The sequence below is a fragment of the Lysobacter korlensis genome, assembly GCF_042434515.1.
Window position 1 is genome coordinate 1,804,801 of the sequence record NZ_JBHLTG010000001.1, and the last position, 57,671, is coordinate 1,862,471.

46 protein-coding genes (2 of these 46 only partly in view) are annotated in these 57,671 nt (G+C 67.1%); 29 read left to right on the forward strand and 17 right to left on the reverse strand.

The genetic code is table 11. The features are described from left to right. Positions 1-1,280: the 3' portion of an alanine/glycine:cation symporter family protein gene (locus ACFFGH_RS08490; RefSeq protein ID WP_386666957.1), read on the forward strand. 166 nt of this gene lie to the left of the window's left edge; only the last 1,280 of its 1,446 coding nucleotides appear in the window; the start codon falls outside the window, past its left edge; it ends in the stop codon at positions 1,278-1,280. A 65-nt stretch (positions 1,281-1,345) separates the two neighbouring features. Here the strand turns inward: ACFFGH_RS08490 and serA are convergent, their stop codons facing one another. Then, positions 1,346-2,584, reverse strand: coding sequence for a phosphoglycerate dehydrogenase (serA, locus tag ACFFGH_RS08495; RefSeq protein WP_386666959.1), 1,239 nt, complete (start codon positions 2,582-2,584; stop codon positions 1,346-1,348). Between the two features lie 122 nt (positions 2,585-2,706). Between serA and ACFFGH_RS08500 the strand changes: the two genes are divergently transcribed. Next, a complete protein-coding gene (locus tag ACFFGH_RS08500; protein WP_386666960.1) occupies positions 2,707-4,095 on the forward strand; it encodes a D-2-hydroxyglutarate dehydrogenase in 1,389 nt (462 codons plus the stop codon). A gap of 87 nt (positions 4,096-4,182) precedes the next feature. Here ACFFGH_RS08500 and ACFFGH_RS08505 read toward each other — a convergent pair whose 3' ends face one another. The 8 genes from ACFFGH_RS08505 to ACFFGH_RS08540 all read right to left on the reverse strand — a co-directional run bounded on the left by ACFFGH_RS08505 (position 4,183) and on the right by ACFFGH_RS08540 (position 14,321). Next, a complete protein-coding gene (locus tag ACFFGH_RS08505) occupies positions 4,183-5,673 on the reverse strand; it encodes a hypothetical protein (protein ID WP_386666963.1) in 1,491 nt (496 codons plus the stop codon). Positions 5,674-5,850: 177 nt separating this feature from the next. Continuing rightward, entirely contained in the window at positions 5,851-6,417 is a 567-nt protein-coding gene (yeiP, locus tag ACFFGH_RS08510) for an elongation factor P-like protein YeiP (RefSeq protein ID WP_386666964.1), read from the reverse strand. Positions 6,418-6,511: 94 nt separating this feature from the next. Then, positions 6,512-7,282: an SDR family NAD(P)-dependent oxidoreductase gene (locus tag ACFFGH_RS08515; RefSeq protein WP_386667452.1), complete on the reverse strand. Its 771-nt coding sequence runs from the start codon at positions 7,280-7,282 to the stop codon at positions 6,512-6,514. 70 nt (positions 7,283-7,352) lie between these two features. Beyond that, positions 7,353-7,844, reverse strand: coding sequence for a GNAT family N-acetyltransferase (locus ACFFGH_RS08520; RefSeq protein WP_386666967.1), 492 nt, complete (start codon positions 7,842-7,844; stop codon positions 7,353-7,355). 7 nt (positions 7,845-7,851) lie between these two features. Next, entirely contained in the window at positions 7,852-10,407 is a 2,556-nt protein-coding gene (locus ACFFGH_RS08525; protein ID WP_386666970.1) for a sensor domain-containing protein, read from the reverse strand. Further along, on the reverse strand, positions 10,404-11,294 hold the full coding sequence (locus tag ACFFGH_RS08530; RefSeq protein WP_386666972.1) for a hydroxymethylglutaryl-CoA lyase: 891 nt from the start codon (positions 11,292-11,294) through the stop codon (positions 10,404-10,406). The genes ACFFGH_RS08525 and ACFFGH_RS08530 overlap by 4 nt, the downstream gene beginning before the upstream one ends. Beyond that, positions 11,291-13,288, reverse strand: coding sequence for an acetyl/propionyl/methylcrotonyl-CoA carboxylase subunit alpha (locus ACFFGH_RS08535; protein WP_386666975.1), 1,998 nt, complete (start codon positions 13,286-13,288; stop codon positions 11,291-11,293). The genes ACFFGH_RS08530 and ACFFGH_RS08535 overlap by 4 nt, the downstream gene beginning before the upstream one ends. A 226-nt stretch (positions 13,289-13,514) precedes the next feature. Beyond that, entirely contained in the window at positions 13,515-14,321 is an 807-nt protein-coding gene (locus tag ACFFGH_RS08540; protein WP_386666978.1) for an enoyl-CoA hydratase-related protein, read from the reverse strand. 109 nt (positions 14,322-14,430) lie between these two features. On the opposite strand from ACFFGH_RS08540, the gene ACFFGH_RS08545 reads away from it, so the two are divergent. The 3 genes from ACFFGH_RS08545 to ACFFGH_RS08555 are packed head-to-tail and all read left to right on the forward strand — an operon-like array spanning position 14,431 to position 16,792. Beyond that, complete coding sequence (locus ACFFGH_RS08545) at positions 14,431-14,685, forward strand: FeoA family protein (protein WP_386666981.1); 255 nt, start codon at positions 14,431-14,433, stop codon at positions 14,683-14,685. Further along, positions 14,682-16,553, forward strand: a complete 1,872-nt coding sequence (feoB, locus tag ACFFGH_RS08550; RefSeq protein WP_386666984.1) for a ferrous iron transport protein B — start codon at positions 14,682-14,684, stop codon at positions 16,551-16,553. The genes ACFFGH_RS08545 and feoB overlap by 4 nt, the downstream gene beginning before the upstream one ends. Continuing rightward, the gene (locus tag ACFFGH_RS08555; RefSeq protein WP_386666987.1) at positions 16,550-16,792 is read left to right on the forward strand and encodes a DUF6587 family protein; all 243 of its coding nucleotides are present in this window, start codon (positions 16,550-16,552) and stop codon (positions 16,790-16,792) included. The genes feoB and ACFFGH_RS08555 overlap by 4 nt, the downstream gene beginning before the upstream one ends. A gap of 226 nt (positions 16,793-17,018) precedes the next feature. On the opposite strand, the gene recN is transcribed toward ACFFGH_RS08555, so the two are convergent. Continuing rightward, positions 17,019-18,695 carry a DNA repair protein RecN gene (gene recN / locus ACFFGH_RS08560; protein ID WP_386666990.1) on the reverse strand — a complete coding sequence of 559 codons (1,677 nt, stop codon included), beginning with the start codon at positions 18,693-18,695 and terminating at the stop codon, positions 17,019-17,021. A 133-nt stretch (positions 18,696-18,828) separates the two neighbouring features. Between recN and hrcA the strand changes: the two genes are divergently transcribed. The 11 genes from hrcA (at position 18,829) to recJ (ending at position 32,894) form a co-directional block, all read left to right on the forward strand. Then, positions 18,829-19,887 (forward strand): heat-inducible transcriptional repressor HrcA, encoded by a 1,059-nt coding sequence (gene hrcA / locus ACFFGH_RS08565; protein WP_386667453.1) that lies wholly within the window; start codon positions 18,829-18,831, stop codon positions 19,885-19,887. Positions 19,888-20,010: 123 nt separating this feature from the next. Further along, the gene (grpE, locus tag ACFFGH_RS08570) at positions 20,011-20,520 is read left to right on the forward strand and encodes a nucleotide exchange factor GrpE (RefSeq protein ID WP_386666993.1); all 510 of its coding nucleotides are present in this window, start codon (positions 20,011-20,013) and stop codon (positions 20,518-20,520) included. An 87-nt stretch (positions 20,521-20,607) separates the two neighbouring features. Beyond that, entirely contained in the window at positions 20,608-22,530 is a 1,923-nt protein-coding gene (gene dnaK / locus ACFFGH_RS08575) for a molecular chaperone DnaK (RefSeq protein ID WP_386667455.1), read from the forward strand. 125 nt (positions 22,531-22,655) lie between these two features. Next, positions 22,656-23,780, forward strand: a complete 1,125-nt coding sequence (dnaJ, locus tag ACFFGH_RS08580; protein ID WP_386666996.1) for a molecular chaperone DnaJ — start codon at positions 22,656-22,658, stop codon at positions 23,778-23,780. 70 nt (positions 23,781-23,850) lie between these two features. Next, positions 23,851-24,579 (forward strand): 4-hydroxy-tetrahydrodipicolinate reductase, encoded by a 729-nt coding sequence (gene dapB / locus ACFFGH_RS08585; RefSeq protein ID WP_386666998.1) that lies wholly within the window; start codon positions 23,851-23,853, stop codon positions 24,577-24,579. A 173-nt stretch (positions 24,580-24,752) separates the two neighbouring features. After that, a complete protein-coding gene (gene carA / locus ACFFGH_RS08590; RefSeq protein ID WP_386667001.1) occupies positions 24,753-25,871 on the forward strand; it encodes a glutamine-hydrolyzing carbamoyl-phosphate synthase small subunit in 1,119 nt (372 codons plus the stop codon). After that, positions 25,868-26,314, forward strand: a complete 447-nt coding sequence (locus ACFFGH_RS08595) for a DUF6973 domain-containing protein (protein WP_386667003.1) — start codon at positions 25,868-25,870, stop codon at positions 26,312-26,314. The genes carA and ACFFGH_RS08595 overlap by 4 nt, the downstream gene beginning before the upstream one ends. A 7-nt stretch (positions 26,315-26,321) precedes the next feature. Next, entirely contained in the window at positions 26,322-29,570 is a 3,249-nt protein-coding gene (carB, locus tag ACFFGH_RS08600) for a carbamoyl-phosphate synthase large subunit (protein ID WP_386667006.1), read from the forward strand. A gap of 152 nt (positions 29,571-29,722) precedes the next feature. Continuing rightward, the gene (gene greA / locus ACFFGH_RS08605) at positions 29,723-30,199 is read left to right on the forward strand and encodes a transcription elongation factor GreA (RefSeq protein WP_386667009.1); all 477 of its coding nucleotides are present in this window, start codon (positions 29,723-29,725) and stop codon (positions 30,197-30,199) included. Beyond that, positions 30,196-31,182 (forward strand): phosphoglycerate mutase, encoded by a 987-nt coding sequence (locus ACFFGH_RS08610; protein ID WP_386667011.1) that lies wholly within the window; start codon positions 30,196-30,198, stop codon positions 31,180-31,182. Before greA ends, ACFFGH_RS08610 begins: the two co-directional genes overlap by 4 nt. Beyond that, positions 31,179-32,894: a single-stranded-DNA-specific exonuclease RecJ gene (gene recJ / locus ACFFGH_RS08615; protein ID WP_386667014.1), complete on the forward strand. Its 1,716-nt coding sequence runs from the start codon at positions 31,179-31,181 to the stop codon at positions 32,892-32,894. Before ACFFGH_RS08610 ends, recJ begins: the two co-directional genes overlap by 4 nt. A gap of 170 nt (positions 32,895-33,064) precedes the next feature. Here the strand turns inward: recJ and ACFFGH_RS08620 are convergent, their stop codons facing one another. Further along, positions 33,065-34,393 carry an MFS transporter gene (locus ACFFGH_RS08620; protein ID WP_386667016.1) on the reverse strand — a complete coding sequence of 443 codons (1,329 nt, stop codon included), beginning with the start codon at positions 34,391-34,393 and terminating at the stop codon, positions 33,065-33,067. 110 nt (positions 34,394-34,503) lie between these two features. Between ACFFGH_RS08620 and cyoA the strand changes: the two genes are divergently transcribed. The 11 genes from cyoA to ACFFGH_RS08675 all read left to right on the forward strand — a co-directional run bounded on the left by cyoA (position 34,504) and on the right by ACFFGH_RS08675 (position 47,571). Further along, positions 34,504-35,589, forward strand: coding sequence for a ubiquinol oxidase subunit II (gene cyoA / locus ACFFGH_RS08625; RefSeq protein ID WP_386667017.1), 1,086 nt, complete (start codon positions 34,504-34,506; stop codon positions 35,587-35,589). A 39-nt stretch (positions 35,590-35,628) separates the two neighbouring features. Further along, a complete protein-coding gene (cyoB, locus tag ACFFGH_RS08630) occupies positions 35,629-37,644 on the forward strand; it encodes a cytochrome o ubiquinol oxidase subunit I (RefSeq protein WP_386667019.1) in 2,016 nt (671 codons plus the stop codon). Further along, positions 37,637-38,266 (forward strand): cytochrome o ubiquinol oxidase subunit III, encoded by a 630-nt coding sequence (gene cyoC, locus ACFFGH_RS08635; RefSeq protein WP_386667022.1) that lies wholly within the window; start codon positions 37,637-37,639, stop codon positions 38,264-38,266. Before cyoB ends, cyoC begins: the two co-directional genes overlap by 8 nt. Continuing rightward, positions 38,263-38,682, forward strand: a complete 420-nt coding sequence (cyoD, locus tag ACFFGH_RS08640) for a cytochrome o ubiquinol oxidase subunit IV (protein WP_386667025.1) — start codon at positions 38,263-38,265, stop codon at positions 38,680-38,682. Before cyoC ends, cyoD begins: the two co-directional genes overlap by 4 nt. Continuing rightward, positions 38,679-39,458, forward strand: a complete 780-nt coding sequence (locus tag ACFFGH_RS08645) for an SURF1 family protein (RefSeq protein ID WP_386667028.1) — start codon at positions 38,679-38,681, stop codon at positions 39,456-39,458. The genes cyoD and ACFFGH_RS08645 overlap by 4 nt, the downstream gene beginning before the upstream one ends. Positions 39,459-39,482: 24 nt before the next feature. Continuing rightward, positions 39,483-40,796 (forward strand): ATP-binding protein, encoded by a 1,314-nt coding sequence (locus tag ACFFGH_RS08650; RefSeq protein ID WP_386667031.1) that lies wholly within the window; start codon positions 39,483-39,485, stop codon positions 40,794-40,796. Next, complete coding sequence (locus tag ACFFGH_RS08655) at positions 40,786-41,322, forward strand: response regulator transcription factor (protein ID WP_386667033.1); 537 nt, start codon at positions 40,786-40,788, stop codon at positions 41,320-41,322. Before ACFFGH_RS08650 ends, ACFFGH_RS08655 begins: the two co-directional genes overlap by 11 nt. A gap of 104 nt (positions 41,323-41,426) precedes the next feature. Beyond that, positions 41,427-42,555 (forward strand): peptide chain release factor 2 gene (gene prfB, locus ACFFGH_RS08660; RefSeq protein WP_386667036.1). Its coding sequence is split into 2 segments (ribosomal slippage): positions 41,427-41,501 and positions 41,503-42,555, totalling 1,128 coding nucleotides; the frame shifts between segments, so codons are not numbered across the junction. Positions 42,556-42,715: 160 nt separating this feature from the next. After that, positions 42,716-44,236 carry a lysine--tRNA ligase gene (lysS, locus tag ACFFGH_RS08665; protein ID WP_386667038.1) on the forward strand — a complete coding sequence of 507 codons (1,521 nt, stop codon included), beginning with the start codon at positions 42,716-42,718 and terminating at the stop codon, positions 44,234-44,236. Between the two features lie 119 nt (positions 44,237-44,355). Beyond that, complete coding sequence (locus ACFFGH_RS08670; protein ID WP_386667040.1) at positions 44,356-45,414, forward strand: HD domain-containing phosphohydrolase; 1,059 nt, start codon at positions 44,356-44,358, stop codon at positions 45,412-45,414. Positions 45,415-45,417: 3 nt separating this feature from the next. After that, positions 45,418-47,571 carry an ATP-binding protein gene (locus ACFFGH_RS08675; RefSeq protein ID WP_386667043.1) on the forward strand — a complete coding sequence of 718 codons (2,154 nt, stop codon included), beginning with the start codon at positions 45,418-45,420 and terminating at the stop codon, positions 47,569-47,571. Positions 47,572-47,631: 60 nt separating this feature from the next. On the opposite strand, the gene ACFFGH_RS08680 is transcribed toward ACFFGH_RS08675, so the two are convergent. The 6 genes from ACFFGH_RS08680 to ACFFGH_RS08705 form a co-directional block, all read right to left on the reverse strand. Then, on the reverse strand, positions 47,632-48,573 hold the full coding sequence (locus tag ACFFGH_RS08680; RefSeq protein ID WP_386667046.1) for a crotonase/enoyl-CoA hydratase family protein: 942 nt from the start codon (positions 48,571-48,573) through the stop codon (positions 47,632-47,634). A 241-nt stretch (positions 48,574-48,814) separates the two neighbouring features. After that, positions 48,815-50,485, reverse strand: coding sequence for a long-chain fatty acid--CoA ligase (locus ACFFGH_RS08685; RefSeq protein ID WP_386667048.1), 1,671 nt, complete (start codon positions 50,483-50,485; stop codon positions 48,815-48,817). Between the two features lie 286 nt (positions 50,486-50,771). After that, positions 50,772-53,510 carry an aconitate hydratase AcnA gene (gene acnA, locus ACFFGH_RS08690; RefSeq protein ID WP_386667051.1) on the reverse strand — a complete coding sequence of 913 codons (2,739 nt, stop codon included), beginning with the start codon at positions 53,508-53,510 and terminating at the stop codon, positions 50,772-50,774. Positions 53,511-53,660: 150 nt separating this feature from the next. After that, the gene (gene hflD / locus ACFFGH_RS08695; RefSeq protein ID WP_386667457.1) at positions 53,661-54,263 is read right to left on the reverse strand and encodes a high frequency lysogenization protein HflD; all 603 of its coding nucleotides are present in this window, start codon (positions 54,261-54,263) and stop codon (positions 53,661-53,663) included. Positions 54,264-54,283: 20 nt separating this feature from the next. Further along, the gene (gene mnmA / locus ACFFGH_RS08700) at positions 54,284-55,402 is read right to left on the reverse strand and encodes a tRNA 2-thiouridine(34) synthase MnmA (protein ID WP_386667053.1); all 1,119 of its coding nucleotides are present in this window, start codon (positions 55,400-55,402) and stop codon (positions 54,284-54,286) included. Continuing rightward, entirely contained in the window at positions 55,399-55,878 is a 480-nt protein-coding gene (locus ACFFGH_RS08705; RefSeq protein WP_386667055.1) for an NUDIX hydrolase, read from the reverse strand. Before ACFFGH_RS08705 ends, mnmA begins: the two co-directional genes overlap by 4 nt. 110 nt (positions 55,879-55,988) lie before the next feature. Between ACFFGH_RS08705 and clpS the strand changes: the two genes are divergently transcribed. Together clpS and clpA are read left to right on the forward strand one after the other, a co-directional pair. Further along, positions 55,989-56,309: an ATP-dependent Clp protease adapter ClpS gene (clpS, locus tag ACFFGH_RS08710; RefSeq protein WP_386667057.1), complete on the forward strand. Its 321-nt coding sequence runs from the start codon at positions 55,989-55,991 to the stop codon at positions 56,307-56,309. Between the two features lie 155 nt (positions 56,310-56,464). Continuing rightward, positions 56,465-57,671: the 5' portion of an ATP-dependent Clp protease ATP-binding subunit ClpA gene (gene clpA / locus ACFFGH_RS08715; protein WP_386667060.1), read on the forward strand. 1,070 nt of this gene lie beyond the right edge of the window; 1,207 of the gene's 2,277 nt are visible here — the first part of the coding sequence; it begins with the start codon at positions 56,465-56,467; the stop codon falls past the right edge of the window.

Below are 57,671 nucleotides of genomic sequence, written 5' to 3' on the forward strand. Positions count from 1 at the left end.
GCATATCCTCGTTCCAGGCCCTTGCGATGTCGCTGTCCGGACGCGTCGGCATCGGCAATATCGCCGGCGTTGCGACCGCGATCGCCGGCGGTGGCCCGGGCGCGGTTTTCTGGATGTGGGTGATGGCGTTCCTGGGTGCTTCGACGTCCTTTATCGAGTCGACCCTGGCGCAGATCTACAAGGAAACCGATGACGAAGGTCGCTACCGCGGTGGCCCGGCGTACTACATCGAGAAGGCAACCGGGCAGCGTTGGTATGCGCTGCTGTTCGCCGGCGCAACGATTCTGGCAACCGGACTGTTGCTGCCCGGCGTGCAGGCGAACGGCATCGCGACCGGCATGCGCAACGCCTGGGGCATCGCGCCACTTGTAGTGGCGCTGCCGCTGGCGGCAATCCTCGCGCTCATCATCTTCGGCGGCGTGAAGCGCATCGCGCGCTTCGCGGAAGTCGTCGTGCCGTTCATGGCACTGGGCTACATGGCGGTTGCGCTGTGGATCATGGTCGCGAATGCCGAAGTGCTGCCTGAGATGTTCGCCCTGATTTTCCGTAGCGCGTTCGGCGCTGAAGCGGCGTTCGGCGGCATGCTCGGGCTCGCGGTCCAGTGGGGCGTCAAGCGCGGCATCTATTCGAACGAGGCCGGGCAGGGCACGGCGCCGCACGCGGCTGCCGCAGCCGAGGTCTCGCACCCGGCCGAGCAGGGTTACGTTCAGGCGTTCTCGGTCTACATCGACACGCTGCTGGTGTGCTCGGCGACCGCGTTCATGATCCTCTCCACCGGGATGTACAACGTGGTGGGCGAGACGGGGGCATTGGTCGTCAGCCAGCTGCCTGGCGTCGAGCCCGGGCCGGGCTTCGCGCAGGCAGCAGTGGAATCGGTGCTGCCGGGCCTGGGTGCCGGCTTCGTGGCGATCGCGCTGACGTTCTTCGCGTTCACGACGATCATCGCCTACTACTACATGGCGGAAACCAACGTCGCGTACATCAACCGCAACACCCATCGTCGCTGGATGGTGCCCGCCCTTCGGATCGGCATTCTGCTCGCCGTGGTGCTCGGCGTCGTGCGAAGCGCGGGTTCGGCGTGGACGCTCGGCGACATCGGCGTGGGCCTGATGGCATGGCTCAACATCGTGGCGATCCTGATCATCCAGCGGCCCGCGCTGGCTGCCCTGCGCGACTACGAGCGGCAGAAGAAAGACGGCGCCGCGGAGCCCGTGTTCGACCCAGATGCCCTTGGCATCCGGAATGCCGGGTTCTGGGTCCGCCGTCTGCGGGGCGAATAACGCGCGGCTCGCGGACGCGCTGCCCGCGGGGGGGCAGCGCCCCCGCGGATAGCGCGCGATGCCTGTCAGTAGAGCACCCGCGTGCGCAGGGTCTCCGGGATCTCGGACAGTGCGGTGCGGATATCGTCCAGCTGCGTTTGCGTTCCGCTGACGTCGATCACGACGTAGCCGACCTTCGGGTGGGTACGCAGGAACTGCCCGTCGATATTCGCACCCAGCCGCGAGAACACTTCGTTGATGCGCGACAGAACACCTGGCACGTTGCGGTGGATGTGCAGGAAACGCGTGCTGCCGGTGTGCTCGGGTAGCGACACTTCGGGGAAATTGACGGCCGAGAGCGTCGAGCCATTGTCGCTGTAGCGGATCAGTTTCGCCGCGACTTCCAGGCCGATGTTGTCCTGCGCTTCCAGCGTGCTGCCGCCGACATGCGGCGTTAGCAGCACGTTGTCGAGCCCGGCGAGTGGTGTCTGGAACACATCCGCGTTGCTCTTGGGCTCGACCGGGAACACGTCCACTGCCGCGCCTCCGACGTGACCGCTGCGGACGGCATCCGCGAGCGCGTCGACGTCGACCACAGTGCCGCGCGACGCATTGATCAGGTGCGCGCCCGGCTTCATGGCGGCAATCTGCATCGCGCCGATCATCTCGCGCGTGGCGGGCGTTTCCGGTACGTGCAACGTCACTACATCGCTGCGCGCCAGCAGCTCGTCCAGGCTTCCCGCAGAGCGGGCATTGCCGAGAGCAAGTTTGGTTTCAATGTCGTAGAAAACCACCTGCATGCCGAGCGCTTCGGCGATCACGCCGACCTGCGTGCCGATGTGGCCGTAACCGATGATGCCGATCGTCTTGCCGCGCGCCTCGTGGCTGCCGGCGGCGGACTTCGACCAGCCGCCGCGGTGGCATTGGGCGTTCTTTGTGGGGATGCCACGCAGCAGCATGATCGCTTCGGCAATTACGAGTTCGGCGACGCTTCGCGTGTTCGAGTACGGCGCGTTGAACACGGGAATGCCGAGCTCTTCGGCCGTATCGAGGTCAACCTGGCTGGTGCCGATGCAGAAACAACCGACCGCAATCAGCCGACGTGCTTCGTTGAGCAGCTCGGCCGTCAGGTGCGTGCGCGACCGGATGCCGACGATGTGGGCCTGGGCGAGCTCTTCGCGCAGTTGCTCTTCGGGCAGCGACTTGTCGAACAGCCGGATCTGCGAGTAGCCCGCGGCGCGGAAGCTCTGGGCTGCGCTCGCGCTGATGCCTTCGAGCAGCAGCACGCGGATTTCATGTTTCGGAAACGAGGTTCGGTGGGCCACGGGGGCGCTCCGTCGCGGGGGACGTCGGTCAATATCGCAGATCGCGTGTCCGCTGCCGACCCGGCTGGACTTGGTTGCTGCGCCGCGGCACGCTGCCGTTCCCCGGTAACGAGCCTGTCGCGATGACCGATCAACGCCTGGAGCGCCTGCGCCGCCTCGCGCCCGAGCTTCGACTGCTGACGGACGCGGCCGACCTCGAGCACTACGGTCGAGACTGGACGCGACGATGGACGCCTGCGCCGCTTGCGGTCGCGCTGCCGGCTTCGGCGGATGAGGTTCAATCGATCGTGCGCTGGGCGAACGACGAGCACGTAGCAGTCGTCCCGTCAGGCGGCCGGACGGGCCTGTCCGGCGGCGCCGTGGCCGCCAATGGCGAGCTTGTGCTGAGCATGGAGCGCATGAATCGGGTGGTGGGGTTCGACGCTGTGGACCGCACGCTGACCGTGCAGCCCGGCATCGTGCTCGAAGCTGTGCACAACGCCGCGCGCGAACACGGGCTGGCGTACCCGGTCGACTTCGGCGCGCGCGGCTCGTGTTCGATCGGGGGCAACATTGCAACGAACGCCGGCGGCATCCGGGTGATCCGCTACGGCAATACGCGCAACTGGATCGCGGGGCTCAAGGTCGTGACCGGCTCGGGCGAAGTGCTCGACCTCAACCGGGGGCTGGTCAAGAACGCGAGCGGCTACGACCTGCGCCATCTGCTGATCGGTTCGGAAGGCACGCTCGGCGTGGTCGTGGAGGCGACGCTGTGGCTGGCCGACCCGCCGCCGCCGACGCAGGTGATGCTGCTGGCCCTGCCGTCGTTTGAGGCGTTGATGCAGGTGTTCGCTGCGTTCCGGGCGCGTCTGGAGCTGGAAGCGTTCGAGTTTTTCACCGATCGCGCGCTGCACCATGTGCTGGTGCACGGCGCGCAACGGCCGTTTGCCGAGGACTATCCGTACTTCGTCGTCGCGGAGTTCGCGTCGGGCAGCGAGGCGCGGGAGGCGGCCGCGCTCGCGGCATTCGAGTTCTGCGTCGAGCAGGGGCTGGTGCTGGACGGCGTGATCAGCCAGAGCGACGCGCAGGCCGCGCAGCTGTGGCGCCTGCGGGAGGGCATCACTGAAAGCCTCGCGCGCCACAAGCCGTACAAGAACGACGTATCCGTGCGCGTCTCGGCGATGCCGGCTTTCCTGGCCGAGACGCAGGCGCTCATCGAGCGCGGCTATCCGGGCGTGGATGTGGTGTGGTTCGGCCACATCGGCGACGGCAACCTGCACATCAACGTCGTGCCGCCCGAGGGCATGGCGCAGGACGTGTTCGTTGCGCAATGCGAGCAGGTGACCGACCTGCTGTCGGCCGCGCTCGCTCGGCATGGGGGAAGTATTTCGGCCGAGCACGGCATCGGCCTGGTGAAGAAGCCCTACCTGCTGGACACCCGCAGCGAGGCCGAGGTTGCACTGATGCGCGGCATCAAGCGCGTGCTCGACCCGAACGGCATCATGAATCCCGGCAAGGTGTTCGACGCCTGATCCGCCAACCGACGCGCCGCGGAAGCCAGGCTGCTCTGCGCGGTCCACGCGTCCGCGCAAGCACGCACGGACGCCTGCCTGCGCCCGCTAGCCCATCAACTGCAGCTTGGCGCGCGGCAGGTAGGAGCGGGCGAGTGGGGAGTCGCAGTGCAGGAGCACCGCTTTTGAAAGGCGCCTGAGCGCAACCTTTCCACGATCGGCCAGTTCGGGGTTGATGCTTTGCTCGTGGACGATCGGCTCGAGCAGGCTGAGCAGCGCGCCGCCAGTGCACAGAGGCTCGGGGCCTTCGAGGCTTTCGGCCAGTTGCACGGCAAGGTCGACAGCGGACACCCAGAGGCGGCCCAGCACCAGGTCCAGGTCCACGATGCCGGTGTCCACCATGTCCATTCCCATGCCGCAGCGCTCGAATGCCGCGAGATAGCGCTGCAGCAGATCCGGCACCTGCTCCTCGGACGCGCGTTCGAGTTGCATCCCTACGCCGATCGGCGGGAGCAGGTGAGCGGGCACGCGTTCGATGCGCTTCGCGGCACCGGCATGCGCGTTCAGCAGCAGGGCGATGTCCCAGCGGTCGAGGTCTGTGTTTGACAGCAGATCGCGCACGTGCAGATCGATCTCGTCCAGCTGCACTTCGATGCTGAAAGAAAACTGCTGGCCGCCCGGGCAGTCCACCTGCCACTGCACGCGATCGCTGCAACGCAGCGCCTGGGTATCCGGGGCGGCCCAGAGCGCGTCCAGATAGCCGCGTGCCGCCGGGGCGATCTGCTGCCCTTCTTCCACTGCGCGCTCGAGGCGGGCGAGGGCAATCGCCACGCGCAGCCAGGCCACTTGGCCATCGGCGTCCGCGGGTAGATCTGCAGCGCCGCCATGGGCGACAGACCGCAGTGCCTCCACCGCGGGCCTAAGCGGGGCGCATGCGACTAGACGCTCGACCCCGTGCTCGAACAGCTCGAGCAGGCCTGCGTCCTTGCTGCGGACCAGTGCGTACCGCCAGTCGTCGCCAGTCGATTCGGGGCCCAGCATCTCGACGAGCGCGCGCAGCGGAATCTCGGGTGAGAGCCTGCTTTTTTCGAAGGCGCGCAGGATCGACTGGTGCAGCGCCGCGTCTCCGGGAAAGAACTCCGCTGCCCGCAGCGCCATGGCCCGCATCTGCGCGTAGCGACCCCCACTCATGAGGAACCCCCACCAGGCGGCCATGACCCGCCTCGATGGCGAGTCGACCTCGTAAAGCCGCTCGGCGAGTACCTGCATCCGGCGATGGACCGCGGAGCCCGAGCGGTCCCGGCCGGACGCGCCGTCCAGCACCCTGAGCTGCAGCGCAAGCGATTCCGGACTGGACGAGTGCTCGCCGTCGCCGAGGATCTCCGCCGCCTGGCGGAGCTTCCATTGCTCGGCGAGGCACCAGGCGTGCTTCAGCGCAGCGTCGATCTGGTCTGGGGCCGCCCGGTACGCCGCGATGGCGCCTGGCAGATCGCCCACCAGCAGGCGGCGATCGGCGACGGAGCCATGCACGGGCTCGCCCGCATCACGCGCGCGAAGGCACTCATCGAGACTCAGGGCGGTCGTGTCGACGTCAAGCATGGGCGGCCGTGCATTACGTGGAAAGCAATCGGCCGCTGACTATGGCAGGACTGAGCCCGCCGGGAATGCGCCCGATCTCCCCATTTCACGAATGGGACGTGCCAGCCGTCACGACGACCCGGCCGACTCGCAACCCGCTGCGGCCCCAGGCTCGGCAGCGGAATGCGCGTGGCGGGCTCAATCAGCCCGGCCGGCGAACTCGCCCGTCGTGGTGTTAACCAGCACGCGTTCGCCGTTACCGATGTACTCCGGGACCATGATTTCGAGGCCGGTCGACAGCTTCGCCGGCTTCGGACGCTTCGTCGCAGTGCCGCCCTTGAGCTCCGGCGGCGTGTCGACGACTTCGAGCGTCACGGTCTGCGGCAACTGCAGTGCGACGGGCATGTCGTCGATGATCTGCACGTAGCAACCGGCGAGATCGGGAACGATGTAGCCGGCCGCGTCACCGATCGCATTCGGGTCGAGCGTGTACGGCGTGTAGTCCTCGTCGTCGAGGAAGACGAACGCATCGCCATCCATGTACGAGAACGTCGCCTGGCGGCGCGAGAGTTCGACTTCGCGAAGGTCGTCGTCTCCGTCGAAGCTCGCATCGAGCTTGTTCCCACCCGGCACGCTGTACATCGTGAAGCGGAAGCGCACATTGCCGCCGCGACCCTGCGGCGAGCTGCGCTCGATGTCGCGCACCTGGTACACGCCGTTGTTGTGCTCGACCACGTTACCTTTCTTGACGTCGTAGGCTTTCATCGGACTCTGGATTCGGAATTGAAGAATCGGGTACCGAACGGGCGCTGCCGCCAACGGCAGCGATGGAGGCAGCAGCGCGCGCCGTTTTGCGGCTTTACTTAGGCGCGAGCCGCGTCGCGCCGTCGAGGCGGATCGTTTCGCCGTTGAGGTAGACGTTCTGCAGGATGTACGCGACGAGGTCTGCGAACTCGGCGGGCTTGCCCAGGCGCGAGGGAAACGGGATCGACGCGCTGAGCGACTGCTGCACCGACTCCGGCATGCCATCGACCATGGGCGTCCAGAACACGCCGGGGGCCACCGTCATGACACGGATGCCGAACCGTGCGAACTCGCGTGCCATCGGCAGCGTCATGCCGACCACGCCGCCCTTCGACGCCGAGTAAGCGGCCTGACCGATCTGGCCTTCGAACGCGGCCACGGAGGCGGTGTTGACGATGACGCCGCGCTCGCCTTCATCGCCGGCATCGTTGTTCTGCATCAGCGCCGCAGCGGCCTTCGCAACATTGAAGCTGCCAACCAGGTTGACCATCACGGTGGTCTGGAACTGCGAAAGGGGCATCGCGCCTTCCTTGCCGAGCACGCGGCCCGCGCCAAGGATGCCGGCGCAGTTGATCGCCGCATTCAGCCCGCCGAGGAACTCACGGGCCTGCGCGAGCGTGGAGGCGACGCCTGCTTCGTCGGTAACATCGGTGCGGAAGTAGCGTGCGTTCGCTTCACCGAGTTCGGCGACCGCGGCCGCACCCTTGTCGTCATTGACGTCGAGCAGCGCGACTTTCGCGCCGTGGGAGACCAGATGCTGGGCGACGGCGAAGCCGAGGCCGGAGACGCCGCCGGTGATGACGGCGCGGGTTTGGGCAAGCTGCATGGACGCTTCCTGTAGCCGGAAAACCGCCGATTCTAAAGCCTCGGCGGTGGCGCGGCCGCGCGCAGCGGCTTTACTGCAGGTCGAGCAGGTAGAAGCGGTTGCAGCCGCCGTGCCCGGTATCCCCAAGCGGCCCATCAATGCGGCGGAAGCCGCTGCGCTCGTACAGCCGCATGGCGGCGTCCATGCCGGTGAGTGTCTCGATGTAGCACTGGCGATATCCGAAGCCGCGCGCAGCTTCGAGGCATCGGGTCATCAGGGCCGCACCCGCACCGAAGCCCCGCAGCTCGGGCAGGAAATACATCTTGCGCAATTCGCAGACGTCGGCGTCGCCGCCGGTGAGTTGCGCGATGCCGCCGCCGCCCATGACCCGGCCCTCGCGTTCGACGACGAAATACGCACTGCGCGGGCCGGAGTACGCGCGGTGCATCCAGTCCACCTCCGGGTCCTTGATCGCGAAACCCTCACCACTCGCGCCGAATTCGGGCATGACGGTTCGGATGATGGCGGCCACCGATGCATCGTCGGCGGGCTCGATCGGGCGTATCTGGAAGTCCTGGGTCATCGGAAGGTCACCGGGTGGTGAGCAGGCGGCCGTAGCGGGCCTCGATTTCATCAGGCTGCAGCGCCGGTGCAAAGAGATAACCCTGTCCGGTCGCGATGCCCATCTGCCGCAGGCACTCGCGCTGGCGCTCGTTCTCGACACCTTCGGCAACGACATCCAGCCCGAGGCTCTGCGCGATGCCGGCGACGGCGCGGCATACCGCAACGTCGGAGTCGTTCTCCGGCACGCCTTCGACGAACAGCTTGCTGATCTTGACACCGTGGATCGGCAGGCGGCGCAGGTAGTTCAACGCGCTGTAGCCTTCACCGAAGTCGTCGATCGACAGCGCGACGCCGAGCTCGCGGAGCGCGGCGAACGCGCGCAGCGTATCGGGGACGTCCTCGATCAGGACGCGCTCGGTGAATTCGAGTTCCAGCGCCGCGCCCGGCAGCCGGTGCTCCTCGAGCGCGGCCCGCACGTTGCCGGCCAGGTCCTCGGCCAGGAACTGGCGGTACGAGACGTTAACCGCCACGCGTGGCACCGATACGCCGGCGTCGAGCCATTCGCGCATCTGGCGGCAGGCTTCGCGCAGCGCCCAACCACCGATGCCGACGATGTCGCCGGTCGCTTCGGCGTGCTCGATGAAGCGGTCCGGACGGATCTCGCCGAGTGTCTGGTTCTTCCAGCGGATCAGGGCCTCGACGCCGACGAGCACGCCCGTGGTGAGGTCGATCTGCGGCTGGTAGACGAGCCGGAACTCGCCCTTTTCCGTTGCGCGGCGCAGCTTGTTTTCGAGTTGCAGTCGGTGCTGCTGCTGTTCGGCCATCGGCTGGGTGAACAGCTGCCACCCGTTGCGGCCGCGGCGCTTGCTTTCGAACATCGCCACGTCGGCGTTCTGGATCAGCGCCTGGGCGGTGGTGCCGGGCATGCTTGCCAGCGCGATACCGACGCTTGCGGTCACGTTGAAGTCATCGTCGTCGAGCCGGAAGCTCGGGTTGAATGCGTCAACGATCGCCTGCGCCAGGCGCTGCGGACGACCGGGATCGTCGCGCGTGTTGCACACGATGAGGAACTCGTCACCGCCGAAGCGGGCCGTCAGGCCCTCGCTTCCGACCGCGTGCTGGATGCGGTGCGCAGCCGAGGCGAGCAGGCCGTCGCCGGCCGCGTGGCCGAGCAGATCGTTGACCACCTTGAAGCGGTCGAGGTCGACGTACAGCACGGCGACGCCGGTCTGCGTCGGATCGGCCAGGCGCACGTCCAGCTCCGAAAGAAGTGCGTCGCGATTGAGCAGCGTGGTCAGTGGGTCCGTGCGGGACTGTACACGCAGTGTTTCCTCGCCCTGGCGCCGCTCGGTGACGTCCTGCAGCGTGCCGGTCAGTCGCGCCTGCAGCGGCTGGTTGGTGTCGGATTCGCCGATCATGCGTATCCAGACGCTGTGTCCGTCGCCGCGCGTCGCCAGCACCTCGACGTCGAGCTCGCCGGTGTCGGCCAGTGCGGCGTCGAGGGCGTCGCGAAGCTCGCGCCGGTCGCTTTCGCGCAGCGAGCCGAGCAGCTCGTCCATCGTGCGCGGCGCCGGTTCGCGGCCCAGGATGCGCTGCGCCTCGTCGGTCAGGTACAGGCGGTCTTGGCCGGGCTCCCATTCCCATCCGCCGATGTGGGCCAACGCCTGCGCGCGATCGAACAGCGAGCTGTCGCGCTTGAGCGCGGTGACGTCGGAGAACAGCGTCATCACCTGCTGCACGCGGTCGGTGTCAGGTGCGAACTGGGGCACGGCGGTGACCGAAACCCAGATCAGTCGCCGGCTGACCCGGTGGTAGTAGCCGAGCACGGTGCTACCGATCACGCGGCCCGTGGTGCGGGCGAGAACCGCCGGCAGTTCGTCCGCCTCGAGCTCGCGGCCGTCCTCGTTGATGATCAGCCAGTGCTCGCGGCGGAACGCTTCGTCGACCGGTTGGTCGCCCACCTCGAACATGCGCATCGCCGCCGCGTTCGCGTGTACGACGCGGTCGGTCTCGTCGCGAATCAGGATGCCCTTGTCCACGAGCTCCATGAGTTCGCGATAGCGGAGTTCGCCGCTGCGCCGGCTGGTCAGGTCACGAGCGACTGCAACCACGTAGCGATGGCCGTCGTAGTCGAGCCGGGCCGAATGCACTTCGACCGGGAAGCGCGTGCCGTCGGCGCGCTTGTTCGTCACCTCGGTCAGGTAGCGCTCGCCGCGGTTCACCGCCTCTCGCACGGGGCCCATGTGGTCGCGAGGCAGGTCGGGATTGAGTTCGTGGATCGGGCGGCCGATCACCTCGTCGCGTGGCTGCCGGAAGGCTCGCAGTGCTGCGTCGTTGAGTTCGAGAACGACGCCATCCATGTCGAGCACGGTGACCGGATCGGGCATCGCGTTGAACAGCTCGCGGTACGTCGGCAGGCTCGCGGGCGCGTCGGCTTCGATCGCGGCGAGGGTATCGCGCACCGACTGCAGGGCATTGCGGTCGCGGCCGGACAGGTCGGCAGACTGCAGCAGGCGGTCGACGTGGCCGAGCGCGGCGCCAACGTCGACGGCGCGAGTCGAGTCCTGCGGCACCCGTTTCATTGCTGCAGTGCCCGTCCCGCCTTGCTGCCGGTCTCGCGCCCCATCACGCCGGCAAGCCAGCGACCGGTTTCGGCGAGGCGACCGAGGTCGACGCCTGTTTCGATGCCAAGCCCGTGCAGCATGTAGACGACATCCTCGCTTGCCACGTTGCCGCTCGCGCCGGCAGCGTACGGACAGCCGCCGGCGCCGGAGACCGCGGAATCGACCACGGCGATGCCTTCCTCGAGGCAGGCGAGGATGTTCGCGAGCGCCTGACCGTAGGTGTCATGGAAATGCACGGCGAGCGCATCGACGGGCACCGCGGCCGCCACTGCGCGGACCATCTGGCGCGCCTTGCCCGGCGTGCCCACGCCGATCGTGTCGCCCAGTGAGATCTCGTAGCAGCCCATGCAGTGCAGGCGCTCACTGACGCGCACCACGTCGTCGAACGACACTTCGCCCTGGTACGGGCAGCCCAGCACGGTGGAGACGTAGCCGCGCACGCGCACACCGTCGGCTTTCGCGCGGGCCATGACCGGCTCGAAGCGCGCGAGCGACTCTTCGATGGAAGCGTTGATGTTGCGTCGGTTGAATGCCTCCGAAGCCGCCGAAAACACGGCGATTTCCTCGACCCCGACGCTGCGCGCCCGCTCGTAGCCCTGTTCGTTAGGCACCAGTACCGGATACGACACGCCCGCGGCGCGCCGGATGCCCGAGAAGACATCGGGTGCGTCGGCAAGCTGCGGTACCCACTTCGGGCTGACGAAGCTCGTCACTTCGATGCTGCGCAGGCCGGTCGCGGTCAGGCGATCGACGAGTTCGATCTTGTCGGCGGTGGAGACCATCGCCTTCTCGTTCTGCAGGCCATCGCGCGGCCCGACTTCGACGATGCGGACTGTGGCCGTCATGCTTCGAGCGCCACCAGCACGGCATCGGCCTCGACGAAATCGCCGGCGGCCGCGCGCACCTCGGCAACGGTGCCGTCGCGCGGGGCCTTGAGGCTCAGTTCCATCTTCATCGCTTCGATCACCATCACTTCCTGGCCGGCCTGCACGGCATCGCCGGCCGCGGCCTTCACGACGACGACGCGCCCCGGCATCGGGGCGAGCACGCGGTCCGCGCCGCTGCCTGCCAGCGCATCCGTGTGCCGATAAACGGAAACCGGCTCGACAACCAGCCGCGTGCGGCCGTCGTGCACGGCGATCTGTCGCTCGGCACCGGCGACCGCGAAGCGGCGGGCGCGCTCACCGATGCGCAGGCTCAGTACGCCAGCGTCCAGTCGCGCGCCGGTGACGGCATGGGCGGCGTCCGCGTGCTCGATGCGGTAATCGCCGGCGCTGCCCTGTGCCTGCAGTTCGTAGCGCTCGCCACGGTGCATCAGCGCAATGGTGCGGCGGCCGCCATGGCCGAGGCGCCAGCCGTCGGCGATCGCCCAAGGCGAGGTCGGGTCGCCCGAGCACGATGCAGCATCGCGCGAGCCCTGTTCCTGCCCGAGCATCTGCGCAACCGCGGCGGCGAGCAGGAGGTCGGTGTCCGGCGCGCCGGCAGCCGGCAGGAACTCCTCGAGCTGCCGGTCCAGATAGCTCGTGTCGATCGTCGCGGTGAGCACGGCGGGGTGGCGGACGAGACGCTCGAGGAACTCGATGTTCGACTTCGGCCCGGCGATATCGCACTGCGCCAGCGCATCGGCCATGCGGGCGAGGGCACGCGGGCGGTCCTCGTCCCACACGATGAGCTTGGCGATCATCGGGTCATAGAAGATGGTGACGAGGTCGCCCTCGACCACGCCCGAGTCGATGCGCACGTGCGGGCCCGGCACGGGCAATCGCAGCTGCTCCAGGCGGCCGGAGCCCGGCAGGAAGCCGGATTCGGGATCCTCTGCGTAGAGGCGCACTTCGATGGCGTGGCCGCGCTGCGCGATCGCGTCCTGCGCGAGCGGCAGCGGCTGGCCTGCGGCAACGCGCAGCTGCCACTCGACGAGGTCCAGCCCGGTGACCATCTCGGTGACCGGGTGCTCGACCTGCAGTCGCGTGTTGATCTCCATGAAGTAGAAGTCGCCGTCCTGGCCAACGATGAACTCCACGGTGCCCGCGTTGACGTAGTCGATCGCGCGCGCGGCCATCACCGCCGCTTCGCCCATCGCCGCGCGCAGCTGCGGCGTCAGGAATGCCGACGGCGATTCCTCGAGCACCTTCTGGTAGCGGCGCTGCGCGGAGCACTCGCGCTCGTTGAGGTGGATCGCGTGGCCGTGCGCGTCGCCGAACACCTGGATCTCGATGTGGCGCGGCTTCTCGACGTAGCGTTCCAGCAGCACCCGGTCGCGGCCGAATGCGTTGCGCGCCTCGCGCTGGCAGCTTTCGAGGCTCGCGATGAACTCCTCGCTGCTGCGCACGATGCGCATGCCCTTGCCGCCGCCGCCGTGCGCGGCCTTGATCATCAGCGGGTAGCCGATGCGGTCGGCTTCGCGATGCAGCAGGTCAGGCGACTGGTCCTCGCCGGTGTAGCCGGGCACCACGGGCACGCCAGCCGCCTGCATCAGCTCCTTCGCACCGGCCTTGCTGCCCATCTTGCGCATCGAGGCGGCCTTGGGGCCGATAAACACGATGCCTGCGGCTTCCACCGCATCGGCGAAATCGGCGTTCTCGCTGAGGAACCCATAGCCCGGGTGGATTGCCTGCGCCCCCGATCGCTGCGCGACCTCGATGATCGCGTCACCGCGCAGGTACGACTCCTGCGGGCGCGGGCCGCCGATGCAGTACGCCTCGTCGGCCTGGCGCACGTGCTGCGCGTCGGCGTCGGCCTGCGAGTACACCGCCACGGTGCGGATGCCGAGCCTGCGGCAGGTGCGGATGACGCGGCAGGCGATCTCGCCACGGTTGGCAATCAGGATTTTTTCGAACATGCGCGGCTCGGTTCGGGCTCTTGCGAAGCGGACGGAGGGCAGGGTGGCAGCGGCGGATGGGCAAGCTGCCGCGGGTTACGCGTTTATTGTTTCAGAAGCGGTGTGGGCTCGTGCTCACCATGTTGCTCGGCACTGCCTGTGATTGACGCGGCAATCGCCGCGGCAAGGCCGCGACCGGCCGTGAACGAACAGGTCCGGCGCCGCCGGTCAGCGGCAGCGGCTCGATTCACTTGGCGTCGCACCACGCGGGCTTGCGCTTATCGAGAAATGCGCCGAGGCCTTCCTGGCCCTCCGGCGAAACCCGCAGGCGTGCGATCAGCTCGGCGTTGTCGGCATCCAGCGTCGCCGGGTCGGTCTGCGTCGCCACGCGTCGCACGAGCTCCTTCGCCTGCGCGGCCGCAAGCGGGCCGGCCTTGAGCAGCAGATCGACCTGCCGCTGGATCGCGGAGTCGAGGTCTTCAGCCGGAACCACGTCGTGAAGCAGGCCGATCCGTGCGGCCGTGCAAGCGTCGAAGATCTCGGCCGTAGCGAACCAGCGTCGCGCCTCGCGTGCGCCGATCGCTTCGATCACGTACGGGGAGATCACGGCAGGCAGTAGTCCGAGCTTGCTTTCCGTCAGCCCGAACTTCGCCTCGGGCGCGCCGATCGCGATGTCGCAGCATGCAACCAGACCGACCCCGCCCCCGAACGCCGCGCCATGCACGCGTGCGATCGTCGGCTTCGGCAGTTCGTTGAGCGAACGCATCAGGCGGGCGAGGGCAAGCGAATCGGTGCGGTTTTCCTCCTCGCTGGCCGACGCCATGTCGCGCATCCAGTTGAGGTCGGCGCCGGCCGAGAACGACGCGCCGGCGCCCTCGAGCACGACTACCCGGACGGTCGGGTCCGCGGCGACCGCCGAGAGCGCGCCGGTCAGCGCGGCAATGAGGCGCGCGTCGAATGCGTTGTGCAGTTCAGGTCGGTTGAGGCGCAGCCGGGCTACAGGCCCGTCGCGCAGACTCAGCAGGGGATGGCTCACGTCGTTCGCCTCATTCATGAAGCCCGAGATGATAGCCAGCCACGAGCGCTGGCACCGTGCAGGCGGATGCTAGAATTAAGAACGATTCCCATTTGGCGTCTGTGACCACTCGGTCGAAGGTGAGCCCTTGAAGTTGTCCGAACTGCCGCACCGCGTGGCTGCGACGGTGCAGTCCGTGCAGGACGCCGCACCGAATGACGCGATCGCGCGGCGCCTGCGGGAGCTCGGCTTCGTGCAGGGCGAGCGTGTCGAGGTCGTTGCGGCCGGGCCCGTCTCGGCCGAGCCGTTGCTCGTGCAGATCGGCTTCACGCGGTTCGCGTTGCGCCGCAGCGAGGCGGCGCGCGTGCAGGTGACTGCCGACGCGACAGAGCCCGTCGCATGAGCGCGAACCCGGCGACGCGGCTCGCGCTGGTCGGCAATCCGAACTGCGGAAAGACCGCGCTGTTCAACCTGCTGACCGGCAGCCGGCAGAAGGTCGCCAACTACGCGGGCGTGACGGTCGAGCGCAAGGAAGGCCGCTTCCACGCGCCATCCGGGCGCGAGTACGCATTGCTCGACCTGCCGGGCGCTTACAGCTTCCACGCGGCCAGCCTCGACGAGGCGGTGACCCGCGACCTGTGCCGCGGCTACTACCCGGGCGAGCCGGCGCCGGACGTGATCGTCTGCGTGGTCGATGCCACCAATCTCAGGCTGCACTTACGTTTCGCGCTGGAGGTGCGGGAGCTCGGCAGGCCGATGGTCCTTGCGGTCAACATGATGGACGCGGCCCGCCGCCGCGGCATCCACATAGACCTCCAGGCGCTCGAGCGCGAGCTCGGCGTGCCGGTCGTCCCGACCGTAGCGGTGCGCCGCAATGGAGCGCGCGACCTGGTTGCCCGCCTGGACTCGCTGGCCGGCTCGCTGCATAAGCCGGAGCGGCGGCTGCCCGTCGACCAGGCCGGCAGCATCGAGGCCCTGCATGCGGAAACGCGGCGACTGCTTTCGCTCGCGGTGGCCATGCCGCGCCGCACAGCCGAGGTGGATGACAGGCTCGACCGTTGGCTGCTGCACCCGGTGCTCGGGCTGGCCTCGCTGGCGGTCGTAATGTTCCTGATCTTCCAGGCGGTCTACGCCTGGGCGACGCCGATGATGGATCTCATCGAGGCCGGCACCGCCGTGCTTGCCGAAGGCGTCGGTGGCACGCTGTCCGAGGGGCCGCTTCGCAGCCTGCTGGTGGACGGCATCATCGCCGGCTTGGGCGGGGTGATCGTGTTCCTGCCGCAGATCCTGATCCTCTTCGCCTTCATCCTCGCGCTCGAGGAGTCCGGTTACCTGCCGCGGGCGGCGTTCCTGCTGGACCGGATGATGGCGGGCGCGGGCCTGTCGGGCCGCTCGTTCATTCCGCTGCTTTCGAGCTTCGCCTGCGCGATTCCCGGGATCATGGCCACGCGCACGATCCAGGACCCGCGCGATCGCCTTGCGACCATCCTCGTCGCGCCGCTGATGACGTGCTCGGCGCGGCTGCCGGTCTACGCGCTGCTGATCGGCGCGTTTATTCCGCAGCAGCAGGTGTGGGGCGTGTTCAACCTGCAGGGACTCGTGCTGTTCGCGCTGTATGCGGCCGGCATCGTGAGCGCGCTCGCGGTCTCGTGGGTCATGAAGAAATGGCGGCGCGACAAGTCCGAACATGCGCTGCTTCTGGAGCTGCCGTCATACCGTGTGCCGCATCCGCGCGATCTGCTGATCGGGCTGTGGGAGCGCGCGTGGATCTTCCTGCGCCGCGTCGGCGGGATCATCCTCGCGATGACCGTGCTGCTGTGGTTCCTGCTGTCGTTCCCGGCACCGCCGCCGGGCGCGACCGGCCCCGCCATCGACTACAGCCTGGCGGGCCGCATCGGCCATGCCATGACCGTCGTTTTCGCGCCGTTGGGTTTCAACTGGCAGATCTGCATCGCGCTGATCCCGGGCCTTGCCGCTCGTGAAGTCGCGGTGTCATCGCTGGCGACCGTGTACGCGTTGCAGGCCGCAGACGAGGCCGCGGTCACGGAGATGCTGACCCTGATCATCACCGATACCTGGTCGCTCGCCACCGCGTTGTCGCTGCTGGTCTGGTTCATCTATGCGCCGCAGTGTCTGTCGACGCTCGCGACGATCCGGCGCGAGACGCACTCTTGGAAGCAGGTCGGCATCGCGACGGGCTACCTGTTCGCGCTTGCGTACCTGGCGTCGTTCGTGACGTACCAACTGGCCGTGCTGCTGGGGGCCGGATGACGATCGCGCTCGGGCTGGCAGCACAGTACGTCGTCATCGCGATCGCCGTGATCGCGAGCGCCGGCTATCTCGTGCAGCGACAGTGGCCGCAGGCCGTGCGGCAGGCGCGTGTCGCGATCGCCGTCGGTCTGCTGCGCGCGGGGCGTCCGGCTTTGGCGCGCTGGATCGCTCCTCCTTCGTCCGAGGTCGCGGCGGCTTGCGGCGGATGCAACGGGTGTGGATCCGCCGCGCGTCGTTGAGCGGTGCGACCGGAGCGCCTGAGTAGGCGTCTGCTTCCGATTGTGCAGCGACGTGATGGGCGGCGTCGCGACGGCGCGCCGGATTGGACGCTTCGGTCAGCGCCGGCCCGCCGGTCTGATTGCTTTGGCGCCGGCGGCCTCAGCCATTTCGACCGTCACGGAAAAAACCCCCTGCTCGTCCGGAAGCAGCGCGCCGAACCGGAACCTGGAAGCCCGTCGCGCTCGACTAGCCGACGTCCGCGAGCAGCCGCTTCGCCGCCGCGCGCGCCTCGCGCGTCAGCTCGACCCCGCCGAGCATGCGGGCGATCTCTTCCTCGCGCTCACGCGCACTCAGTACCTGCACCGCGCTCAGCGTCAGACCTTCCTGCTTCGTCTTGCTGACGCGGTAATGGGCGTGCCCCTGCGCCGCCACCTGGGGAAGATGGGTGACGCATAGCACCTGCCGCCGTGCGCCGAGCGCCCGCAGTTTCTGGCCCACGATGTGTGCGACCGCACCGCCGATACCGGTGTCGACCTCGTCGAACACCATCGTCGGTACTGCATCCAGGCCCAGCGATGCCACCTCGATCGCAAGCGAGATTCGCGACAGTTCGCCGCCCGACGCCACCTTGCGCAGCGCGCGCGCCGGCTGGCCGGGATTGGCCGCGACGAGGAATTCCACGCGCTCGCCACCGTTCGGATCCGGGCGGTCGTCGTCGGTCGGCTCGAACTGGATGTCGAAGCGGCCACCGCCCATGCCGAGTTCGGCGATCAGCTCGGTCGTCGATGCGGCAAGCGTCGTCGCGGCTGCGCGGCGCGCCTCGCTCAGGTGCCCGGCCGCGATCCGCCAGGCGTTCCGAGCGGCGGCGATCTCGCTGTCCAGCGTTTCGAGTCGCGTTGTCGCGCCGCTGAGCTGCTCCAGTTCCAGCGCGATCTCGTTGCGCCGCTCGGCCAGCTGGTCGGGCGAGACCCGGTGCTTGCGCGCCAGTTCGTGCACGCGGCCAAGCTGGCGGTCCAGGGCTTCGAACGAGGCCGGATCGAGGTCCAGATCGCTGCGCACCCGGTCGAGCAGCGCGAGCGCCTCGTCGAGCTGGATCACCGCGAGGTCAAGCATCCCGTCGACTTCGCTCAGCCTCGGCTCGTGCTCGCTGGCGCGCTGCAGCTCGTTCCGCACCTGCTGCACCGTGCGCGAAATCGACGGTCCGTCCTCGCCGCCGAGTCGCAGCGACGCGCGCTCGCAGGCTTCGATCAGGTCGGACGCGTGGCCATGGCGCCGGTGTTCGGCCAGCAGTCGCGCAAGGGGCTCGGGCTCGAGCGCGTCGCGTTCGAGTTCCGCGTGCTGGTGACTGAGCCAGGCGATGCGATCGGACACGTCGCCCCGGGCCTGCAGTGCTTCGCGCTCGCGCAGTAGCCCGCTCCAGTGCCGTGCCGCCTCGGCCACCGCCTCGCGCAGCGCGCCGGTGCGTCCGAATGCGTCGAGCAGGTCGAGCTGGCTGCCCCTCGACATCAGCGCCTGATGTTCGTGCTGGCCATGGATCTCGACCATTCGTCCGGCCAGCTCGCCGAGCTGCGTCAGAGTCACCGGACTGCCGTTGATCCACGCGCGCGAGCCGCCGTCCGCGCGAACGACGCGGCGCACCAGGCAGCGCGGATCTCCATCGCCGTCATGCAGTTCACGCTCCCGCAGCCAGTCGAGGGCGAGCGGCGCGTCGGCGAGGTCGAACTCACCGACCAGTTCGGCACGGTCGGCACCGTGGCGCACGACGCCGCTGTCGGCGCGCGCGCCCGACAACAGGCCGAGCGCATCGACCAACAACGACTTGCCGGCGCCGGTTTCACCGGAAATAACGGTCAGGCCGGGCCCGAACGCGAGCTCCGCGGCATCGACGACAGCGAATTGCTTGAGTGAGAGATGGGCGAGCATGAGTGCGGGGATTGTGCCTTGCCGGGCCGGCGACGCGAAGCCTGCACATTGGATTGGCGGGCGATCTCACCGGTTGCGATGCCCTCCGGCATCACGCTTGCTTGATGGCGGAGCCCGGCTTATATGGTGGTCGATGAGCCGCCGTCCTGCCGATCCGACCCTTGATCCCCGCGCGCGCCAGCTGCTGCGCACGCTGATCGGCCGTTACATCCACAGCGGTGAGCCGGTCGGTTCCCAGACGCTTGCACGCCACGCAGGGCTGGACGTCAGCCCGGCAACGATTCGCAACATCCTGTCCGACCTCGAGGACGCCGGGCTGCTCAGCGCGCCGCACACGTCGTCCGGCCGCATTCCCACGGCGCAGGGCTATCGCCTGTTCGTGGACTCGCTGCTGCAGGTGCGCCCGCTGCCCGAAGCCGACCTCGCACGGCTGCGCGGTAAGCTGCCGGCGGGATCGGGAACCCAGGCACTGCTTGGCAGCGCATCCGAACTGTTGTCGGCGATGACCCACTTCGTCGGTGTGGTCAGCGTGCCGCGGCGCGAGCAGTTCGCGTTCCGCCGAATCGAGTTCCTGCCGCTCGATGCGCAGCGCGTGCTCGGCATCCTCGTATTCGCCGACAACGACGTGCAGAACCGCGTCATCCAGACCCGGCGGCCGTACGACGCGAGCGAGTTGGAGCGCATCGGCAACTACCTCAACGCGCACTTTGCGGGTCGGTCCATGACTGACATCCGCCGCACGCTGCTGCACGAACTGCGCAGCGCACGCGCCGAGATGGAATCGTTGCTCGCGCAGTCCGTGGAACTGGCCGAGCAGGTGCTGGCGCCCGAGCGCGACGACATGGTGCTCGCCGGGCAAACGCGGCTCATGGGGCTGCAGGAGCTGTCCGACCTCGAACGGCTGCGCGAGCTGTTCGAGGCCTTCGCCCGCAAGCGCGAGATCCTACAGTTGCTCGAGAAAACCGTCGACGCGCCGGGCGTGCGCATCTTCATTGGCGAGGAAACGGGCCTGGCGTCGCTCGAGGGCGTGTCGGTCGTGACCGCGTCGTATCGCGCCGGTGGCGTGCCCGAGGGCCAGGTGCTCGGTGTGCTGGGCGTGATCGGTCCGACGCGGATGGCGTACGACCGAGTAATCCCGGTCGTACAGGCAGCGGCCGATGCGCTAGGGGACGCGTTTCGCGCCGACGGCTGAGACGGCAAGGTACGTCGATTCAGGTTTCGTGAAGCGGGCGATCCGGCGCGGCCGCCTTGAAAGCTGCGGGGCGGTGCCCCATAGCAAGCGGGTCCATTGCGAACACGCCGAGGAACCCGCTGCATGACCACAGAATCGACGCAGGAGCCCACCGAGTCCACCGCCGCCGAGGCCCCACAGGAGAGCAGCGAGCTCGAGAGCATGCGTGCCGAGCTGGCGCGGATCCGCGAAGACTCACTGCGCGAGCGTGCCGAGCTCGACAACCAGCGCAAGCGCCTGCAGCGTGATGTCGATCTGGCGCGCAGGTTCGCGAACGAGCGCCTGCTCGGCGATTTGCTTCCGGTGATCGACAGCCTCGAAGCCGGGCTTGCAGCAGCCGGAAACGATACCGGGCCGATGCGCGAAGGCATGGAACTCACCCTGCGACAGTTGCTGAAAGTGGCGGCAGACAACGGGCTGACTGCGGTGGATCCGGCAGGCAAGCCGTTCGACCCCGAGCATCACCAGGCCATGAGCATGGTCGAGAGCCCGGCGCACCCCCCGGGCCATGTGGTGCAGGTCTACCAGAAGGGCTGGCTGCTCAACGAGCGGCTGCTGCGGCCGGCGCTGGTCGTCGTCTCGCGCCACGAATAAGCCTTGAACAGCGGGGCGCGGCCCCCAGATAGCGGACATCGGCGGCGCGGCCGCCCACCTAATTCCAGATTGAGAGGGAGCACCACCATGGGCAAGATCATCGGTATCGACCTGGGCACGACGAACTCGTGCGTGGCAGTAATGGAAGGCGGCAAGGCGAAGGTCATCGAGAACGCCGAAGGCGATCGCACCACGCCGTCGATCATCGCGTACACAAAGGACGGCGAAGTCCTCGCGGGCGCCTCGGCCAAGCGCCAGGCCGTCACCAACCCGAAGAACACCTTCTACGCGGTGAAGCGCCTGATCGGCCGCAAGTTCACCGACGCCGAAGTGCAGAAGGACATCGGACTGGTTCCGTACGGCATCACGCAGCACGACAACGGTGACGCCTGGGTCGCCGCGGCCGACGGCAAGAAGATGGCGCCGCAGCAGATCTCGGCCGAAGTGCTCGCGAAGATGAAGAAGACGGCCGAAGCCTATCTCGGCGAGCCCGTCACCGAAGCGGTGATCACGGTGCCGGCGTACTTCAACGACAGCCAGCGCCAGGCGACGAAGGACGCAGGCAAGATCGCCGGCCTCGACGTCAAGCGCATCATCAACGAGCCGACTGCGGCGGCGCTCGCCTACGGCATGGACAAGAAGGGCGGCGACCGCAAGGTGGCGGTGTACGACCTCGGCGGCGGTACGTTCGACGTGTCGATCATCGAGATCGCGTCGGTGGACGGTGAAATGCAGGTCGAAGTGCTGTCGACGAACGGCGACACGTTCCTCGGCGGCGAGGACTTCGACAAGCGCGTCATCGATTACCTCGTGGAAGAGTTCCAGCGTGAGCAGGGCATCGATCTGCGCAAGGATCCGCTGGCGCTGCAGCGCCTGAAGGACGCGGCCGAGCGCGCGAAGATCGAGCTGTCGTCCTCGCAGCAGACCGACGTCAACCTGCCGTACGTGACGGCCGATGCGTCGGGCCCGAAGCACCTGAACATCAAGCTCACCCGCGCCAAGCTCGAGGCGCTGGTCGATGATCTGGTCAAGAAGACGATCGAGCCGTGCCGCATCGCGCTCAACGACGCCGGCCTGCGTGCCAGCGAGGTCAGCGAGGTCATCCTCGTCGGCGGCCAGACCCGCATGCCGAAGGTGCAGCAGGCTGTGGCCGAGTTCTTCGGCAAGGAGCCGCGCAAGGACGTCAACCCGGACGAGGCCGTCGCGATCGGCGCGGCAATCCAGGGCGGCGTGCTGGCGGGCGAGGTCAAGGACGTGCTGCTGCTCGACGTGACCCCGCTGTCGCTCGGCATCGAGACGCTCGGTGGCGTGTTCACCAAGATCATCGAGAAGAACACCACGGTGCCGACCAAGGCCTCGCAGACGTTCTCGACCGCCGAGGACAACCAGTCCGCGGTGACCGTGCACGTGCTGCAGGGCGAGCGTGACCAGGCTCGCTACAACAAGTCGCTGGCGCGTTTCGACCTGACTGGCATCGAGCCCGCGCCGCGCGGCATGCCGCAGGTGGAAGTCTCGTTCGACATCGACGCCAACGGCATCGTGCATGTCACCGCGCGTGACAAGAAGACCGGCAAGGAACAGAAGGTCGAGATCAAGGCCGGCTCGGGACTGTCGGAGGAGGAGATCCAGAAGATGGTCGCCGACGCCGAAACCCACCGCGAAGAGGACAAGAAGTTCCAGGAGCTGGTGCAGGCCCGCAACCACGCCGATGCGCTCATCCACACGGCGCGCAGCACGATCAAGGACAACGGCGACAAGCTGCCGGGTGAGGCGATCGGTCGCGCCGAGGGTGCAATTGCCGAGCTCGAGACCGCGATGAAGGGCGACGACAAGGCCCAGATCGAGGCCAAGAGCCGCGGGCTGGAGGAGGTCATGCAGTCGCTGACCGCCGCCGCGGCCGGGCAGCAGGCAGGTCCGGACATGGGCGGCGCGGGGCCGCAGGCTTCGGGGGCAAAGACAGATGACGTGGTCGATGCCGAGTTCACCGAAGTTAAGGACGACAACAAGTAAGGCCGGCATCCGGTAACCGGGAGCGGGAATCGGTAAGGCCAGCACCTTCCGGTTCCCGTTTTCCTTTCAGAATGCCGCACCGCGGCGTCCGCCGACCCTGAATCAAGAAGCCGAATCACCGCTCCATGAGCAAGCGCGACTACTACGAAGTCCTGGGCGTGGCCCGCAATGCAAGCGATGACGACCTGAAGAAGGCCTATCGTCGCTGCGCGATGAAATTCCATCCGGACCGCAATCCCGGCGATGCCGCTGCGGAAGCCGCATTCAAGGAATGCAAGGAAGCGTACGAAGTGCTCTCGGACGCGAACCGCCGGCGCATGTACGACCAGCACGGCCATGCCGCGTTCGAGCACGGCATGGGCGGTGGCGGCGCGGCCGGCTACGCCGACATGGGCGACATCTTCGGCGATATCTTCGGCAACATCTTCGGCGGCGGGGCCGCACGTGGGCCGCGCCGCGGTGCCGACGTGGGCTACGTCATGGAGCTGTCGCTCGAGGAGGCGGTGTTCGGCGTTGACAAGAAGGTCGAGATTCCGACGCTGGAGGAGTGCGAGCCCTGCACCGGCAGCGGCTCGGCCGACGGCAAGGTCGAAACCTGCGCGACGTGCCATGGCCGGGGCCAGGTCAGGTTCCAGCGCGGCATATTCTCGATGCAGCAGGCGTGTCCGCACTGCGGCGGGCGCGGCCAGACGATTTCCAAGCCCTGCACCGACTGCCGCGGCCAGGGCAGGGTGGAGCGCACCAAGACCCTGCAGGTCAAGATTCCGGCCGGCGTCGACACCGGCGACCGCATCCGTTTGACGGGCGAGGGCGAGGCCGGGCCCGCGGGTTCGCAACCGGGTGACCTGTACGTCGACGTGCGCGTACGTGAGCACGAGATCTTCCAGCGCGACGGCGACGATCTGCACTGCGAAGTGCCGATCCGGATCACGCAGGCCGCCCTCGGTGACACGATCCGCGTACCGACGCTCAATGGCGAAGTCGAGCTGAAGATCCCGGCCGAGACGCAGAGCGGCAAGCTGTTCCGCCTGCGCGACCGGGGCGTCAAATCGGTGCGCAGCCGCGCCCCGGGCGATCTGTACTGCCGTGTGGCGGTCGAAACGCCGGTCAACCTGACCGCGGAGCAGCGCGACCTGCTTGAACGATTCGAAGCCACATTCGTCGGTGACGTCGCCTCGCGGCGGCACTCCCCGCGCTCGTCGACGTTCATCGACGGCGTGAAGGGGTTCTGGGATCGCATGACGTCCTGAGCACGCCGGGCAAAGGTCCCCGGCGTCGGACGCTCTTGTTGTGCCGGCAGTGCGCCGCTAACGTTTGCGCATGACGAATCCGAACACGAAAGATGCGGTGCGCGTGCTCGTTCACGGCGCCTCCGGCCGCATGGGTCAGGCCGTGCTCCGCCTCGCGGCCGAGCGGCAGGACCTGCGGGTCGTCGCGGCGGTCTCCCGCGGCGTGCCGGCGCAGCGGGTCGTCGACGGCGTCCCCCAGTTTGCTGCGAGCGAACTCGGCGGTGCGCCGGGCTTCGACGTCGGAATCGACTTCAGCCTGCCCCAGGGCTTTGATCCGATCCTCGCCCTGTGCCTCGAGCGCGGCGCCGCATTCGTCTCGGGCACCACGGGGCTCGGTGAGAACCAGCGCGATGCGCTGGACGTGGCAGCGAGGAGCATCCCGGTGCTCTCGGCCTCAAACTTCAGCCTCGGCGTGGCAGTGCTCGGCGAACTGGTCGAACGCGCGGCGGCGATGCTTCGCGGCTGGGACTGCGACATCGTCGAGTCCCATCACGTACACAAGCAGGACGCGCCGTCCGGAACGGCGCTGACGCTGGGTGAGTTCGCGGCCCTCGGCGGCGCCGAGCCACGCTACGCATCGCTGCGTGCGGGGGACATCGTGGGGGAGCACACGGTGCAGTTCGCGACTGCCGGCGAGCGCATCGAGCTCATCCACCGCGCCACCAACCGCGACATCTTCGCGCGTGGCGCACTGCATGCGGCGGTGCAGCTTTCGTCGCGGGCGCCCGGGCTTTACCGGCTGCGCGACCTGATCTCCTGACTCGCAGCAAACGGCCGTGCTGGCGCTGATGCCCCTTCACGGCTAGAATTCCCGCTCGCCTGAACCCCGCTCGCAGGACCGGTCCCGCACCGCGTCCGCGCTTTGCTGCAGCCCGAATTCAACGGGTCGCGCACGGTGGCGTCAGACCTCTCTCGGCAGCGAAGGCGATCGTCGTGACCCAACCCGCAATCCTCGTCCTCGAAGACGGCACCCTCTTCGAGGGCGTTTCCGTAGGCGCGCCCGGCCTCACCGTCGGCGAAGTCGTATTCAACACGGCCATCACCGGCTACCAGGAAATCCTCACCGATCCGTCGTACGCACGGCAGATCGTGACGCTGACGTACCCGCACGTTGGCAACACCGGTGTCACCGGGCAGGACGATGAGGCCACGGCGGTCTGGGCTGCCGGCCTGATCGTGCGCGACGTGCCGCGGCGCCCCAGCAGCTGGCGCAGCCAGAAGCCGATGCCGCAGTGGCTCGCCGAGCGTGGCGTGGTCGCGATCGCCGACATCGACACGCGCAAGCTCACGCGGCTGCTGCGTGATCGTGGCGCGCAGAACGGCGCCTTGATGGCGGGCGATATCGACGTCGAGAAGGCACTCGAGGCGGCACGCAAATTCCCCGGCCTGAAGGGCATGGACCTCGCGAAGGAAGTCTCGACCGGAAAATCGTACGAGTGGCGCGACGGCCAGCTCGACCTCGACCGCAATGAGTTCGCGCAGACCGATTCGCATTGCCACGTCGTCGCGTACGACTTCGGTTGCAAGCTCAACATCCTGCGCATGCTGACCGAGCGCGGCTGTCGCGTGACCGTCGTGCCTGCCAAGACGCCAGCGGCCGACGTGCTGGCGATGAATCCGGACGGCGTGTTCCTGTCCAACGGTCCAGGTGATCCGGCACCGTGCGACTACGCGATCGAAGCGATCCGCGAGTTCGTCGACCGCAAGGTGCCGACCTACGGAATCTGCTTGGGTCACCAGTTGCTCGGCCTCGCGGTCGGCGCGCAGACGGTCAAGATGAAGTTCGGCCACCACGGCGCGAACCACCCGGTGCAGGACCTTGCGACGGGCAAGGTGATGATCACGAGCCAGAACCACGGCTTCGCGATCGATGAGGCAACGCTGCCGCCCAACGTCCGCGTGACCCACCGCTCGCTGTTCGACGGATCGAACCAGGGCATCGAACTGACCGACGCGCCGGCGTTCAGCTTTCAGGGCCACCCTGAAGCGAGCCCCGGACCGCATGACGTGGCGCCGCTGTTCGACCGGTTCGTGCAGTCGATGGCGAAGTGAAAACGCCGGCGGAAAGCGCGGCGGCGCGCAGACGCTGGCTTGTCGCAGCGGTCGCCGTGGCAATGCTGCTTTCCGCTTATCCGCTGTTCGTACTTACGACGGTCTACTGGAGTTTCTTCCAGGCCGGCTTGCCCGGCGGGCGTCACGGGCCCGCCGACGCGTACCGGCACTCGCTTGCGAGCGCGACGGTGGCGTACACGCTGTCACCGCGCTGCGTCGACTGGGTTACCACGGTGATGGAGCGCGACGGCCTGGGCTCGGCCGCACGCGCGATGGATGCGCACAACAACCGCATCGGCGCCCGGATCGGTGCCGAAGCTGAAAGCTGGACCCTGATGCGGCAGCGCGTACTCGCGGCCGTGCAAAACGGTGCGATCAATTCAGGATCGGCCGATCGGATCACCTGGCTCGCGCCCCACGCGTGGCAGGACAGACTTTACTGAGGACCCCATGCCAAAGCGCACCGACATCAAAACCGTCCTGATCATCGGCGCCGGCCCGATCGTGATCGGCCAGGCCTGCGAGTTCGACTACTCCGGCGCCCAGGCATGCAAGGCGCTGCGTGACGAGGGCTACCGCGTCGTGCTCGTCAACAGCAACCCGGCGACGATCATGACCGACCCGAACATGGCCGACGCCGTGTACATCGAGCCGATCAACTGGCAGACGGTCGAGAAGATCATCGCCAAGGAAAAGCCCGACGCACTGCTGCCTACAATGGGCGGACAGACCGCGCTCAACTGCGCGCTCGACCTCGCCGACAACGGCGTGCTCGAGAAGTACAACGTCGAGCTGATCGGCGCGAAGCGCGATGCGATCCGCATGGCCGAGGACCGCGAGCTGTTCCGCGTCGCGATGGCCGAGATCGGCCTGGAGTGCCCGAAGGCCGCGGTCGCCAAGACCTTCGAGCAGGCGGTCGAGATCCAGGCGACGGTCGGCTACCCGACGATCATCCGCCCCAGCTTCACGCTCGGCGGCACCGGCGGCGGCATCGCGTACAACAAGGAAGAGTTCGAGGACATCGCCAAGCGCGGCCTCGAGCTCTCGCCGGTCCACGAAATCCTCGTCGAGGAATCGGTGCTGGGCTGGAAGGAATTCGAGATGGAGGTCGTGCGCGACACGGCCGACAACTGCATCATCGTCTGCTCGATCGAGAACTTCGATGCGATGGGCGTGCACACGGGCGATTCGATCACCGTCGCGCCGGCGCAGACGCTGACGGACAAGGAATACCAGCGCCTGCGCGATGCGTCGATCGCGGTGTTGCGCAAGATCGGCGTCGATACCGGCGGTTCGAACGTGCAGTTCGGCATCAATGCGGCGAACGGCCGCGTCGTGGTCATCGAGATGAATCCGCGCGTCTCGCGTTCCTCGGCGTTGGCGTCGAAGGCGACCGGCTTCCCGATCGCGAAGGTCGCCGCGAAACTCGCCGTCGGCTACACGCTGGATGAGCTGCGCAACGAAATCACCGGCGGTGCGACGCCGGTATCGTTCGAGCCGTCGATCGACTACGTGGTCACCAAGATCCCGCGCTTCGCATTCGAGAAGTTCCCGCAGGCCGACGCGCGCCTGACCACGCAGATGAAGTCGGTCGGCGAAGTCATGGCGATGGGCCGCACGTTCCAGGAGTCGCTGCAGAAGGCGCTGCGTGGGCTCGAGACCGGCAAGGTGGGCCTCGATCCGACCGGCCTGGACCTCGCGTCGGAAGACGGCATGGCCGCGCTGCGTCGCGAGCTCAAGGAGCCGCGCCCCGAGCGCATGTTCCACATCGGCGATGCGTTCCGCGCCGGCATGAGCGTCGAGGAAGTGCATGCGCTGTCGTTCGTCGATCCGTGGTTCCTGGATCAGATCGAGGAGCTGATCGCGGCCGAGCAGGAAGTCACCGCCGGCGGTCTGGCCTCGCTCGACGCGCGCCGCATGCGCGCGCTCAAGCGCATGGGTTTCTCCGACGCTCGACTTGCACAGCTGACGCATACGGACGAAGGCGCGGTGCGTGCGCTGCGCCGCGCGTTCGGTGTGCGTCCGGTCTACAAGCGCGTGGACTCGTGCGCGGCGGAGTTCGCCACGAGCACCGCCTACATGTACTCGACCTACGAGGACGAGTGCGAGTCGAACCCGACCGACCGCGAGAAGATCATGGTGCTCGGTGGCGGACCGAACCGCATCGGCCAAGGCATCGAGTTCGACTACTGCTGCGTCCATGCCGCACTCGCGCTTCGCGATGACGGCTACGAGACGATCATGGTCAACTGCAACCCGGAGACCGTCTCGACCGATTACGACACATCCGATCGCCTGTATTTCGAGCCGCTGACGCTCGAGGACGTTCTCGAGATCGCCGATCTCGAGAAGCCGCGCGGGGTGATCGTGCAGTACGGTGGCCAGACGCCGCTCAAGCTCGCGCAGGCGCTCGAGGCGAACGGCGTGCCGATCATCGGCACCTCGCCGGACTCGATCGATCTTGCAGAGGATCGCGAGCGCTTCCAGAAGCTCGTCAACGACCTCGGCCTCAAGCAGCCGCCGAACCGCACCGCCCGCAACCCCGAGGAAGCCATCATCCTCGCCCGCGAGGTCGGCTATCCGCTGGTGGTACGTCCGAGCTACGTGCTGGGCGGTCGCGCGATGGAAATCGTCTATTCCGATGCCGACCTCGCGCGTTACGTGCGCGACGCGGTGAAGGTGTCGAACGATTCGCCGGTGCTGCTCGACCGCTTCCTCGACAACGCGGTCGAAGTCGATATCGACGTGATCGCCGATCGCGAGGGCAACGTGCTGATCGGCGGCGTGATGGAGCATATCGAGGAGGCCGGCGTGCACTCCGGTGACTCGTCGTGCTCGCTGCCGCCGTATTCGCTGTCGGCCGCCACGCAGGCACGCCTGCGCGAGCAGGTCGTTGCACTCGCACGCGCGCTGAACGTCGTCGGCCTGATGAACACGCAGTTCGCGGTGCAGCAGAACGAGCAGGGTGAGGACACGATCTTCCTGCTCGAAGTGAATCCGCGCGCGTCGCGCACGGTGCCGTTCGTCTCCAAGGCGACCGGCATGCCGCTGGCAAAGATCGCGGCCCGCTGCATGGCCGGCAAGACGCTGGCCGAGCAGGGCGCGACCGCGGAGATCATTCCCGACTACTACTCGGTCAAGGAAGCGATCTTCCCGTTTGCAAAGTTCCAGGGCGTCGACCCGATCCTCGGGCCGGAGATGCGCTCGACGGGCGAGGTGATGGGCGTGGGTCGCAACTTCGGCGCGGCGATGGCGCGTGCGCAGGAGGCCGGTGGCATCCGTCCGCTGCCGAGCAGCGGCAAGGTGTTCATCTCGGTACGTGACCCGGACAAGAAGCGCGTGCTGTCGGTGGCCCAGGAGCTGCTCGCGCGTCGCTACACGCTGGTTGCGACGGGCGGCACGGCCAAGTACCTGCGTGAGCATGGCGTTGAGTGCGAGACGATCAACAAGGTCACCGAAGGCCGGCCGCACATCGTCGACCTGATCAAGAACGGCGAGATCGTCTACATCGTCAACACCACCGAAGGCCGCCAGGCGATCGCCGATTCGTTCTCGATCCGCCGCGAAGCGCTGCAGCATCGAGTGACGTACTCGACCACGATTGCCGGTGCCCGTGCGCTGCTGCAGTCGCTGGAGTACCGCGGCACCGGCCCGGTCTGGTCGCTGCAGGAACTGCACGCGGAAATCGGCGCGGCCTGAGGCCCGCTGCAGTCCCGGGCGGGGCCAGGCCCTGCCCGGGACGACACACGCGACGATCGGACCGTGCCGCCAATATCGGCACCTGCGACGCATTCCGCGGCACAATCCGCCATTGCCTTGGATGGCCGGCAAGCCCGGCACGAGAGAACGAGATGAGAGCGCCGATCACCATGAAGGGCGCGCAGCGACTGCGCGCCGAGCTCGAGGAACTCAAGTCGGTCAAGCGGCCGGCCGTGATCCATGCCATTGCCGAAGCACGCGCGCATGGCGACCTGAAAGAAAACGCGGAATACGCGGCCGCGCGCGAGCAGCAGGGCTTCATCGAAGGCCGGATCAAGCAGCTCGAGGCCGAGCTGTCCCACGCGCAGGTCATCGACGTGTCTACGCTCAACGCGGGCTCTCGCGTCGTGTTCGGTGCGACGGTCCAGTTGGCTGACGTCGACAACGACGAGGAACGCACCTACCAGATCGTGGGCGACCTCGAAGCCGACATCAAACAGGGATTGATCGCGATCTCGTCGCCCGTGGCGCGCGCATTGATCGGCAAGCACGAGGGCGACGCCGTCACCATCGAAGCGCCCGGCGGCACACGCGAGTACGAAATCATCGGGGTCCGTTACCTCGGATGAGCCCCTCCGTGCGCACGTCGCTGACGTTGCTGCTTCCGGGGCGCGACCGCTTGGCCGGACAGCGCGTACCGCCCGACCTCGGGCGCTGGCTTGCGCGGGGTGACCGCTCCGAGTTCAAGGGTTCGGCGCTCGAGCAGTTGTTCGACGTTCTTCCGCGCGGCTGGCCCGTCGCGGCGGTCACGCGGGAGCGCGACGCGGGCGACGCCGCCGGTGCGTGCTGGTTGCGGGCCGATCCAGCGCATGTCCGCGCCGAGATCAACGGAGCGCGGCTGCTCGCGCATGGCCGCGCGCTCGGGCTGACGCGCGAGCAGGCCGATGCGCTGCTGGTGCCACTGCGGCCGCTGTTCGGCGACGCCGGTTACGCGCTCGACGCGCCGCATCCGCACCGCTGGTACGTGCGCCTGCCGTCGGGTTCGAAGCTGCCGCGTTTCACCTCGCCGGACGAGGCGCTGGGCGCCGACTTCTTCGACCATCTGCCCGCGGACGCCACGCCCGCATCGGCGGAAGGCAGGCGCTGGCGCGCGCTGCTCAGCGAGTGCCAGGTCGTGCTGCACAACCATCCGATGAATGCCCAGCGCGCGGCGCAGGGACTTCCTTCGGTAAATTCGGTGTGGTTCTGGGGCACCGGCGCGAAGCCGGACCGCGTTGCGTCCGCAGTAGACGCGCTTGCCACTGACGACGAAGTCGCGCATGCGTTCGCAGCCGCGGCATCGGTCCGGTGCGAGGCATTGCCCGAGCGCTGGACGGCCGTACCGGAGCCCGCGAAGTCGGCATTCGACCTTCGCCACGTCCGCGGGATCGAAGCCTTGCACGAGCGCTGGCTGGCGCCGATCGGTCAGGCGCTGGAAGCGCGCCGTGTCGACGGAGTGCGCCTGTTGTTCGACGACGGCGTCGAGTACCGGCTGTCCGCGGCGCAGCGCTGGCGGATCTGGCGCGGCCCCGTGGTCGAGCTGGCTGCTGCCGACACGCCGCGCGACGAATGAGGCCTCTCGCGCGCTTGCGTCGCCGACCTGCGGCGGCGCCTGGCCTGTGGCCGGCACACTTGCCGCCGCTGCTGGCCCGCCTCTACGCCTCGCGCGGCGCGACGGTCATCGAACAGGCGCAGCCGAAGCTCGCGCATCTGTTGCCACCTGATCTGCTCGGCGGACTCGACGCCGCTACGAAGCTGCTGGTCGATGCGATTCGCGCTGATCGCCACATCGTCGTGGTCGGGGATTTCGATTGCGACGGCGCGACCGCGTGTGCGGTCGGCGTCCGAGGGCTGCGCATGCTCGGCGCCCGCCGGGTCTCGCACGCGGTGCCCAACCGCATGGTGCATGGCTACGGCCTATCGCCTGCGCTCGTCGATGAGTTGGCGTCGCTGCAGCCCGACCTGCTGGTGACCGTCGACCACGGCATCGCGTGCCATGCCGGCATCCGCGCGGCGAAGGCGCGGGGCTGGAAAGTCCTGGTGACCGATCACCACCTGCCCGGTGAAACGCTGCCGCCCGCCGATGCGATCGTCGATCCGAATCTTCAGGGCGACGGCTTCCCCAGCAAGGCGCTGGCGGGCGTCGGCGTCGTGTTCTATGTGCTGCTTGCGCTGCGCCGGCGTTTGCGGGAGCAGGGCGCGTTCACCGGGCCGGGGCCGGACCTTGCGGTACTGCTGGACCTGGTGGCGGTCGGCACCGTCGCCGACCTGGTGGCTCTCGACACGAACAATCGCGCGCTCGTCAGTGCAGGGCTGCGGCGGCTGCGCGCCGGGCAGGGCTGTGCGGGCCTCAGGGCGCTGATCGAAGTGTCCGGTCGCGATGAGCGTTGCCTGACGGCCACCGACATCGGCTACGCGGTCGGCCCGCGTCTCAACGCGGCCGGGCGCCTCGAGGATATGGCGCTGGGCATCGAATGCCTGCTGACCGATGACATCGGCCAGGCGCGCGAGATCGCGGCCATGCTCAACGAGATCAACGGCGAACGTCGCGCCGTGCAGCAGCAGATGACCGAAGACGCGGAGCGCGCACTTTCGCGCGTGACGCTCGATGGCGCTTCGGCGCCCGTGGCGATCTGCCTCTACGATGCCGAATGGCATCCCGGTGTCGTCGGACTGGTCGCGTCGAAGATCAAGGAGCGCCTGCATCGGCCGGTTGTCGCGTTTGCACCGTCCGAGCCCGGCAGCGACAGCCTCCGCGGTTCAGCGCGTTCGATTCCGGGCTTCCACGTTCGCGACGCATTGGCCGTCGTGGCGGCCCGCGCGCCAGGCTTGATCGACCGGTTTGGCGGACACGCGATGGCGGCTGGGCTTTCGCTGCGCGCGGACGCCTTCGATGCGTTCCACGAGGCGTTTCGTGGACACGCGCAGGCGTCGCTGACGCCCGAGCTGCTGCAAGCCGATGTCCTGAGCGACGGTGAGCTCTCGCCGGACGACTTCTGCCGCAACATCGCCGAAGCGCTGCGCGACGGCGGGCCGTGGGGGCAGGGATTCCCGGAGCCGCAGTTCGACGGTGATTTCGAGGTGCTGAACTGGCGTGTGGTCGGCACCCGGCACCTGAAGCTCGAGCTCGGTCTCCGCGGCCGGCGCCTCAACGCGATCGAGTTCGGTGGGTGGAATGGCGACCCGCCGCCGACGCGCGTGCGCATCGCGTACCGACTGGAGCCGGACGATTACCGGGGCGGCGATGCTGTGCAGCTCGTCGTCTGCCATCGCGAACCTGCCTGAGCAGTGCTGAGCGGCTGAAGCAAGCGTCGCGGCCGACGCTTGCTTAACGATGTGCTTGCAGTCGCCGCGTTACCGCCAGCCGTCCGCGGCCGACCGTGCGCACGCTTCCGTGCGTGATCGCTGGGTGCGGTAACGCCAGCGAAAGCAGAGGCCGACGCAGTGGCGTCCCGTCAGCTCTTGTAGTGCAGCATCCGGTTTACCCCGAGCGCGACCAGCGTCGCCACCGCGCCCGAGAGCAGATACACGCCCAGCCACTCCAGGCCGAAGCGCGCGCACAACGCGAGTGCCACCAGCGGTGCGAACGCAGCGCCGATGAGCCAGGCCAGGTCGGACGTGAGCGCCGCGCCGGTATAGCGGTAGCGCGAGCCGAAATTCGCGGTCACCGTTCCGGCCGCCTGGCCGTACGACAGGCCCAGCAACGCAAAGCCGAGCACGATGAACACGTCCTGCCCGGTGCGGCCGGCTTCCATGAGCGTGGGCGCGAAGCCGCTGAACATCGCGATCGCAACGGCCAGGCTCGCGAGCGTGCGCGCACGGCCCAGCCTGTCGGCAATCAAGCCTGAGGCGACAACACCCGCGGCCGCTACGAATGCACCGAGCACCTGCACCAGCAGCAGGTCGACGATCGACCGCCCGCCGTAGAGCAGCAGCCACGACAGCGGGAAGATCGTCACGATATGGAACAGCGCGTAGCTCGCGAGCGCGGCGAATGCGCCGATGACGACGTGCGGGCCCTTTGCGCGGAACAGCTCGGTCACGGGCGTCGGCGCCAGCTCGAGCCGCTCCATGCTGTTCTGGTACTCCTCAGCCACGACGAGCCGCAGGCGCGCGAACAGGGCGACGACGTTAATCGCGAATGCCACGTAGAACGGATAACGCCAGCCCCATGCGAGGAAATCCCGCTCCTCGAGACTTGCGTAGATAAAGGCGAACACACTGGCCGCAACGATGAATCCAAGCGGCGCGCCGAGCTGGCCGAGCATCGCGTACCAGCCGCGGCGCGGCTTGGGCGTGTGCAGCGCGAGCAACGAAGGCAGCCCGTCCCAGGAACCGCCGAGCGCGACGCCCTGCAGTACCCGAAAGAACGCGAGTAGCACGATCGACGCGGTCCCGAGCGTCGCGTAGCCCGGCAGAAATGCGATGCCCGCGGTGGCCGTTCCAAGCAGGAACAGTGCAAGCGTGAGCTTCGGCCCGCGCCCCCAGCGCGACTGGATGTGCATGAACGCGATGGTGCCCAGCGGCCGCGCGACGAAAGCGAGCGCGAACACCGCGAACGAGTACAACGTGCCCGTCAGGCGGTCGGCGAACGGGAAAAACAGCGCGGGGAACACCAGCGCCGAGGCGATGCCGAACACAAAGAAGTCGAAGTACTCCGACGCGCGCCCGACCACCACGCCGACCGCGATCTCGCCCGGCGCGACATCGCCATGCGCCCTGACGACGTGGTCATGCGACGTGGCTTTCGCGTCGGGATGCAGATGGGCGAGCGGGGCGGACATAGCAGCGGCACCTGATGGGTGGATGCACAGGCTCGCAGACACCGGCGCCGCGGGCGATAGGACAAAGTGTCCAATGTGACGCCTGCGCGCGCGTCCCTAGAGTGGTCGGCGTGATCCAACGACCTGCCGCCGCCATGCCACTCGCCCGTCGCCTGCTGTCACTCGTCGTGCTCGCCGCTGCGATGGCGATGCTGGGCGGCTGCAATCTTGTCGTGCTCGATCCCGCCGGCGACGTGGCCGCCCGCCAGGGCGACCTCATCGTGATCGCCACCGTGCTGATGCTGATCGTGATCGTGCCAGTGATCGCGCTGACGCTGCTGTTCGCGTGGCGTTATCGCGCCAGCAACCGCGCTGCCACCTACACGCCCGACTGGGATCATTCGACGCAGCTCGAGCTCGTGATCTGGGGCGTGCCGTTGCTGATCATCATCGCGCTCGGCGCGGTGACGTGGATCAGCACGCACCTGCTCGATCCGTATCGGCCGCTCGACCGGATCGGCCCGGACCGCCCGGTCGCGGCCGGCGTGAAGCCGCTGGAAGTGCAGGTCGTCGCACTCGACTGGAAGTGGCTGTTCGTCTACCCGGAGCAGGGGATCGCCACGGTCAACGAAGTCGCGGTCCCTGTCGACCGTCCGGTCCGGTTCCGCATCACCGCCTCGTCGGTCATGAACACGTTCTACGTGCCGGCGCTGGCCGGAATGATCTACGGCATGCCGGGGATGGAGACGGAACTCAACGCGGTTATCAACGCACCGGGCAGCTACCAGGGCCTGTCTGCGAACTACAGCGGCGCAGGCTTTTCGCACATGCGCTTCCGCCTGCATGGGCTGGACGAGCAGGGCTTCGACCGTTGGGTTTCGAAGGTGCGGGCAAGTCCGCTCGCATTGTCGCGCCGAGCGTACCTCGAACTTGAAAAGCCCAGCCAGCGCGAGCCCGTCCGTCATTACACGCGCGTCGATTCCGGCCTGTTCGAGGCCGTGGTCAACCGCTGTGTCGACAGCACCCGGCTGTGCATGGACCAGATGATGGCGATCGATGCCGGTGGCGGGCTCGGCTTGCAGGGCCTCGACCGGCTCGCCATGCCACGACGCGGCGATGCCCGACTGGGCGCCTACGTCGCTGCCGATGTCTCCATGGCCAACGACCCGCCGCAGCTCCCGCCCTCGGGCGCCGCCGCTACGCACGCCGCACCGTGATCCCGGCAACGGACTGCCCCGTCTACAGGTAACGCCCAGATGTCCTCCGAAACCGCCACCCAGCCCGCGTCGATGCTGTTCGGTCGTCTATCGGTGGATTCGCTTGCGATGCTGCACGATCCCATCGTCGGCAGCGCATTCGTTGCGACCGCGATCGCGGGCATCGCGTTACTCGCGGTGATTACCCGGTATCAGCTGTGGGGCCGGCTGTGGACCGACTGGTTCACGAGCATCGACCACAAGAAGATCGGCATCATGTACGTCGTACTGGGGCTGGTGATGCTCCTGCGCGGCTTTGCCGATGCGCTGATGATGCGCCTGCAGCAGGCGATGGCGTTCGGCGACAACCTCGGCTACCTGCCACCCCATCACTACGATCAGATCTTCACCGCGCACGGCGTGATCATGATCTTCTTCGTAGCGATGCCGCTGGTCACGGGGCTCATGAACTACCTCGTACCGCTGCAGATCGGTGCGCGCGACGTCGCGTTTCCGTTCCTCAACAACTTCAGCTTCTGGATGACGACCAGCGGCGCCGCGTTGATGATGGCCTCGCTGTTCCTCGGCGAATTTGCCGCGACCGGTTGGCTTGCGATGCCGCCGCTGTCGGGCATCGGGTTCAGCCCGGGCGTCGGCGTCGACTACTACATATGGTCGTTGCAGATCGCCGGCATAGGGACATTGCTATCAGGCGTCAACTTGCTGGTGACCATCGTCAAGATGCGCGCACCCGGCATGACCCTGATGAAGATGCCGATCTTCACCTGGACCTCGCTGTGCACGAACGTGCTGATCGTGGTGTCGTTCCCGGTGCTTACCGCGGTGCTCGCGCTGCTGACGCTCGACCGCTACGTCGGTACGAACTTCTTCACCGCCGACCTCGGCGGCAACGCGATGATGTACGTGAACCTGATCTGGATCTGGGGCCATCCGGAGGTCTACATCCTGATCCTGCCGCTGTTCGGCGTGTTCTCCGAGATCGTCTCCACGTACTCGCGCAAGCGTCTGTTCGGTTACTCGTCGATGGTGTACGCGACGGTGTGCATCACCGTGCTCGCCTACCTCGTGTGGCTGCACCACTTTTTCACGATGGGGTCGGGCGCGAGCGTCAACTCATTCTTCGGCATCACGACGATGATCATCTCGATCCCGACGGGCGCGAAGATCTTCAACTGGCTGTTCACGATGTACCGCGGCCGCATCCGCTTCGAAGTGCCGATGCTGTGGACGATCGGCTTCATGGTGACGTTCGTGGTTGGCGGCATGACCGGCGTGCTGCTCGCGGTGCCGCCGGCGGACTTCGTGCTGCACAACAGCCTGTTCCTGGTTGCGCACTTCCACAACGTGATCATCGGTGGCGTCGTTTTTGGGCTATTCGCGGCGATGACGCACTGGTTCCCGAAGGCATTCGGTTTCCGCCTCGATGACCGCTGGGGCAAAGTCTCTTTCTGGTTCTGGTTCGTCGGCTACTGGTTCGCGTTTACGCCGCTGTACGTGCTCGGCCTGATGGGCGTGACGCGTCGCATGAGCCACTTCGACGACCCGTCGTTGCAGATCTGGTTCCAGATCGCGGCGTTCGGCGCGGTCCTGATCGCGGTCGGCATCGCAGCGTTCCTGTACTGCATCTACGTGAGCGTGCGCCGCCGCGAGGAGCTGCGCGATGTCACAGGCGATCCATGGGACGGGCGCACGCTCGAATGGTCGACCTCCTCGCCGCCGCCTGCGTACAACTTCGCGTTTACCCCGGTCGTGCACGACAGCGATGCGTGGTGGGACATGAAGCGGCGCAGGTTCAAGCGGCCGGTCGCGGGCTTCCTGCCGGTCCACATGCCGCGCAATACCTCGGCCGGCGTGGTGCTGTCGGCGCTGAGCCTCGTATGCGGCTTCGCACTGGTCTGGCACGTGTGGTGGCTCGCGGCTACGTCGCTGCTCGCGATCGTCGCGTACTCGATCGCACATACCTTCAACTACGACCGCGACTACCACATTCCCGCGGCGGAGGTCGCCGCAACCGAGGCTGCGCGCACGCAGCAGCTGGAGCTCGTCCATGGCTGACTCGATCGCACTCGCGCGGGGCGATGCCCCGCCGGTGTTCCTCGATACGAAGGGTGAACACCATCCGCAGAACGGCACGCTGTTCGGGTTCTGGCTGTACCTGCTCAGCGACCTGATGATCTTCGCGTGCCTGTTCGCCACTTACGGTGTGCTCTCGCGCAGCTACGCGGCCGGGCCGTCGGGTCGGGACCTGTTCGACCTGTCGTTGGTTGCGATCAACACCGGCATCCTGCTGGTGTCGTCCATCACCTACGGGCTGGCGATGATCGCGATGCAGCGGCGCAGCCTGCGCGGGCTCGTCGGCTGGCTGGCGGCGACGGGCGTCCTCGGTCTCGCGTTCCTCGGGGTCGAGATGTACGAGTTCGCGCACCTGATCCACCTCGGTGCCGGCCCGCAGCGCAGCGCGTTCCTGTCCGCGTTCTTCGCGCTGGTGGGCACGCACGGTTTGCACGTGTTGTTCGGCGTGGTCTGGCTAGTCGTGCTGTGCGTGCAGCTGCGCCGACACGGGATCACGCCGGCCAATGCCCGGCGGGTGGCGTGCCTGTCGATGTTCTGGCACTTCCTCGACGTGGTGTGGATCGGCGTCTTCAGTTTCGTTTACCTGATGGGTGTGCTGCCATGAGCGCTTTCGGTTCACATGATTCGAGCCACGGGCACGACGGCCACGACGCCCATGCCGGCGACGGCATTCCGCACGCCTCGCTTCGGGATTACGCGACCGGCTTCGTGCTCTCGGTGCTGCTGACCGCGGTTCCGTTCGGTTTGGTGATGGGCGGGGCGGTCGTCAGTCCGGCGGTGATCGCGGGCGTCATCCTCGTGTTCGCCGCGCTGCAGATCGTCGTGCACATGGTGTATTTCCTGCACATGAATCCGCGCTCGGAAGGCGGCTGGAACCTGCTCGCGCTCGTGTTCACCGGCGTACTCGTGGTGATCGTGCTGGCAGGTTCGTTGTGGGTGATGCACCACATGAACTCGAACATGATGCCGGGCGGGCACGACGCGCACGCCGAGCACGCGGCGTCGCAATCGGTGCTGTGAACACCGCGTCCCGCCACGGGCGCGACCCGGGGCGGCGCCGTCCGGCGTTTCTGGCGCTCGCGTTCGCACTCGCGATCGCCTGCCTGGGTTTCGTCGCGCTTGGCGGGTGGCAGCTGCAGCGAATGCAGTGGAAGCGCGGGCTGATCGAGCGCGTCGAGGCGCGAGTTAATGCGGCGCCGGTGCCGATTCCTCGGCGCTCGCGATGGCCGCAGGTCAACGCCGTTTCGGACGAATACCGTCGCGTCCGCGTGTCCGGGGAGTACGTTCCCGGTGTCGAGGCGCGAACGCAGGCGCTCACCGAACTCGGCAGTGGTTCCTGGGTGCTCTCGGCGCTGCGCTCCGAGGCAGGGGAGGTCGTGTTCATCAATCGTGGCTTCGTCGCGGCGCACGCCCAGCCCGACCCGGTCCCCGCCGGCTTGGTAACAGTGACCGGCCTGTTGAGGATGAGCGAGCCGGGAGGTGGGTTCCTGCGACGGAATGACCCGTCAGCAGACCGCTGGTACTCACGGGACACTGGGGCGATCGCGCAGGCGCGTGGTCTTCCACCGGCCGCTGCCGCGCCGTTCTTCGTCGACGCGGCAGCCCCCGCTGGGCGAGCGCAGAACCGTTGGCCGAGACCCGGCCTGACCGTCGTGCGCTTCCGCGACAACCATCTGGCGTACGCTCTTACCTGGTTCGCGCTCGCCGCACTCACCGCGTGGGCCGGGCTGCGGCTGTGGCGGATCGAACGCAGCGGCAGGGCAGCCCACGCGGACCCACAGGAGATCGACGCTTGAACCTGATGCCGCGACTGCGACGCCATGGCTGAGACGATCCCGCAGGTCCGCGGGGCGCGCATTCCGGATCGCGCTGGCCTGCGCAACATGCAGCAGCTGATCCAGCTGCGCTGGATCGCCGTGTTCGGCCAGCTGGCGACCATCCTCGTCGTGCACTTCGGCATCGGCATCGAACTGCCGCTGCCGTGGATGCTGGTCGTGCTCGCTGGGCTCGCCGCGTTCAACCTCGGCAGCCAGTTGTGGTGGAAGCGCCGCCCGGGCGTATCCGAGCGCGCGCTGCTGCTCGCGCTGCTCATCGACGTCGCGTCGCTGACGCTGCAGCTCTACCTCAGCGGCGGCATCACCAACCCGTTCGTGTTCCTGTACGTGCTGCAGGTCGCGCTGGGCACGATGCTGCTGCGTCCGTCGTCGAGCTGGATCATCGCCGCCGCGACGACGGCCTGTGTGCTCGCGCTGGTGCTGCTGCCCGCGCCGGTGCAGATCCGCATGGGCGCGTCGAGCGGCTTGGCGAATCACTACCTGCAGGGTCTGCTGATCTGCTTCCTGCTGGTGGCCGCGCTGCTGGTGGTGTTCATTTCCCGCATCGCGCGCATCCTGCGCGAGCGCGACGCCCGTCTTGCCGAGCTTCGCGGCCGTGCGGCGGAGGAAGAGCACATCGTGCGCATGGGGCTGTTGGCCTCGGGCGCGGCGCACGAGCTCGGCACACCACTGTCGACGCTGTCCGTCATCCTCGGTGATTGGCGCCACCTACCGCAGGTGCGTGCCGAGCCCGAGCTCATGCACGAGGTCGCTGACATGCAGGCCCAGGTCGAACGCTGCAAGTCGATCGTGACCCGCATCCTGCTGGTGGCCGGCGAAACCCGCGGGGAGGCGCCCGAGCAGACCACACTGGCCGCGTTTCTGGATGGGCTTGCCGAGCAATGGCAGGCGCTGCATGGCGCGGCCGGGTTCCGCTATCAACGCACGCTAGACGCCGACCGGCGCATCGTGGCCGACACCGGACTGCAGCAGATGGTGTGGAACGTGCTCGACAACGCGATCGAGGTATCGCCCGACTGGGTCATGTTCGAGGCCGCCTGCCGCGACGGGGAGCTCGTGCTCGCCGTGAGCGATAACGGGCCCGGCTTCGACCGTGAGGTGCTCGACAACCTCGGAGCACCGTACAACTCGACGAAGGGCCGGCCGGGCGGCGGGCTCGGGCTGTTCCTGTCCGCCAATGTGGCGCGCTCGTTGGGCGGAAATCTGCGAGTGACGCAGCGGCCGCAGGGCGGGGCGCAGGTGCGCATGACGCTGCCGCTGGCATCAATCGCGATCGAAGAGGTGGACGATGGACGCTGAGCGGCGACTGGTAATCGTGGAGGACGACGCCGACTTCGCGCGCACGCTCGCGCGCTCGTTCGAGCGGCGGGGCTACGCCGTGCGGGTGCTGCCGAGTCACGAGGGGCTGCCCGCGTTGCTCGACGAGTTCTCGCCCACGCACGCGGTGATCGACCTCAAGCTCGCGGGTAATGCATCCGGCTTGGCCTGCGTGCGGACCGTGCACGCACACGATGCCGAGACGGTGATCGTCGTGCTGACCGGCTACGCCAGCATCGCGACTGCGGTCGAGGCGATCAAGCTCGGCGCGCGCCACTACCTGGCCAAGCCATCGAATACCGACGACATCGAGGCCGCGTTCGCGCGCGGCGCCGGCGACACCGATGTTGCGGTTGCAGGACGCAAGACCTCGATCAAGACGCTCGAGTGGGAGCACATCCACGAAGCGCTCGCCGAGTCGGATTTCAATATTTCGGAGGCGGCGCGGCGCCTCGGGCTGCACCGGCGCACGCTGGCCCGGAAGCTGGAGAAAAGGCGGGTCCGTTAAGCCGGCACACCGCCGAAAGTGGTGCGTGGCACGCGTTCATCGGTGCCCGTCGAGGACGCCGATGCTAGAATCCGCCGCTCTCCATCACGCCAACGACGCCCGACATGATCGAGCTGAATCCCGTCCGCCAGCGAATCGCCGACCTTCGGGAACGGCTGGATTCGCTGAGGGGGTATCTTTGACTTCGACCGCCGCGTCGAACGTCTTGAAGAAGTAAACCGGGAGCTCGAAAGCCCCGAGATCTGGAACAACCCCGAGAACGCGCAGGCCCTGGGCCGTGAGCGTGCGTCGCTCGAGAAGGTCGTGCTCGGCATCCGATCGCTCACCGAAGGCCTCGTCGGCGCCGAGGAGCTGCTGGAGCTTGCGGAGATGGAAGACGACGAGGACACGGCCAAGGCCGTCGTCGCCGACGTCGACGGCTATGCGAAGCAGGTCGAGGCGCTCGAGTTCCGCCGCATGTTCTCCGGCCAGATGGACAACGCAAGCGCGTTCGTCGACATCCAAGCGGGCGCGGGCGGTACCGAGGCCCAGGATTGGGCCGAGATCCTGCTGCGCATGTACCTGCGCTGGTGCGAATCGCGCGGCTGGAAAACCGAGCTGATGGAGGCCAGCGGCGGTGACGTCGCGGGCATCAAGTCCGCGACGCTGCGCGTGGAAGGCGATTTCGCATACGGGTGGCTGAAGACAGAGACCGGCGTGCACCGGCTCGTGCGCAAGTCGCCGTTCGACTCCGACAACCGTCGGCACACGAGTTTCACATCGGTCTTCGTATCGCCCGAGGTCGACGACAACATCGACATCGAGATCAACCCGGCCGACCTGAAGACCGACGTGTACCGCTCGTCCGGCGCCGGCGGCCAGCACGTCAACAAGACCGAATCCGCCGTGCGCATCACGCACGTACCGACCGGGATCGTGGTCGCCTGCCAGACCGGGCGCAGCCAGCACCAGAACCGCGACAACGCGATGAAGATGCTGGCCGCGAAGCTGTACGAGCTCGAGATCCAGAAGCGCAACGCCGAGCGCGATGCCGTCGAGGCGACGAAGTCCGATATCGGCTGGGGCAGCCAGATCCGCAATTACGTGCTCGATCAGAGCCGCATCAAGGACCTGCGCACGGGGATCGAGCGCAGCGATACGCAGAAGGTGCTCGACGGCGATCTCGACGAGTTCGTCGAGGCCAGCCTCAAGGCCGGACTGGAAGCCGGCTCGAAACGAAGCGACGCCGTCTGATCGCAGGCAGCCCTTCACCGAGGGCTGCCGTGATTACGAAAAACACCAGCACGCCTTCGACTTCAGCGCGGACGGCCCCGGTCGTCCCGACTGAATGATCTTCCTGCAAGCCCGGCCTTCCAGATCAGGCCAAGCGCCGGGCCGAACCGACCTCATCGACATGACCGACACCCAGAACGCCGCAACGCCCGCCGACGAGAACTTCCTGATCGCCGAGCGCCGAGCGAAACTCACGGCGCTGCGCGGGCAGGGCATTGCGTTTCCGAACGACTTCAAGCGCTCGGACTACGCGGGCGATCTGCAGGCGGCCTACGGCGACGCGGAGCGGTGGACGGCAGAGGCGCTGGAGGGCGAAGCACGGCGCGTCACGATCGGCGGCCGCATCCTGCTCAAGCGGGTGATGGGCAAGGCCAGCTTCGTGCAGGTACAGGATGAGTCCGGACGCATCCAGCTGTTCCTGCAGTCGAACGCACTGGGCGATGCATACGAGGCCTTCAAGGGCTGGGACGCCGGCGACATCGTCGGCGCGGAGGGCACGCTTACGCGTACGCGCACTGGCGAGCTTTCGGTCAAGGTCGATTCGCTGCGCCTGCTGACGAAGTCGCTGCGCCCGTTGCCCGACAAGTTCCACGGCCTCGCCGATGTCGAGCAGCGCTACCGGCAGCGCTACGTGGATCTGATCGTCTCGCCCGAAGCACGCGAGGTGTTCGTCAAGCGCAGCAAGATCATCCGCGCGATGCGCGCCTGGCTCGATGCGCGGCGCTTTCTCGAAGTCGAGACGCCGATGATGCATTACATCCCCGGTGGCGCCACAGCCAAGCCGTTCGTCACGCACCACAACGCGCTCGACCTCGAGCTCTACCTGCGCGTCGCGCCGGAGCTCTATCTCAAGCGGCTTGTCGTGGGCGGCATGGAGCGCGTCTACGAGATCAACCGCAACTTCCGTAACGAGGGCGTGTCGACCCGGCACAACCCCGAGTTCACGATGCTCGAGCTCTACGAGGCATACGCGACGTACAACGAGATCATGGATCTCACCGAAGGCGTGATGCGGGACGTCGCGCAGGAAGTGCTCGGCACGACGCAGGTCGAGTGGGAAGGTAACGCGATCGACCTCGGCCCCGCGTTCCGCCGCTGGCCGATGACGGAGGCGGTTCTGGAACTCAACCCCGAGATCCGCCGCGAAGAGCTTCGCGACATCGACGCGATGCGCGCGCACTGCGCGCGCCTGAAGATTCCGGCCAAGGCATCGTACGGCTGGGGCAAGCTGCTGCTCGAGATCTTCGAGAAGACGGTCGAACACACGTTGATCCAGCCGACCTTCATCACCGATCACCCGGTCGAGGTCAGCCCGCTCGCGCGTGCGAACGATCTCGACCCCGAGCTGACCGACCGCTTCGAACTGTTCGTCGGCGGCAAGGAGCTGGCGAACGGCTTCTCCGAGCTCAACGACCCCGAAGACCAGGCCGCGCGGTTCCAGGCCCAGGTCGACGCGAAGGAGGGTGGCGACGACGAAGCCATGCATTTCGACGCCGACTACATCCGCGCGCTCGAGGTCGGTTTGCCGCCCACCGGCGGGCTCGGCATCGGCATCGATCGCCTCGTCATGCTGCTTACGGGCTCGTCCTCGATCCGCGACGTGCTGCTGTTCCCGTACATGCGTCCCGAGGCCAGCGCTTAAGTTCCACCGGGCCCGGCCGTTGATGGGAATGAGTATCCGGCAGGCTGTCGCCGCCTGTCGCTGCACGAGTATCCTGACGGCAATTTCAAACCGGGGCATCGCCCCGAGCGGGAGTGGACGTGAACGTCGTCATCGTCGATGACCAGACTTCCGCGCGCACCATGTTGCGCCACATCATCGAGGACATCGGTTCCGAGTTGTCGGTGCACGATTTCGGCGAGCCCGGCTCCGCGCTCGACTGGTGCGAATCCAACCAGCCCGACCTGCTGTTGCTCGACTACCGCATGCCGGGTCTCGACGGGCTCGAGTTCGCGCGCCGTTTTCGGCGCCGGCCCCTGCATCGCGATATCCCCATCATTCTGGTCACGGTGGTCGGCGACGAGCCCGTGCGCCAGGCGGCGCTCGATGCTGGCGTGATCGATTTCCTGGTCAAGCCGGTCCGGCCGCGCGAGCTGCGTGCCCGCTGCCGCAATCTGCTTCAGCTGCGCCAGCAGTCCGAGAACGTCAAGCAGCGTGCGCTGTCGCTCGAGCAACGGCTGCTTGCGAGCATGCACGAGGTCGAGGAGCGCGAGCGCGAAACGCTGTCGCGACTCGCGCGCGCGGTCGAGTACCGCGACGTGGGCACCGGCTTGTATCTCGAGCGCATGGCGGCGTTTGCTGGCCTGATCGCCGAGCAGCTCGGCATGTTCGAGGACGAGGTCCGCCTGATCGAAATGGCGGCGCCCCTGCACGATGTCGGCAAGATCGCGATCCCCGATGCCATCCTCAGCAAGCCCGGCGCGCTGACCGATGACGAGGTCGGGATCATGCGCCAGCATCCGCGCATCGGCCACGAGCTATTGAGCGGCAGCCATAACCGTTTCATCCAGACCGGAGCCCTGATTGCACTGCGTCACCAGGAGCGTTACGACGGCAGCGGCTACCCGGACGGGCTCGCTGGCGACGCCATCCCGCTTGAAGCGCGGATCGTTGCGGTAGCCGACGTGTTCGATGCGCTGATCTCCCCGCGGCCATACCGCAGCGCCTGGGACGTGGACGCGGCGCTGGGTTACCTGCATTCGCAGCGCAGCCAGCTCTTCGACCCCCGTTGCGTGGACGCCTTGCTCGGCTGCCGCACGCGCATCGACGAAATCTGCCAGCGCTTCCGCGTCGAGCGCAGGCGTCCCCTCAGCTCCTGACCGATGGCCGGATTCATCGCCAATCTGCGGCAACGCCTCGCGGGCCGCCCCGATAGTGAGCACGGCCAGGCACTGGTCCGGCTCGTCATCGCCGCACTGATCCTCGCTTACCTTGCGGGGCTGCAGCTCGCCAGCGGCGAGCCGGGAAGCCACAGCACCATGGCGTGGGTGATGCTGGCCGAAACGCTGGTCGGCTTCGGGCTATTCGCGGCGATCGTCAAACAGCCCGGCGTCTCGCATGCACGACGCGCGATCGGCATGGTGGCCGACTACACGACGCTTGCAGTGCTGATGTCGCTCGACGCGCGATCGCTCGCGCCGCTGTACGTCATCATCCTGTGGGTCACGATCGGCAACGGCCTCAGGTTCGGCACGACCTATCTCTACACAGCCTCGGCGCTGGGTTCGCTGGCTTTCGCGGCGGTTATCGCAGGCAACCAGTACTGGTCGTCCCAGCCGTATCTGGCGGTCGGGCTGTTGATCGGGCTGGTCGCGATCCCCGCGTACCTGTCATCGCTGCTGCGCAGCCTGCACCAGGCGACCGAGGAAGCCACGCGCGCGAACGCGGCGAAGAGCCGATTCCTGGCGAACATGAGCCACGAGTTCCGCTCGCCGCTCAACGGCATCATCGGCATGGCCGAGCTGCTGAATCAGACGCGGCTTGCGCCCGAGCAGCGCGAGTATTCGGACGTCATCCATACATCCGCGCAGTCGCTGCTGCTGCTCGTCAACGACGTGCTAGACATCTCGGCGATCGAGGCGGGCAAGCTGCACCGCAAGGACGGCGACTTCAATCTGCAGGAGCTGGCGCAGCGCCTGCAGAAGATGCTCATGCCGCTGGCGGCACAGAAGAAGATCGTGCTGCGGATCGAGGTGGCTCCGGACGTCCCGGTACGGCTGCACGGCGACAGCGCCCATCTCACCCAGATCCTGCTCAATCTCGCGCACAACGCGATCAAGTTCACCGAAGAGGGCAGCGTTTCGCTTGCCGTATCGCTGGTGGAGCGCAACGACGAGACGGTGCGGTTGCGCTTTTCCGTGCGCGACACCGGTATCGGCATTCCGCAGGAAGATCACGACCGGATCTTCGAGGCGTTCGAGCAGGTCGACAACGGGCCGACCCGCAGGTTCGGCGGGACCGGGCTGGGCACGACGATTGCCAAGACGCTCTGCCAGTTGCTCGGCGGCTCGATCGGTCTGGAGGAAAACCCCGGCGGCGGCAGCCACTTCTGGGTCGAGATTCCGCTTCGCCTGCAGGCCGAGGGCCTGCGCAGCGACAGTGCGACCAAGCCCGCGGGCAACGTCATCTCCTTCGACGATCCGTTCATCCGCCACAAGTCGCGCGTGCGCAGCCTGCAGGTGCTGATCGCGGACGACCTTGCGGCGAACCGCACGGTGCTCGCGCGGATTCTCGAGCGCGCGGGACACCGCGTGCACGCGGTCGACGACGGTGAAGCCGCGCTTGATGCGCTGGAGACCGACCGGTTCGACCTCGCCGTGCTCGACATGCATATGCCGGGCCTGACCGGGCTGGACGTCATCCGGCAACTGCGCTTCATGGAAGCGGGCGGCGGACGGCTGACGCCGAGCATCATCCTCAGTGCCGACGCGACGGTGCAGGCGGCCGAGGCCGCGAACGAAGCCGGCGCCCGGGCATTTTTGACCAAGCCGGTGGTGGTTGCCCGGTTGCTCGAGACGATTGCCGAGGTCGTCAATCCGCAAGCCCTGCCGCAGGTGCGCGCGGTCAGCGACGTGGCGCGTCCCGTGACGAATCCGGCGGTGCTCGAAGAGCTTGCCGAGATGGGCCTCGGCGAGGCCTTCCTGCGCGACTTCGTCGAGCAGTGCCTCAAAGACGCGACGGCCTGTCAGGCCGAACTCGGGAAGGCCGGGCTTGCGTCCGACTGGGAGGAGTTCCGCGAGGTCGCGCATGCCTACAAGGGCATTACCGAGAACCTTGGGGCGTACTCGATGGCCGAGCGGTGCTCGCAGGCAATGCGCGCAAACGACGATGTGCTGGTGCGCGAACACGCCAAGCTCGTGAACGAGCTGGCGGGGCAGCTGACAGCTGTCGCCGAGTTGAGCCGTCAGGAGGTCGTGCGCCTGACGCGTCCGCGTGCGCCCGACCGTGGCGCGCCGGACGTGCCCGACGTGTCGTAAGAAGCGCTCGCATTCGATGGCCGTGACCCGGAAAGAGTCACGGCCATTCGCGCCGGAGCCTCAGGATCCCAGCGCCATCGCCACCGGGGGTGCATGCTCCGCACGGCGCTGCTGTGCACGAATCAGGCGTTCCATCGTGCGCAGTCCGCGCGCGTTGAGGCGCATCGCGGCGTCCACCCACTCGGTGGTCACGGTCAGCAGTTCATCCAGGTGCACCGGCTTGCACGCGTGGCGCACGGTGTTCATCGCGCGCAGGGCATTGCCCATGCGCTGATGACGTTTGACCGTGTCGCGCGCCGCCTGCAAGCCTTCGCCCTTGGGCACCAGCTGGTCGACGATGCCCATGCGATACAGCTCTTCGACCGGGTAGACGCGCGCGTCCAGCATCATCCGCTCGGCCTGTGCAGGCGTCACGCGGCGGGTGAGGAAGGTGTACGCGCCCATGCCCGGGAACAGATCGAACAGCACTTCCGGAAAGCCCATGCCGGCACCTTCCTCGGCGATGATCGTGTGGCAGCACAACGCGGCTTCAAAACCGCCGCCCAGTGCTTCGCCCTGGATGACGGCGATGCTGTGTACGCGGTCGTCGTACAGGCGATAGAAGTTGTAGGCAACTTCCACGCACAGCTTCGCGTAATCGAGCAGGCGGCCTCGATTGCCGCTGCGGATCAACTGGGCGAACAACGCAAGGTCGCCACCGAGGTTGAACACGTCCGCATCCGACGCGAGCACCAGGTGGTGGATGCCGGCCTGTGCGTCGGAATCCGCCGCAAGCCTGCGTCTAAGCGCTTCCTGCAAGCGCTTCGTTTCCTGCAACAGCCGTTCCGAGAAACACGGGTGATACCCCGTGCCCACATTCGAATGCATGTAAAGCCAGTCACTATTGCCGGCAGCGTCCGTCGTGTGGCGGACGAGGCTTGGAGCGTTCTCGAAAAGAAGGCGTGCAGGCATGGACATGGATTCGGCTCCGGTGGTCGATAGCAGCCAGAACGACTGCGGCACCGATCCTACACACGACCATGAACGGCAAATGAGAATGATCGAGAAGCTTTAGCGACGGTCATCGCAGAACGCATCGCGCGCCTGCGATGACGTGCAAATACCGCGAAAAAGACGCGGTGCGGACGTCGTTTGGACGTGCGCGGAGCCCGTCGTTCCGTGCACGAGGGGCGGTAGACAGTGGCTACAGCAAACGCGGTTGTGCAGCGAGCAGGACGCCCGACCTGAAGTCGGGCAGACGCGATCAACCGTTCTCGCGCAGCTCGCGGCGCAGGATCTTGCCGACGTTCGTCTTCGGCAGCTCCTTGCGGAACTCGACGACGCGCGGCAGCTTGTACCCGGTCAGGTGCTCGCGTGCATGCGCCCTGACCTGGTCTTCGGTGAGGGAAGGGTCCTTGCGCACGATGACGACCTTGACCGCTTCACCGGATTTTTCATCCGGCACGCCGACCGCTGCGACCTCGAGCACGCCCGGCATCATCGCAATCACGTCCTCGATCTCGTTCGGGTACACATTGAAGCCCGAGACCAGAATCATGTCCTTCTTGCGGTCGACGATGTAGAAGTAGCCCTTGATGTCCATCCGTGCCATGTCGCCGGTATGGAGCCAGCCGTCGCTGTCGATCACGTCGGCGGTGTCTTTCGGCCGCTGCCAGTAGCCCTTCATGACCTGCGGGCCACGGATGCACAGCTCGCCGATCTCGCCCTGCGGCAGGATGTTGCCGTCGTCGTCCTTGATGCAGGCGTCGGTCGACGGGATCGGAAGACCAATCGCGCCGTTGTACTCGGGCAGGTTCATCGGGTTGATGCACGCAGCCGGCGAGGTCTCGGTCAGGCCGTAGGCCTCGATCAGCGTACAGCCGGTGGTTTGCTTCCAGCGCTCTGCGACCGCGCGCTGCACGGCCATGCCGCCGCCCAGGGTCAGGTGCAGGCTCGAGAAGTCGATCTTGTCGAAGCCCGGCGTGTTCAACAGGCCGTTGAACAGCGTGTTTACGCCAGTGATCGCGGTGAACTTGACCTTGCTCAACTCTTTCACGAAGCCCGGCATATCGCGGGGATTGGTGATCATGTAGTTGTGACCGCCGAACTTCATGAAGACCAGTCCGTTCGCCGTCAACGCAAAGATGTGGTACAGCGGCAGCGCGGTCACGATCGTCTCGGCGCCGTACTTCACGTTCTTGCCGATCCATGCCGACGCCTGCTGCATGTTCGCAACGAGGTTGCGGTGCGTGAGCATTGCGCCCTTCGCCACGCCGGTGGTGCCGCCGGTGTACTGCAAAAACGCGATGTCGTCAGGCGTGATCTGTACCGCGGGCAGTGTGTGGCGGCTGCCGATCGACAACGTCTCCGAGAAGCGGACTGCGCCCGGGATCGAATACTCGGGCACCATCTTCTTCACGTGCTTGAGCGCGAAGTTGATGATCGCGCCCTTCGCGAACCCGAGCATGTCGCCCAGGCCCGTGGTGATGACCTGCCGGACCTTGGTGTCGGCGAGCACCTGCTGCACGGTGTCGCCGAAGTTGTCGAGCACGAGGATTGCGGTTGCACCGGAGTCGGCCAGCTGGTGGCGGAGCTCACGGGCGGTGTACATCGGGTTCGTGTTGACGACCGTCAGTCCCGCGCGGAGCACGCCGAAGGTGGCGATCGGGTACTGCAGGCAGTTCGGCATCATGATCGCGACGCGATCGCCTTTCTTGAGCTTGAGCTCGCCCAGGAGGTAGGCCGCGAACTGCGCGCTCAGGCGATCGACCTCGGCGTATGTCAGCGTCTTTCCGAGGTTCGTGAATGCGGGGCGGTCGCGGTACTTCTGGATCGCGTTCTCGAGCACCGAAACGACGGATGGATACTCGTCCACGTCGATCTGAGCAGGAACTCCCGCCGGATACTCGCCAAGCCACGGGCGTTCTAGACTCATCGCGATTCCCCAATCGTGTCGCAGTGTTTTTTCCGGCACGGCCGCGGATGCGCAGCCGTACGGTCCCTGCCCGGATTGGAGCACAGCGCCGCCGAGGCTGACAAGGCAAGTTCGGCACATATTGAACAGTCGCCGAATGCTGCAGTGCGGCAGGATTGGCGCGCGTAGGGCGGGACGCGGGCGCGCTTCGATTGGCGGGGGAGGGCGCAACCGAGCGCGGCCCAAAAGAAACGGGACGCTTGCAGCGTCCCGTTTCAGCCTGCGCAGGCGGCAGTGCCGCGGGCGCTTACGCCGTCTGGCGCGAGGCCAGCTGGCGCAGCACGTAGTGCAGGATGCCGCCGTGGCGGAAGTACTCGACTTCCTTCGGGGTCAGCAGCAACACCTTGACCTCGAAGCGCTTCTCGCTGCCGTCGGCCTTGCGCGCGATCACGGTGGCCACCCTGGCCTCGCCGTCCTCGAGGCCGACCACGTCGATCATTTCTGAACCGTCGAGGCCGAGCGACTTCACGCTGTCGCCGTCGTTGAACTGCAGCGGCAGCACGCCCATGCCGACGAGGTTGGAGCGGTGGATGCGCTCGAAGCTCTCGGCCACGACCGCCTTCACGCCGAGCAGAATGGTGCCCTTGGCGGCCCAGTCACGCGACGAACCCGTGCCGTACTCCTTGCCGGCCAGCACGACCAGCGGCACGCCGTCGGTCTTGTACTTCATCGCGGCGTCATAGATCGCCATCTTCTCGGCTTCGCCGCCGTCCTTCGGGAAGTACAGCGTGTTGCCGCCTTCTTCGCCGCCCAGCATGAGGTTCTTGATGCGGATGTTCGCGAACGTGCCGCGCACCATCACGTCATCGTTGCCGCGGCGCGAGCCGTAGCTGTTGAAGTCTGCCGGTTGCACGCCACGCTCCTGCAGGAAGCGGCCCGCGGGCGAGTCCTTCTTGATGTTGCCGGCCGGGGAGATGTGGTCGGTCGTGATCGAATCACCGAACAGGCCCATGACGCGCGCGCCCTGGAGGTCGTTGATCCGGCCGACGTCCATCGTCATGCCTTCGAAGTACGGCGGATTCTTGATGTAGGTCGACTCGCCGTTCCAGAGGAACGACTCACCCTCGGGCGACGGGATCTCGTTCCAGCGGCTGTCGCCCTTGAAGACGTCGGCGTAGTTCTGCTTGAACAGCTCCGGGCCGATCGTTGCGGCGATCAGGTCGCCGATTTCCTTGTTGCTCGGCCAGATGTCGCGAAGATAGACCGGCTTGCCGTCCGGCGTGTGGCCGAGCGGATCGTTCGTGAGATCGATGTCGATCGTGCCCGCGATCGCGTACGCGACGACCAGCGGCGGCGACGCGAGGTAGTTCATCTTCACTTCGGGGTGCACGCGGCCTTCGAAGTTGCGGTTGCCTGAAAGCACCGAGGCGACCACGAGGTCGTTCTCTGCGATCTTGCGCGAGACCTCTTCCGGCAGCGGGCCGGAGTTGCCGATGCAGGTCGTGCAGCCGTAGCCGGCGATGAAGAAGCCCAGCTTCTCGAGGTCCTCGAGTACGCCGGCCTTCTTGAAGTAGTCGGTCACGACGAGCGAGCCCGGGCCGACCGAGGTCTTCACCCACGGCTTGCTGGTCAGGCCCATGCGCACCGCGTTGCGGGCGAGCAGGCCCGCGCCGAGCATCACGGCCGGGTTGGACGTGTTGGTGCACGACGTGATCGCGGCGATGACGACCGCGCCGTCGGACATCCGCACTTCCTGGCCCAGCGACTGCGTCACCGTGAGCGGCTTCTCGGTCGTGGGCTGGCGCGAAACGGCGTCGACGTTGCCACCGAGAACCTTGCGGTTCGCAGTCAGCGCCGGCAGGTTCTCGTGGAAGTTGTCCTTGACCTTCTCGAGCAGCACGCGGTCCTGCGGACGCTTCGGGCCGGCGAGCGACGGGCGGATGTCGGCCAGATCGAGCTCGAGCGTGGCGGAGTAGGTGGCCTCGGCCTGGCCCGGCTCGTGCCACATGCCCTGGGCTTTCGCATAGGCCTCGACCAGCGCGATCTGCTCTTCCGAGCGACCGGACAGGCGCAGATAGTTCACGGCCTCGGCATCGATCGGGAAGATGCCGCAGGTCGCGCCGTACTCGGGCGCCATGTTCGCGATCGTCGCGCGATCGGCCAGCGGCAGGCTGGAAAGGCCGTCGCCGAAGAACTCGACGAACTTGCCTACCACGCCGTGCGCGCGGAGGATCTGGGTGACGGTCAGCACGAGGTCGGTCGCGGTGGTGCCTTCCGGCAGCTTGCCGCGCAGCCTGAAGCCGACGACCTGCGGGATCAGCATCGACGACGGCTGGCCGAGCATCGCGGCCTCGGCCTCGATACCGCCCACGCCCCAGCCGAGCACGCCGATGCCGTTGATCATCGTGGTGTGCGAGTCGGTGCCGAACACGGTGTCCGGGAACGCAAGCAGCTCGCCGCCGACTTCACGCTCGAACACGACGCGTGCGAGGTTTTCGAGGTTCACCTGGTGGACGATGCCGGTGTTCGGCGGAACCACCTTGAAGTTCTCGAATGCTTTCTGGCCCCAGCGCAGGAAGCTGTAGCGCTCCATGTTGCGCTCGAACTCGATCTTGCCGTTGAGGTCCAGCGCGTCCGGACGGCCGAACACGTCGACCTGCACCGAGTGGTCGATGACCAGCTCGGACGGGATCAGCGGGTTGATCTGCTTCGGGCTGCCGCCGAGCTTCGTGACCGCATCGCGCATCGCGGCCAGGTCGACCACGCAGGGAACGCCGGTGAAGTCCTGCAGCACGACCCGCGCGGGCATGAATGCGATTTCGGTGGTCGGCTCCGCCGTCGCGTCCCACTTCGCGACCGCTTCGATGTGCTCCTTGCCGACCGTGACGCCGCCGTCTTCGTGGCGGAGCAGGTTTTCGAGCAGGATCTTCATCGAGAAGGGCAGCTTCGAGATATCGAACTGCTGGCCCAGCGTCGGCAGGCTGAAGTAGGTGTAGGACTTGCCGTTGACGTCAAGTCGCGCGCGGGTGGCGAAGGAGTCGGCCATGTGGGCTCCGTGGCTGCTGCAAGGGGGATCGCGGTGAAACGACGCTGAAACCGTGCTGTTTCGGCGGGAATCTGCACCGCATCGGACCGGCCGATTATGCCGCAAACGGCCGGGACACGTCGGCACACAGCGTGGCGGGAGGAGGTTTTCCTAGCCGCCCAGGTAGCCGCGCACGGCCTCGGCCATGTCTCTGCGACGCAGCAGGAAGTCCCAGAGGCTTCCTCCGAGCTGGCGCCAGAGCACCGCGGAACGGATGGCGGCGAGCAGCACCGCGCGCACCTCGGCGACGACCGCCGCCTGTCCGAGGTAATGCGGATTGCCCTGCACGAGCACGCGCGGACGCACATGGCTCAGGGTCTCGGAGTACACGCCTCCGAGTGCGGCGATCACCTCCGGATGCATGCTGCCCAGTTGCTCCGCCGCGGCCGCGTGGCGGCGGACGCCGGATTGCACGCGCTCGACCATTTCTCCGTCATGCGAGAAGCGACGCTCGAGCTGTATGACAGCCATGGCCAGGCGCGGCAACTGCTCGTCACGTGCCGATCCGTTGAAGTAGTCGCGCATGATCGATAGGCCGGGTCGCACGCCGGCCACGCCGCCATACACCGCTGCGGTCGACTCGGCGTCGATGCGGAACACCGAGTCGAGTGCAGTCGTGAGCACCCGGCCGTCTGCTTCACCGGTGTCTGCGATCCGTCGTACCTGCGCAAGCGCCTGCACCAGGCCTGCCAGTGCCAGGACGCGGTCGGACATCGGGTTCGAACGGTTAGCGGTCATGCGGCTTGGCTTCTCAGGCGGCTTTCGAGCGGTGCATCGGTGGCGTCGATTACGGCCCCGCCCAGGCATGACTCGCCGTCATAGAGCACGAGCGACTGGCCGGGGGTTGCCGCGCGCTGGGCACGTGCGAAGCGCACAACCAGCCGGCCATCATCGCCCACCTCGACCTCGCAAACCTCGTCCCGCTGGCGGTAGCGGGTCTGCGCGGTGCAGGAAAAGCGCCGCGCGGGCGCGCTTCCATCGACCCAGTGTGCCTCGGCCGACCATAGCGTCTGCGACTGCAGCCAGGGATTTTCGATGCCCTGATCGACGTAGAGCACGTTCGTGGCGACATCCTTGCCAACCACGTACCAGGGGGCCGGCTCGAAACCGCGCACGCCGCCGATGTTCAGCCCCTCGCGCTGGCCAAGGGTGAAGTAGAAAACGCCCGGATGCTGTCCGACGACGCGCCCGTCGGGAGTGCGGATCTCCCCGGCCTGCGCAGGCAGGTACCGCGCGAGGAACTCACGGAAGTCGCGCTCGCCGATAAAGCAGATGCCGGTCGAGTCTTTTTTTGCCGCGGTGGGGAGCCGTGCTTCCGCAGCGAGCCGGCGCACCTCGGTCTTCAGCAGGTGCCCCAGCGGAAACCGCGTGGCGGCAAGCTGCGATTGCCCGAGCTGGTGCAGAAAGTAGCTCTGGTCCTTCGACCGGTCCTGCGCGCGGAGCAGCCGGTAACGCCCGTCGATGCACTCGACACGAGCGTAATGCCCGGTTGCGATGAACTCAGCGCCCAGTTGGCGCGCCGCATCCAGAAAATGGCGGAACTTGATCTCGCGGTTGCAGAGCACGTCCGGGTTGGGGGTGCGACCCGCCGCATATTCGTCGATGAAGTGCTGGAACACACCGTGCCAGTACTCGCTCGAAAAATCCCGGAAGTGGATCGGCAGGCCGAGGCGGCCGCACACGGCGACCGCGTCCCGGCGATCGTCCTCGGCGCGGCAATCGTCGCTGCCGTCGTCGGCCCAGTTCTGCATGAACAGGCCGGCCGTGGGCTCGCCCGACTCAAGCAGCTTCATGGCCGCCACGGACGAATCAACGCCGCCGGATATCCCGACGATCGTGCGGACCCGGCTCATGCCACCTGCAGCATCAGCTCGAGGGGGTGACGACGCCCGGCCAGGTAATCGGCAGCGGCCCGCCATACCAGTGGGCTGCGATGCCGCGCTTCCGCGGCCTGCAGTTCCGCAGGCGTCATCCACAACGCACGCACGATTCCGTCATCGAGCCGGCGCTGCGGGTCGTGCGCGATCGGCTCGGCGGCGAAAGCGAAGCGCAGATAGTGGCGGCCGGGGCTGCCGTCCGGCCCGTCCGGTGCCTTCCACTGGTAAGCACCGACGAACGAGGTCAGGCGCACGTCCCAGCCGCTCTCCTCGCGCGTTTCGCGCAAGGCCGCGTCGGTCAGGCTCTCGTCGGGCTCCAGGTGTCCGGCGGGCTGGTTGAGCACCAGGCGCCCACGCACGTGCTCCTCGATCATCAGCAGGCGGCCGGAGTCGACGACGATCGTCGCGACCGTCACGTCGGGTTGCCAGAAGCGGCCTTCGCGGTAACTCACGGGTTGGTGTGTCCTCATCTACCGCATAAACGTAATCCGAAGCATTTTGCAGCCGCGGGGCGGTCGGGTCCATCGCGGCCGCCCGGACGCGGCCCGCTTATAATCGCGGGATGGCCCGACACACCGATCGCGAACACAACCACGGCGCACTTGTGGAAACCGGAAAGCCGGAGGTGGCCCGGCCGCCCCTGTATTCCGTACTGCTGCTGAACGACGATTACACCCCGATGGATTTCGTCATCGAGGTTTTGATGCGTTTTTTCCCCATGACTGCGGAAAAAGCCACCCAGATCATGCTCCACGTGCACACGCGCGGTCGCGGCGTATGCGGTGTCTTCACCCGCGAAGTAGCCGAATCCAAGGTGGCGCAAGTCAACGAGTTCTCCAGGCTCAACCAACATCCGCTGCTATGCACGATGGAGAGGGCCTGAAGCTTCGAAACATGCGTGCGGGAAACCAGGTCAGGGGGCGGACGGGAACTTGGTCCGGTCCTGCGATTCCAACTAGTTCGCGGACGGGGTCGGGCATGGAAAAGCTGGCGCCTAACCCCATCTAGGACGCATCTGCTTTCGGAGGCTTCTGCCCCATGTTTAGTAAGGATCTCGAATTCAGCATCGGCCAGTGCTACAAGCGCGCCCGTGAGGCGCGCCATGAGTACATGACGGTCGAACACCTCCTGCTCGCGCTGCTCGACAACCCGTCCGCGGAGAGCGTGCTGAAAGCCTGCGGCGCCGACTTCCTCCGGCTCCGCGGTGATCTCGAGCAGGCCATCCAGACCTCGGTCTCGGTCCTGCCCGACGACCTCGATCGCGACACGCAGCCGACCCTGGGCTTCCAGCGTGTGCTGCAGCGTGCCGTCTACCACGTGCAGTCCTCGGGCAAGAAGGAAGTCACTGGCGCGAACGTGCTCGTGGCGATCTTCGGCGAGAAGGACTCGCACGCAGTCTATTTCCTGAACCAGCAGGACATCGCGCGTCTCGATGTCGTGAACTACCTCTCGCATGGCATCGCCAAGCACGGTTCGGACGAGCCGGGCAGCCAGGACGACAGCGAAGCGCGCCACCCCGAGGGCGAGAGCGAAGGCAAGGGCGACGCGCTTGCGGAGTTTGCCGTCAACCTGAACCAACTCGCGCGCGAAGGCCGTATCGACCCGCTGGTCGGGCGTGGCGACGAGGTCGAGCGCACGATTCAGGTTCTCTGCCGCCGCCGCAAGAACAACCCGCTCTATGTGGGTGAGGCCGGCGTGGGCAAGACCGCGATCGCGGAAGGCCTTGCCAAGCGCATCATCGATGGCGATGTACCGGACGTGCTCGCCGGCGCCACGATCTTCTCGCTCGATCTCGGTGCGCTGGTCGCGGGCACCAAGTACCGGGGCGACTTCGAAAAGCGCCTGAAGTCGGTGCTGACGCAGCTCAAGAAGGTGCCCGAAGCGGTGCTGTTCATCGATGAGATCCACACGATCATCGGTGCCGGCTCGGCAAGCGGCGGCACCATGGATGCGAGCAATCTCATCAAGCCGGCGCTGTCGTCGGGCGACCTGCGCTGCATCGGGTCGACCACGTTCCAGGAGTACCGCGGCATTTTCGAGAAGGACCGGGCCCTCGCTCGGCGCTTCCAGAAGATCGACGTGGTCGAGCCGACCGTGGGCGAGGCGTTCGAGATCCTGCGTGGCCTGAAGCCGAAGTACGAAGCGCATCATGGCGTGACCTACGCCGACGATGCGCTGCAGGCTGCGGTTGATCTGTCGGTCAAGCACATCGGCGACCGGTTGCTGCCCGACAAGGCGATCGACG

Excerpts from the sequence above, each read along its gene's own strand:
- ACFFGH_RS08500 (WP_386666960.1), top strand. The coding sequence starts at position 2,707 with ATGACCGATCAACGCCTGGAGCGCCTGCGCCGCCTCGCGCCCGAGCTT.
- ACFFGH_RS08505 (WP_386666963.1), bottom strand. The coding sequence starts at position 5,673 with ATGCTTGACGTCGACACGACCGCCCTGAGTCTCGATGAGTGCCTTCGC.
- yeiP (WP_386666964.1), bottom strand. The coding sequence starts at position 6,417 with ATGAAAGCCTACGACGTCAAGAAAGGTAACGTGGTCGAGCACAACAAC.
- ACFFGH_RS08515 (WP_386667452.1), bottom strand. The coding sequence starts at position 7,282 with ATGCAGCTTGCCCAAACCCGCGCCGTCATCACCGGCGGCGTCTCCGGC.
- ACFFGH_RS08520 (WP_386666967.1), bottom strand. The coding sequence starts at position 7,844 with ATGACCCAGGACTTCCAGATACGCCCGATCGAGCCCGCCGACGATGCA.
- ACFFGH_RS08525 (WP_386666970.1), bottom strand. The coding sequence starts at position 10,407 with ATGAAACGGGTGCCGCAGGACTCGACTCGCGCCGTCGACGTTGGCGCC.
- ACFFGH_RS08530 (WP_386666972.1), bottom strand. The coding sequence starts at position 11,294 with ATGACGGCCACAGTCCGCATCGTCGAAGTCGGGCCGCGCGATGGCCTG.
- ACFFGH_RS08535 (WP_386666975.1), bottom strand. The coding sequence starts at position 13,288 with ATGTTCGAAAAAATCCTGATTGCCAACCGTGGCGAGATCGCCTGCCGC.
- ACFFGH_RS08540 (WP_386666978.1), bottom strand. The coding sequence starts at position 14,321 with ATGAATGAGGCGAACGACGTGAGCCATCCCCTGCTGAGTCTGCGCGAC.
- feoB (WP_386666984.1), top strand. The coding sequence starts at position 14,682 with ATGAGCGCGAACCCGGCGACGCGGCTCGCGCTGGTCGGCAATCCGAAC.
- ACFFGH_RS08555 (WP_386666987.1), top strand. The coding sequence starts at position 16,550 with ATGACGATCGCGCTCGGGCTGGCAGCACAGTACGTCGTCATCGCGATC.
- recN (WP_386666990.1), bottom strand. The coding sequence starts at position 18,695 with ATGCTCGCCCATCTCTCACTCAAGCAATTCGCTGTCGTCGATGCCGCG.
- hrcA (WP_386667453.1), top strand. The coding sequence starts at position 18,829 with ATGAGCCGCCGTCCTGCCGATCCGACCCTTGATCCCCGCGCGCGCCAG.
- grpE (WP_386666993.1), top strand. The coding sequence starts at position 20,011 with ATGACCACAGAATCGACGCAGGAGCCCACCGAGTCCACCGCCGCCGAG.
- dnaK (WP_386667455.1), top strand. The coding sequence starts at position 20,608 with ATGGGCAAGATCATCGGTATCGACCTGGGCACGACGAACTCGTGCGTG.
- dnaJ (WP_386666996.1), top strand. The coding sequence starts at position 22,656 with ATGAGCAAGCGCGACTACTACGAAGTCCTGGGCGTGGCCCGCAATGCA.
- dapB (WP_386666998.1), top strand. The coding sequence starts at position 23,851 with ATGACGAATCCGAACACGAAAGATGCGGTGCGCGTGCTCGTTCACGGC.
- carB (WP_386667006.1), top strand. The coding sequence starts at position 26,322 with ATGCCAAAGCGCACCGACATCAAAACCGTCCTGATCATCGGCGCCGGC.
- greA (WP_386667009.1), top strand. The coding sequence starts at position 29,723 with ATGAGAGCGCCGATCACCATGAAGGGCGCGCAGCGACTGCGCGCCGAG.
- ACFFGH_RS08610 (WP_386667011.1), top strand. The coding sequence starts at position 30,196 with ATGAGCCCCTCCGTGCGCACGTCGCTGACGTTGCTGCTTCCGGGGCGC.
- recJ (WP_386667014.1), top strand. The coding sequence starts at position 31,179 with ATGAGGCCTCTCGCGCGCTTGCGTCGCCGACCTGCGGCGGCGCCTGGC.
- ACFFGH_RS08620 (WP_386667016.1), bottom strand. The coding sequence starts at position 34,393 with ATGTCCGCCCCGCTCGCCCATCTGCATCCCGACGCGAAAGCCACGTCG.
- cyoB (WP_386667019.1), top strand. The coding sequence starts at position 35,629 with ATGTCCTCCGAAACCGCCACCCAGCCCGCGTCGATGCTGTTCGGTCGT.
- cyoC (WP_386667022.1), top strand. The coding sequence starts at position 37,637 with ATGGCTGACTCGATCGCACTCGCGCGGGGCGATGCCCCGCCGGTGTTC.
- cyoD (WP_386667025.1), top strand. The coding sequence starts at position 38,263 with ATGAGCGCTTTCGGTTCACATGATTCGAGCCACGGGCACGACGGCCAC.
- ACFFGH_RS08650 (WP_386667031.1), top strand. The coding sequence starts at position 39,483 with ATGGCTGAGACGATCCCGCAGGTCCGCGGGGCGCGCATTCCGGATCGC.
- ACFFGH_RS08655 (WP_386667033.1), top strand. The coding sequence starts at position 40,786 with ATGGACGCTGAGCGGCGACTGGTAATCGTGGAGGACGACGCCGACTTC.
- lysS (WP_386667038.1), top strand. The coding sequence starts at position 42,716 with ATGACCGACACCCAGAACGCCGCAACGCCCGCCGACGAGAACTTCCTG.
- ACFFGH_RS08675 (WP_386667043.1), top strand. The coding sequence starts at position 45,418 with ATGGCCGGATTCATCGCCAATCTGCGGCAACGCCTCGCGGGCCGCCCC.
- ACFFGH_RS08685 (WP_386667048.1), bottom strand. The coding sequence starts at position 50,485 with ATGAGTCTAGAACGCCCGTGGCTTGGCGAGTATCCGGCGGGAGTTCCT.
- acnA (WP_386667051.1), bottom strand. The coding sequence starts at position 53,510 with ATGGCCGACTCCTTCGCCACCCGCGCGCGACTTGACGTCAACGGCAAG.
- hflD (WP_386667457.1), bottom strand. The coding sequence starts at position 54,263 with ATGTCCGACCGCGTCCTGGCACTGGCAGGCCTGGTGCAGGCGCTTGCG.
- mnmA (WP_386667053.1), bottom strand. The coding sequence starts at position 55,402 with ATGAGCCGGGTCCGCACGATCGTCGGGATATCCGGCGGCGTTGATTCG.
- clpS (WP_386667057.1), top strand. The coding sequence starts at position 55,989 with ATGGCCCGACACACCGATCGCGAACACAACCACGGCGCACTTGTGGAA.